Annotated in this window: 53 protein-coding genes (2 of these 53 running past the window's edge); 35 read left to right on the plus strand and 18 right to left on the minus strand. The window is 70.4% G+C overall.

Features of this window, described 5'->3' with window-relative positions; all coding sequences use genetic code 11:
* A protein-coding gene (locus tag PUT80_RS12420) for a carboxyl transferase domain-containing protein (RefSeq protein WP_275292006.1) crosses the window boundary here: on the minus strand, positions 1-139 show its start. Its footprint begins 3,047 nt before the window's first position; the window shows 139 of its 3,186 coding nt (coding positions 1-139); its start codon is at positions 137-139; its stop codon lies beyond the left edge, outside the window.
* A 78-nt stretch (positions 140-217) separates the two neighbouring features.
* Here PUT80_RS12420 and PUT80_RS12425 point away from each other — a divergent pair, with 78 nt between their 5' ends.
* Both PUT80_RS12425 and ggt read left to right on the plus strand, forming a co-directional pair.
* Positions 218-853 (plus strand): TetR/AcrR family transcriptional regulator, encoded by a 636-nt coding sequence (locus PUT80_RS12425; RefSeq protein ID WP_238605868.1) that lies wholly within the window; start codon positions 218-220, stop codon positions 851-853.
* A gap of 128 nt (positions 854-981) precedes the next feature.
* Positions 982-2,778, plus strand: coding sequence for a gamma-glutamyltransferase (gene ggt / locus PUT80_RS12430; protein ID WP_037811565.1), 1,797 nt, complete (start codon positions 982-984; stop codon positions 2,776-2,778).
* A gap of 97 nt (positions 2,779-2,875) precedes the next feature.
* On the opposite strand, the gene PUT80_RS12435 is transcribed toward ggt, so the two are convergent.
* Entirely contained in the window at positions 2,876-3,634 is a 759-nt protein-coding gene (locus tag PUT80_RS12435; protein WP_037811564.1) for an SGNH/GDSL hydrolase family protein, read from the minus strand.
* Entirely contained in the window at positions 3,631-4,020 is a 390-nt protein-coding gene (locus PUT80_RS12440; protein WP_037811563.1) for a nuclear transport factor 2 family protein, read from the minus strand. The genes PUT80_RS12435 and PUT80_RS12440 overlap by 4 nt, the downstream gene beginning before the upstream one ends.
* Positions 4,021-4,088: 68 nt before the next feature.
* Here PUT80_RS12440 and PUT80_RS12445 point away from each other — a divergent pair, with 68 nt between their 5' ends.
* The 6 genes from PUT80_RS12445 (at position 4,089) to PUT80_RS12470 (ending at position 7,286) form a co-directional block, all read left to right on the plus strand.
* Entirely contained in the window at positions 4,089-4,664 is a 576-nt protein-coding gene (locus tag PUT80_RS12445) for a PadR family transcriptional regulator (RefSeq protein ID WP_037811562.1), read from the plus strand.
* A gap of 43 nt (positions 4,665-4,707) precedes the next feature.
* Positions 4,708-5,535 (plus strand): DUF1932 domain-containing protein, encoded by an 828-nt coding sequence (locus tag PUT80_RS12450; RefSeq protein ID WP_275292007.1) that lies wholly within the window; start codon positions 4,708-4,710, stop codon positions 5,533-5,535.
* Positions 5,536-5,779: 244 nt separating this feature from the next.
* The gene (locus PUT80_RS12455; protein WP_037717597.1) at positions 5,780-5,968 is read left to right on the plus strand and encodes a (2Fe-2S)-binding protein; all 189 of its coding nucleotides are present in this window, start codon (positions 5,780-5,782) and stop codon (positions 5,966-5,968) included.
* Positions 5,969-6,046: 78 nt separating this feature from the next.
* On the plus strand, positions 6,047-6,532 hold the full coding sequence (gene bfr, locus PUT80_RS12460; RefSeq protein ID WP_275292008.1) for a bacterioferritin: 486 nt from the start codon (positions 6,047-6,049) through the stop codon (positions 6,530-6,532).
* A gap of 80 nt (positions 6,533-6,612) precedes the next feature.
* A complete protein-coding gene (locus PUT80_RS12465) occupies positions 6,613-6,762 on the plus strand; it encodes a hypothetical protein (RefSeq protein WP_275292009.1) in 150 nt (49 codons plus the stop codon).
* On the plus strand, positions 6,759-7,286 hold the full coding sequence (locus PUT80_RS12470; protein ID WP_134727412.1) for a hypothetical protein: 528 nt from the start codon (positions 6,759-6,761) through the stop codon (positions 7,284-7,286). Before PUT80_RS12465 ends, PUT80_RS12470 begins: the two co-directional genes overlap by 4 nt.
* A gap of 26 nt (positions 7,287-7,312) precedes the next feature.
* Here the strand turns inward: PUT80_RS12470 and PUT80_RS12475 are convergent, their stop codons facing one another.
* Positions 7,313-8,527 carry an MFS transporter gene (locus PUT80_RS12475; protein WP_275292010.1) on the minus strand — a complete coding sequence of 405 codons (1,215 nt, stop codon included), beginning with the start codon at positions 8,525-8,527 and terminating at the stop codon, positions 7,313-7,315.
* Positions 8,528-8,688: 161 nt separating this feature from the next.
* Here PUT80_RS12475 and PUT80_RS12480 point away from each other — a divergent pair, with 161 nt between their 5' ends.
* Genes PUT80_RS12480 through PUT80_RS12510 form a run of 7 tightly spaced genes read left to right on the plus strand, consistent with a single transcriptional unit; the run spans position 8,689 to position 19,997 of the window.
* The gene (locus PUT80_RS12480; protein ID WP_275292011.1) at positions 8,689-12,240 is read left to right on the plus strand and encodes a BTAD domain-containing putative transcriptional regulator; all 3,552 of its coding nucleotides are present in this window, start codon (positions 8,689-8,691) and stop codon (positions 12,238-12,240) included.
* A 25-nt stretch (positions 12,241-12,265) separates the two neighbouring features.
* Positions 12,266-13,564 (plus strand): hypothetical protein, encoded by a 1,299-nt coding sequence (locus PUT80_RS12485; RefSeq protein WP_275292012.1) that lies wholly within the window; start codon positions 12,266-12,268, stop codon positions 13,562-13,564.
* Positions 13,561-14,592, plus strand: coding sequence for a hypothetical protein (locus PUT80_RS12490; RefSeq protein ID WP_275292013.1), 1,032 nt, complete (start codon positions 13,561-13,563; stop codon positions 14,590-14,592). Before PUT80_RS12485 ends, PUT80_RS12490 begins: the two co-directional genes overlap by 4 nt.
* 1 nt (position 14,593) lies before the next feature.
* Complete coding sequence (locus PUT80_RS12495; protein ID WP_275292014.1) at positions 14,594-17,587, plus strand: hypothetical protein; 2,994 nt, start codon at positions 14,594-14,596, stop codon at positions 17,585-17,587.
* Between the two features lie 54 nt (positions 17,588-17,641).
* Complete coding sequence (locus PUT80_RS12500; RefSeq protein WP_275292015.1) at positions 17,642-18,169, plus strand: hypothetical protein; 528 nt, start codon at positions 17,642-17,644, stop codon at positions 18,167-18,169.
* Positions 18,170-18,178: 9 nt separating this feature from the next.
* The gene (locus tag PUT80_RS12505) at positions 18,179-18,991 is read left to right on the plus strand and encodes a DUF3592 domain-containing protein (RefSeq protein WP_275292016.1); all 813 of its coding nucleotides are present in this window, start codon (positions 18,179-18,181) and stop codon (positions 18,989-18,991) included.
* 19 nt (positions 18,992-19,010) lie between these two features.
* A complete protein-coding gene (locus tag PUT80_RS12510) occupies positions 19,011-19,997 on the plus strand; it encodes a hypothetical protein (protein WP_275292017.1) in 987 nt (328 codons plus the stop codon).
* On the opposite strand, the gene PUT80_RS12515 is transcribed toward PUT80_RS12510, so the two are convergent.
* Positions 19,998-21,167, minus strand: coding sequence for a PucR family transcriptional regulator (locus PUT80_RS12515; protein WP_275292018.1), 1,170 nt, complete (start codon positions 21,165-21,167; stop codon positions 19,998-20,000).
* Between the two features lie 80 nt (positions 21,168-21,247).
* On the opposite strand from PUT80_RS12515, the gene PUT80_RS12520 reads away from it, so the two are divergent.
* The 4 genes from PUT80_RS12520 to PUT80_RS12535 are packed head-to-tail and all read left to right on the plus strand — an operon-like array spanning position 21,248 to position 27,165.
* Positions 21,248-23,296: an acetate--CoA ligase family protein gene (locus PUT80_RS12520; RefSeq protein ID WP_275292019.1), complete on the plus strand. Its 2,049-nt coding sequence runs from the start codon at positions 21,248-21,250 to the stop codon at positions 23,294-23,296.
* Positions 23,289-24,608 carry an alkyl sulfatase dimerization domain-containing protein gene (locus PUT80_RS12525; RefSeq protein ID WP_275292020.1) on the plus strand — a complete coding sequence of 440 codons (1,320 nt, stop codon included), beginning with the start codon at positions 23,289-23,291 and terminating at the stop codon, positions 24,606-24,608. Before PUT80_RS12520 ends, PUT80_RS12525 begins: the two co-directional genes overlap by 8 nt.
* Before the next feature lie 53 nt (positions 24,609-24,661).
* Positions 24,662-25,984, plus strand: a complete 1,323-nt coding sequence (locus tag PUT80_RS12530; RefSeq protein ID WP_275292021.1) for an MFS transporter — start codon at positions 24,662-24,664, stop codon at positions 25,982-25,984.
* Entirely contained in the window at positions 25,984-27,165 is a 1,182-nt protein-coding gene (locus PUT80_RS12535) for an alkyl sulfatase dimerization domain-containing protein (RefSeq protein ID WP_275292022.1), read from the plus strand. The genes PUT80_RS12530 and PUT80_RS12535 overlap by 1 nt, the downstream gene beginning before the upstream one ends.
* 118 nt (positions 27,166-27,283) lie before the next feature.
* Here PUT80_RS12535 and PUT80_RS12540 read toward each other — a convergent pair whose 3' ends face one another.
* Positions 27,284-28,561: a threonine/serine exporter family protein gene (locus PUT80_RS12540; protein ID WP_275292023.1), complete on the minus strand. Its 1,278-nt coding sequence runs from the start codon at positions 28,559-28,561 to the stop codon at positions 27,284-27,286.
* Between the two features lie 210 nt (positions 28,562-28,771).
* On the opposite strand from PUT80_RS12540, the gene PUT80_RS12545 reads away from it, so the two are divergent.
* Complete coding sequence (locus tag PUT80_RS12545) at positions 28,772-30,883, plus strand: hypothetical protein (protein WP_275292024.1); 2,112 nt, start codon at positions 28,772-28,774, stop codon at positions 30,881-30,883.
* Positions 30,884-30,908: 25 nt separating this feature from the next.
* Complete coding sequence (locus PUT80_RS12550) at positions 30,909-32,540, plus strand: hypothetical protein (RefSeq protein WP_275292025.1); 1,632 nt, start codon at positions 30,909-30,911, stop codon at positions 32,538-32,540.
* Here the strand turns inward: PUT80_RS12550 and PUT80_RS12555 are convergent.
* Complete coding sequence (locus PUT80_RS12555; protein ID WP_275292026.1) at positions 32,509-33,777, minus strand: NADH:flavin oxidoreductase/NADH oxidase family protein; 1,269 nt, start codon at positions 33,775-33,777, stop codon at positions 32,509-32,511. The two genes, PUT80_RS12550 and PUT80_RS12555, sit on opposite strands and share 32 nt — an antisense overlap.
* Before the next feature lie 63 nt (positions 33,778-33,840).
* On the opposite strand from PUT80_RS12555, the gene PUT80_RS12560 reads away from it, so the two are divergent.
* From PUT80_RS12560 to PUT80_RS12570, 3 genes are all read left to right on the plus strand, one after another.
* Positions 33,841-34,422 (plus strand): TetR/AcrR family transcriptional regulator, encoded by a 582-nt coding sequence (locus tag PUT80_RS12560; RefSeq protein ID WP_275292027.1) that lies wholly within the window; start codon positions 33,841-33,843, stop codon positions 34,420-34,422.
* An 80-nt stretch (positions 34,423-34,502) separates the two neighbouring features.
* Positions 34,503-35,447 (plus strand): acetoacetate decarboxylase family protein, encoded by a 945-nt coding sequence (locus tag PUT80_RS12565; protein ID WP_275292028.1) that lies wholly within the window; start codon positions 34,503-34,505, stop codon positions 35,445-35,447.
* A complete protein-coding gene (locus PUT80_RS12570) occupies positions 35,444-36,148 on the plus strand; it encodes a type 1 glutamine amidotransferase domain-containing protein (RefSeq protein ID WP_275292029.1) in 705 nt (234 codons plus the stop codon). Before PUT80_RS12565 ends, PUT80_RS12570 begins: the two co-directional genes overlap by 4 nt.
* 11 nt (positions 36,149-36,159) lie before the next feature.
* Here the strand turns inward: PUT80_RS12570 and cysC are convergent, their stop codons facing one another.
* A complete protein-coding gene (gene cysC / locus PUT80_RS12575; RefSeq protein ID WP_275292030.1) occupies positions 36,160-38,022 on the minus strand; it encodes an adenylyl-sulfate kinase in 1,863 nt (620 codons plus the stop codon).
* Positions 38,022-38,939: a sulfate adenylyltransferase subunit CysD gene (cysD, locus tag PUT80_RS12580; protein WP_275292031.1), complete on the minus strand. Its 918-nt coding sequence runs from the start codon at positions 38,937-38,939 to the stop codon at positions 38,022-38,024. The genes cysC and cysD overlap by 1 nt, the downstream gene beginning before the upstream one ends.
* A gap of 82 nt (positions 38,940-39,021) precedes the next feature.
* On the opposite strand from cysD, the gene PUT80_RS12585 reads away from it, so the two are divergent.
* Entirely contained in the window at positions 39,022-39,495 is a 474-nt protein-coding gene (locus PUT80_RS12585; protein WP_275292032.1) for a nuclear transport factor 2 family protein, read from the plus strand.
* On the opposite strand, the gene PUT80_RS12590 is transcribed toward PUT80_RS12585, so the two are convergent.
* Positions 39,483-40,373, minus strand: a complete 891-nt coding sequence (locus PUT80_RS12590) for a helix-turn-helix domain-containing protein (protein WP_275292033.1) — start codon at positions 40,371-40,373, stop codon at positions 39,483-39,485. The genes PUT80_RS12585 and PUT80_RS12590 overlap by 13 nt on opposite strands.
* Positions 40,374-40,458: 85 nt before the next feature.
* Here PUT80_RS12590 and PUT80_RS12595 point away from each other — a divergent pair, with 85 nt between their 5' ends.
* The 4 genes from PUT80_RS12595 to PUT80_RS12610 all read left to right on the plus strand — a co-directional run bounded on the left by PUT80_RS12595 (position 40,459) and on the right by PUT80_RS12610 (position 44,228).
* Complete coding sequence (locus tag PUT80_RS12595) at positions 40,459-41,628, plus strand: hypothetical protein (protein ID WP_275292034.1); 1,170 nt, start codon at positions 40,459-40,461, stop codon at positions 41,626-41,628.
* Positions 41,629-41,631: 3 nt separating this feature from the next.
* Positions 41,632-42,411, plus strand: coding sequence for an SDR family oxidoreductase (locus PUT80_RS12600; protein ID WP_275292035.1), 780 nt, complete (start codon positions 41,632-41,634; stop codon positions 42,409-42,411).
* A gap of 10 nt (positions 42,412-42,421) precedes the next feature.
* Positions 42,422-43,582: a sulfotransferase gene (locus PUT80_RS12605; RefSeq protein ID WP_275292036.1), complete on the plus strand. Its 1,161-nt coding sequence runs from the start codon at positions 42,422-42,424 to the stop codon at positions 43,580-43,582.
* A gap of 94 nt (positions 43,583-43,676) precedes the next feature.
* Positions 43,677-44,228 carry a hypothetical protein gene (locus PUT80_RS12610; RefSeq protein WP_275292037.1) on the plus strand — a complete coding sequence of 184 codons (552 nt, stop codon included), beginning with the start codon at positions 43,677-43,679 and terminating at the stop codon, positions 44,226-44,228.
* A 6-nt stretch (positions 44,229-44,234) separates the two neighbouring features.
* Here the strand turns inward: PUT80_RS12610 and PUT80_RS12615 are convergent, their stop codons facing one another.
* Positions 44,235-44,768 carry an AAA family ATPase gene (locus PUT80_RS12615; RefSeq protein ID WP_275292038.1) on the minus strand — a complete coding sequence of 178 codons (534 nt, stop codon included), beginning with the start codon at positions 44,766-44,768 and terminating at the stop codon, positions 44,235-44,237.
* On the opposite strand from PUT80_RS12615, the gene PUT80_RS12620 reads away from it, so the two are divergent.
* The gene (locus PUT80_RS12620) at positions 44,743-45,231 is read left to right on the plus strand and encodes an endonuclease V (RefSeq protein WP_343076880.1); all 489 of its coding nucleotides are present in this window, start codon (positions 44,743-44,745) and stop codon (positions 45,229-45,231) included. The two genes, PUT80_RS12615 and PUT80_RS12620, sit on opposite strands and share 26 nt — an antisense overlap.
* A 111-nt stretch (positions 45,232-45,342) precedes the next feature.
* On the opposite strand, the gene PUT80_RS12625 is transcribed toward PUT80_RS12620, so the two are convergent.
* Entirely contained in the window at positions 45,343-45,828 is a 486-nt protein-coding gene (locus tag PUT80_RS12625) for an HAD domain-containing protein (protein ID WP_238605840.1), read from the minus strand.
* 73 nt (positions 45,829-45,901) lie between these two features.
* Here PUT80_RS12625 and PUT80_RS12630 point away from each other — a divergent pair, with 73 nt between their 5' ends.
* A complete protein-coding gene (locus PUT80_RS12630; protein ID WP_275292039.1) occupies positions 45,902-46,312 on the plus strand; it encodes an NUDIX domain-containing protein in 411 nt (136 codons plus the stop codon).
* 36 nt (positions 46,313-46,348) lie between these two features.
* Here the strand turns inward: PUT80_RS12630 and PUT80_RS12635 are convergent, their stop codons facing one another.
* Genes PUT80_RS12635 through PUT80_RS12645 form a run of 3 tightly spaced genes read right to left on the minus strand, consistent with a single transcriptional unit; the run spans position 46,349 to position 51,344 of the window.
* Complete coding sequence (locus PUT80_RS12635) at positions 46,349-47,929, minus strand: hydantoinase B/oxoprolinase family protein (RefSeq protein WP_134661710.1); 1,581 nt, start codon at positions 47,927-47,929, stop codon at positions 46,349-46,351.
* Positions 47,926-49,983 carry a hydantoinase/oxoprolinase family protein gene (locus PUT80_RS12640; RefSeq protein ID WP_134727387.1) on the minus strand — a complete coding sequence of 686 codons (2,058 nt, stop codon included), beginning with the start codon at positions 49,981-49,983 and terminating at the stop codon, positions 47,926-47,928. Before PUT80_RS12640 ends, PUT80_RS12635 begins: the two co-directional genes overlap by 4 nt.
* Positions 49,984-50,009: 26 nt before the next feature.
* Complete coding sequence (locus PUT80_RS12645) at positions 50,010-51,344, minus strand: MFS transporter (RefSeq protein WP_275292040.1); 1,335 nt, start codon at positions 51,342-51,344, stop codon at positions 50,010-50,012.
* Positions 51,345-51,482: 138 nt separating this feature from the next.
* Here PUT80_RS12645 and PUT80_RS12650 point away from each other — a divergent pair, with 138 nt between their 5' ends.
* From PUT80_RS12650 to PUT80_RS12660, 3 genes are all read left to right on the plus strand, one after another.
* The gene (locus PUT80_RS12650; protein WP_275292041.1) at positions 51,483-52,508 is read left to right on the plus strand and encodes a LacI family DNA-binding transcriptional regulator; all 1,026 of its coding nucleotides are present in this window, start codon (positions 51,483-51,485) and stop codon (positions 52,506-52,508) included.
* Positions 52,509-53,079: 571 nt separating this feature from the next.
* Positions 53,080-53,577, plus strand: a complete 498-nt coding sequence (locus PUT80_RS12655; protein ID WP_275292042.1) for a hypothetical protein — start codon at positions 53,080-53,082, stop codon at positions 53,575-53,577.
* Positions 53,564-53,875, plus strand: a complete 312-nt coding sequence (locus tag PUT80_RS12660) for a transcriptional regulator (RefSeq protein ID WP_275292043.1) — start codon at positions 53,564-53,566, stop codon at positions 53,873-53,875. Before PUT80_RS12655 ends, PUT80_RS12660 begins: the two co-directional genes overlap by 14 nt.
* A 75-nt stretch (positions 53,876-53,950) precedes the next feature.
* Here PUT80_RS12660 and PUT80_RS12665 read toward each other — a convergent pair whose 3' ends face one another.
* From PUT80_RS12665 to PUT80_RS12675, 3 genes are read right to left on the minus strand one after another with little or no spacing between them, the layout of a single operon-like run.
* Positions 53,951-54,277: a putative quinol monooxygenase gene (locus tag PUT80_RS12665; RefSeq protein WP_275292044.1), complete on the minus strand. Its 327-nt coding sequence runs from the start codon at positions 54,275-54,277 to the stop codon at positions 53,951-53,953.
* 24 nt (positions 54,278-54,301) lie between these two features.
* Positions 54,302-55,630 carry an FtsX-like permease family protein gene (locus PUT80_RS12670; protein ID WP_275292045.1) on the minus strand — a complete coding sequence of 443 codons (1,329 nt, stop codon included), beginning with the start codon at positions 55,628-55,630 and terminating at the stop codon, positions 54,302-54,304.
* 48 nt (positions 55,631-55,678) lie between these two features.
* On the minus strand, positions 55,679-56,440 hold the full coding sequence (locus PUT80_RS12675; RefSeq protein WP_275292046.1) for an ABC transporter ATP-binding protein: 762 nt from the start codon (positions 56,438-56,440) through the stop codon (positions 55,679-55,681).
* A 65-nt stretch (positions 56,441-56,505) separates the two neighbouring features.
* Here PUT80_RS12675 and PUT80_RS12680 point away from each other — a divergent pair, with 65 nt between their 5' ends.
* Positions 56,506-56,884: the 5' portion of a TetR/AcrR family transcriptional regulator gene (locus tag PUT80_RS12680; RefSeq protein ID WP_134661719.1), read on the plus strand. It continues 173 nt past the right edge of the window; the window shows 379 of its 552 coding nt (coding positions 1-379); the start codon lies at positions 56,506-56,508; its stop codon lies off the right edge, out of view.

The following is a 56,884-nucleotide window of genomic DNA, read 5'->3' on the forward strand; positions in this document are numbered from 1 at the left end:
CCTCGTCGGCCAGCCGGTGCACCGGGCCGTCGGGCTCCTCGGCGGCTTTGACGGCCACCGCCCGCCAGCCGAGAGCGCGGGCGGCGCGCAGGACGCGGAGGGCGATCTCGCCGCGGTTGGCGATGAGGACGGAAGGCAAGGGCTGCTCCTTCGGGACGTGAGCCGCCCTCATCCTGCGTTGACATTGACGTCAACGTCAATAGGTATGCTGGCGCCCATGGCATCCGGAACCTGGGCCGTGCGCGAGAAGCTCGACCGCGCCGACAGCGCGACCCGGCACGTGCTGCTGGCCGCCGCCCGCCGCGTCTTCGAGACAAAGGGCTTCGCGCTGGCCACCGTCGCGGACATCACCCGCGAGGCCGGCGTCGGGCGCGCCACGTTCTACGTGTACTTCGCGGCCAAGGAGGAGGTTTTCGCGGTGCTCGCGCGCCAGGTGCGCGACCAGCTGGTGCAGGCGCAGGAGCTGACCGGCCTCGACCCGGACGACCCGTGGGCGGTGGCGGCGGCCACCACCACCGCGTACCTCGACGCGTACGCGGAAAACCTGTCCTTCCTGACCGTCCTCGACCACCAGGCGATCGCGGACCCGGCGATGGCCGAACTGCGCGAGGAGATCCACGAGCTGCCCACGAAACGGGGCGGCCGCTACATCCGGCGGCTCGCCGAGCGAGGGCTGGCCGACCCGGCCGCCGACCCGGAGACGGTCTCGCTCGGCGGCGGCGGTCTCGTCGCGGTCCTCGCCCCCGTGCTGGCCCGGCACCCCGAACGCCGGGACCGGATCCTCGCCGATCTCACCCGGATGTACCTGCGGCTGCTGGGGCTGCCGCCGGAGAAGCCCGCCGGCCGGAGCTGACCCCGCCGCCGCGAAGCTTCTGTCATCTCGGCGCGCCGGATGCTAAACAGGACCTCCCTGGTTTCACCGCCGCTTTACCCGGTGCGCCCGGTCCGGGGTCCTGGGCGCACCGCCGAGAAAGGGTTGCCATGCCTGTGAAGCGCATCTTCACCTCCACAATGGCCACCGGGCTCGCCGCCGTCTGCGCACTGGCCGCGGCGCCCGCTGCCTCGGCGAGACCGGCGCCGCCGCCGACTCCGGTAGCGCAGGGTTCCGGAGGCGCGGTCGTCTCCGACACCGTCGAGTCCACCCAGGCCGGGATCGACGTGCTGCGCCGGGGCGGCACCGCAGCGGACGCCGCGGTCGCCGTCGCCGCGACGCTCGGCGTGACCGACCCATACGTCGCCGGGCTCGGCGGCGGCGGGTACTTCGTCTACTACGACGCCCGCACCAAGACCGTGTCCACCATCGACGGGCGCGAGACCACACCCGCGGGCGACTCGTCGTCGATGTTCATCGACCCGGCCACCGGCAAGCCGTACGCCTTCGAGACCGCTGTCGAGAGCGGCCGGTCCGTCGGCGTGCCGGGAATGCTCGCCACCTGGCAGCGTGCGCTGCAGCGCTGGGGCAAGTTCAGTCTCGCGGACAACCTCAAGCCCGCGGAAAAGGTCGCGCAGCGCGGGTTCGTAGTCACGCCGGAGTTCGAGCGGCAGACGCAGTCCGTGGCGGCGAAGCTGGGCCACTTCTCCCCCAGCGCCCAGCTGTTCCTGCCCGGCGGAGCCGCCCCGAAGGCCGGTTCCGTGCTGCGCAACCCCGATCTCGCCGCGACCTACCGGCAGATCGCGCGCGAGGGCATCGGCGCGTTCTACGGCGGCTCGGTCGGCCGCGATCTCGTGCGCACGGTGCAGAACCCGCCGGCCGCGCCGGGCACCGCGACCCCGCTGACCGGCCCGATGCAGCTGTCCGACCTGCGCGCTTACCGAGCGCTCGACGGCACGCCGACGCACATCAACTACCGCGGCTACGACGTGTACGGCATGGCGCCGTCGTCCAGCGGCGGCATCACCGTCGGCGAATCGCTGAACATTCTCGGCAACTTCCCGATGTCCACAATGGACCAGACCCAGGCGCTGCACCACTACCTGGAGGCGAGCCGGCTCGCTTTCGCCGACCGCAACCGGTACATCGGCGACTCGCGCTACGTCAACGTGCCGCAGCAGCAACTGCTCTCCAAGCAGTTCGCCGCGACCCGCGCGTGCCTGATCGACCCGGCCAAGGCGGGGTCGAGCCCAGTCGCGCCGGGCGACCCGTACGCGACCGGTTCGGGCTGCGCCACCGCTCCGGCTGCGTCCTCGGACAGCAATGAGCAGCACACGAACCACTTCGTCGTCACCGACAAGCAGGGCAACATCGTGTCCTACACCAACACGATCGAGCAGCTGGCCGGCAGCGGGATCACCGTGCCGGGACGCGGTTTCCTGCTGAACAACGAGCTCACCGACTTCAACTTCGCCCCGACGCAGGGTTCGGCGCCCGACCCGAACCTGCCCGCGCCGGGCAAGCGGCCGCGGTCGAGCATGTCGCCGACGATCGTGCTGCACGACGGCAAGCCCTTCCTCGCGGTCGGTTCGCCGGGCGGCGCGACGATCATCACGACCGTCCTGCAGATCCTGGTCAACCGGCTCGACCTCGGCATGACCCTGCCGGACGCGATCGCCGCCCCGCGCGCCTCCCAGCGCAACGCGGCGACCACGGACGCCGAACCGGGATTCCTCGCCCTGCCCGTGGTGAAGGGTCTCGAGGCGCTGGGGCAGCAGTTCAAGAACGCCGGCAGCATCGGCGTGGCGGCGGGGATCGAATTCCTGCCGCACGGACAGCTGCTGGCCGCCGGGGAACCGGCACGGCGCGGCGGCACTTCCGCGGCCGTGGTGAACGGGAAGCACTGACGCCTGGACGGCCCGCCGCCTTTCCGGGCGGCGGGCCGTCTCGATCGGCGTTGCCGCTCCCCGTGCTGAGCCGCGGCAGACCGCGACGGGTTCGCGCTCACACGGGAAGCAGCGATGGACGTTTCGCGCTGCGGCCGTCCCCGGAAGACCTGCCGAGCAACCGCCGGACCAGCCAAGGGCCGAGAAACTCCGCCAGCCACCGGAGTTCCGCGCCGACCGTGCGCCACACCGGTTCGCGGACGGCGGGCGGCAGCGGGGCGCTCCAGCTGTCGTCGCTGCCGGGGAGGCCGAGGCTGTGCGCGACGGCCGCCGCGATGCGGGCGTGTCCGATCGGGTTGGCGTGCAAGCGATCCGCGCACCAGAGGCGTGGGTCGCTGGCGACCTCGTGCCGGTCGCAGTCCACGACTGTTACCCCGTATCGGGTTGCCGCGGAACGGATCCGGCGGTTGAGATCAGCGACTCGCGGGCGCAACGGCGCGGCGATCGGCGCGATTCGGCCGAGGTCGGGGAAGGCGAGGGTGACCACTTCGGCGCCCGCGGCGGTGAGTGCGGCGAACATGGCCGTCAGGTGCGCTTCCACGGCGCCGGCGTCGTAGCCGGGGCGGAGCACGTCGTTCATTCCGGCGACCACGGTGGCCAGCGTCGGCCGCAGAGCCAGGGCCGGAGCGAGCTGTTCGGCACGCACCTGGCCCGCGAGGCGTCCGCGGACGGCGAGGTTGGCGTACTCCACCCGCTCGCCGGTCGCGGCGAGATGCTGGGCGAACCGGTCCGCCCAGCCGCGGTGGCCAGTGGCCTCGTCGCCGTCCCCGATGCCCTCGGTCTGGCTGTCGCCCAAGGCCACGTAACGGATGGTCACGCACCGGCCTCCTGTTTGATCTGCTCGAACCGGGCGGCCATCGCTTCGCTCAGCGCCGTCGCCGCGGAGAGCGGGCGCACCATGACCACGAAGTCGTCGATCAGCCCGTTGTCGTCGGTGTGCAGGAAATCGCAGCCGTTGATCTCCTTGTCCCCCACCTTCGCAGTGAAGACCAGGGCATGGTCGTGCCCGTCGGCGCTGGAGATCTCCCGGACGTAGCGGAAGTCGGCGAAAACCCGGCTCACGGCGCGCAGGATGGCCGAGGTGACCGGCTTGCCTGGGTACGGCCGGTACGCGACCGGGCTGGTGAAGGTCACGTCGTCGGCGAGCAGGGCTTCCACGGCGGTGTGGTCGCCGCTTTCGACGGCCTTGCGGAACGGGTGCACGCTGCCTCCTACTAACTTTGTTGATTAGGTGCAGCCGAGATTAATCACCGGGGTGTTACCGTGTCCAGGTGTCCTTGAAGTTCGCGATCCTCGCCGCTCTGCTGGAGGGCGAGTTCTCCGGTTACGACCTGGCCAAGTCGTTCGACGCGTCGGTCGCCAACTTCTGGCAGACGACCCCGCAGCAGCTCTACCGCGAACTCGAACGGCTCTCGACCGAGGGCATGATCGCGCCGCGCGTCGTCGAGCAGGAGCGCCGGCCGAACAAGCGCGTGTTCCGCCTTACGCCCGCCGGGCGGCGCGCGCTGCACGAGTTCACCGCGACGCCGGTCCAGCCCACCACGATCCGGGACGACCTCCTGGTCAAGGTGCAGGGAAGCGACGCGGGCGACGCCGAAGCCGTGATCGCCGCCGTCGAGGAGCGCATGGAGTGGAGCCGCGCCAAGCTCGCCCGGTTCGAGCGGCTGCGCGAGCGCATGCTGGACGGCCGGCCGGAAAGCGACTATCTGCGCGAGAACGACCGCGTCGGGCCTTATCTGACGTTGCTGCGCGGAATCTCGTTCGAGAAGGAGAACCTGCGGTGGGGCGAGCACGCCGCGCGGATCCTCCGGCAGCGCGCCGAATCGGGCGTTTCCAGGCCTGCCTAGCGCGAAGGTGGCGGAACCGTCCTGGGTGACGTATACCCGTGCGGTGACGGGTACGACGGTGGGGCTGTTGCATCCGGGCCGGATGGGTTCGGCGATCGCGGCGCAACTGATCGCGGGCGGGCATCGGGTGTTGTGGTGCCCGGCCGGGCGGTCGGCGGGAACCGCGCGCCGAGCCGAGGAGACCGGGCTGACCGCGGTGGAGACGATTCCCCAGCTCCTCGAACGGAGCGCGGTCGTGTTCTCGATCTGCCCGCCCGCCGCGGCCGAGGAGGTCGCCGGATGTCTCGGGGACTACCGCGGCATCTGCGTCGAGGCGAACGCGATCAGTCCGCATCGGACGGTCGCGATCGCCGGCCGGGTCCGCGCGACCGTGGTGGACGGATCGATCATCGGTCCTCCCCCGGACGAGCGCTCGACCGCCCGCGTCTACCTGTCCGGCCCGGACGAAGCCGTCGAACTGGTGCGGGGACTGCTGGCCGGGAGCAGGGCCGAACCGGTGCCGCTGGGCGGACGGATCGGCGCGGCGAGCGCGGTGAAGATGGCCTACGGATCGTTCCAGAAGGCCTCGCGTGCGCTGGCCGCGGTCAGCCATGCGATCGCCGACGACTACGGCGTCGGCGACCACCTGCTCAAGGAAGCGAACGCCTTCGGCGGCAACGCACTGGCGGACACCGACGGGCTGCCTTCCGCGGCCGCGCGGGCCTGGCGATGGGCGCCGGAAATGCTGGAGGTCGCCGAAACCGCACGGGCGCTCGGTCTCCCGGACGCCCTCGCCACCGGCGCGGCCGAGGTGATGTCGCGCTGGGCGGACGACAAGGACGACTTCGGCCTCGACCTTCCGGCCACGCTGCGCCGCCTGCACCGCGAGTGACCGGACCGGGCCGCGATCTCGCCCGGCGATGCCGCAAGACTGAGGCTTAGCTCGCGCCCGCAGTCCACACGCGACTGACGGGGATTCTTGGCGGCCCGGGCGTCACCCGCGAGCCCCCCCCCGGCCGATGCCGGGGTCGCCCGAGTGACCGCGGCCACTCGATACGCGCCTTGCCAGACCCCAGTTGATCTGTTGTGCTTAGCCTTACCTAATCACCCGGACCGGCAAAGGGGTGTCGTCGGCGATGTACGCATGTGTCTGCGCGGCTGTGACGATGCCGCAGGTCGAGGCCGCCGTCATGGCCGGAGCCCGCAGCGTCGAGGAGATCGGCGAGCGCTGCGCCGCCGGGACCGGCTGCGGAACCTGTCACGAACGGCTGAACCGGATCCTTCTCGAGCGCGCCGCACCGCAGGACCTCGCGCACAGCGCCTGACCGGCACGCTCCGCTCCGGTTGTGAGCCGCATCACGCGTGGGTAGCATCCGGACCGGTCGAGGCCGGAGGTGCGGACGATGCAAGGCGACGAGGAAGTTCTCGCGCTGCTCAACGAGCAGCTGACCAGCGAGCTGACCGCGATCAACCAGTACTTCCTGCACGCCCGCATGCAGGCGAACTGGGGATTCACGAAGCTGGCCGCGCAAACCCGCGCCGAGTCGATCGAGGAAATGCACCACGCCGAATGGCTGACCGACCGCATCCTGCTCCTCGGCGGCCTCCCGAACTACCAGCGGCTCCTGCCGATCAACGTCGGCCAGACGATCCCCGAGATGTTCTCCTCGGACCTCGCGATCGAAATCGATGTCCTCGACCGGCTCCGGCCCGGCATCCCGATGTGCCGCGCCCACGGCGACGCAGGCAGCGCGAACCTGCTCGAGAAAATCCTTCTCGACGAGGAGCACCACGTCGATTACCTGGAAACGCAGCTGGAGCTGATCGACAAACTCGGCGAGCAGCTGTATCTGGCGCAGCTCGTGGATCAACCGCCCACCGCAGGCTGACCGCGGCCCGGGTAACGAAACACCGCGGCACGGCGACTCACTGGCACAGAATCCGGCACTGCCGAACCCCGGAGGACGCCGTGTCCGACGACGACCGCACAGAGACGACCCCGCCGATCCCGGCCGCGCCGCCGTCCCCTCAGTCGGAATTCGACTATCCGGCCATCGGGACCGAAAAAGTCCTCGACGGCGGCATTCTTCCTGACCCCGCGGAAGACCGCGACAAATGACCGCCGGGCCCGAACCGGCGGACAGCGCGAAGAAATCCGGGCCGGTCATCGCGAGCCTGATAGACAAAGAGATCGACAACGCTCGCGCGAACGCGAGTTCCCTGCAGGTCCGCGGACTGGCGGTGATCAGTTCTTCCGGAACGCTGGTCACGCTGCTTTTCGGGCTCTCCGCGCTGTCGACGAAAGCCCAGAACTTCGTGCTCCCGGACGCGGTCAAGCTTCCGCTGTACCTGGCGGCCGCACTGCTGGTGCTCGCCGCGGCCGCCGGAATCTTCACTAACGCGCCGCGAAGAAGCGACGCGATCGCGCTGAAAAACCTCACGCCGTTGATCGCCGAGGACCGCTACTGGAACGCGCCGTCGATTTACGCGGAAAGGGAAGTCGCCAAAACCCGGCTCACGGTGCTGCAGAACTCGCGAGCGATCAACATCAGCACCGCGCGGACCCTGCTCGTCGCGATCGTTCTCGAGATCGCCGGGGTCGCGTGCGTCACCTGGGCCGTCACGAGCCTCGTCTCGGCCTGAGCTCCGCGGGCGGGTCGTGCGCCCGGTCAGCCCTGGGTTTCCGCCGGGAAGCCGTGCCTGCGGGCGGCCACGACGACCACGATCACCGGCAGCATCAGCAGCAGCACGGTCCACGGGAACGAGCCGCTGCCCGCGAGGCCGAGCAACACCCCGCCGACGACACCGCCCGCCGCCATGGCGACGTTCCACAGGGTCACGAGCATCGCCTGTGCGGCGTCGGCGGATTCGCCGCCCGCCTCCCCCGCCGCGGTCTGCAGCAGGGTGGGCACGCCGCCCCAGCCGAGGCCCCAGAGCACCGCCGACGCGTAGATCAGCACCGGATCGTGCGCGATGGTGGCCAGCAGCAGCGCGGCCGCGGCGACGAGCAGCGAGCTGACGATGGTCAGCAGCCGCAGCCGCCGGTGGATCTGCGCGCCGACGAGCCAGATGCTCGCGATCGAGGCGATGCCGAAGGCGAGCAGGACGAGGTCGGTGCTTCCGCCCATGCCGAGCCCGGCGAGGAAGGTGGCGATGTATGCGTACAGGATCGTGTGCGCCAGCACGAAAACCAGCGTCACGAACAGCACCGGGACGACCCCGGGCACCCGCAGTGTCGGCAGCAGCTTCGGCCGCTCGCCGCTGCGGTGGCCAGGAAAGTCCGGCACTGCGGCGGCGATCCAGACCAGCAGCAGTGCCGTCAAGGCGGTCATGGCGAGGAACGCGGTGCGCCAGCCCGCGGCCTGGCCGAGGAAGGTCCCGGCGGGCACGCCGAGGCACAGCGCGACCGGGATGCCCGCCATCGCGATTGCGATCGCCCGGCCCTGCAAATGGGCGGGGACCATCCGTCGCGCGTACCCGGCGAGCAGCGCCCAGGCCAGCCCGGCGGCGACGCCCGCGACGAACCGCGCGACCATCGTCAGGAAGTACTCGGACGACACCGCCGTGACCGTGTTGGCAACGGCGAACCCGGCCATCGCGGTCAGCAGCAGCGGTTTCCTTCGCCAGCCCGCGGTGGCTCCGGAGAGCGGGGTCGCGGTCAGCACGGTGCCGAGCGCGTAGATCGTGACGGTCTGGCCGGTCGCGGACTCGCTCACGCCCAGCGAACCGCTCATCGCGGGAAGCAGGCCGGCGGGCAAGGTTTCGGTGAGGCTCGTGATGAACACGGCGGTGGCGAGGGCGAGCAGCGCGAACAGCGGAAACCGCGGTCCGGCCGGGTCTTCTCCCGCTGCGGTCTCCGCAGTGGATTCTGGTGTGGTGCTCATGCTCCGGCTTCTCTTCTGGAAGTGACTGCTGGTGGAGGTCGCTTCCGGACCCGGTCGTCGGACCGTTCCTTCCGCGCCCCGGCGACCACTCTGCGGACGGGGGCTTCGGGATTGCTTACGATCGGCTGACGGCGATCTGACGACAGCGCGGGGGCGACGGGATGCGGTTCGGGGTTCTCGGCCCGCTGGCGGTGTGGGACGACGCGGGGGAACCGGTCGCCGTGCCCGAGGCCAAGGTCCGCAGGCTGCTCGCGGTGTTGCTGGCCAGCGACGGCGGTCCGGTCTCCGCTGACCGGCTCCTTTACGACCTCTGGGGCAGCGAGCTGCCGGGCAAGCCCCTCGGTGCGCTGCAGGCGAAGGTGTCCCAGCTGCGCCGGGTCGTCGGCCGGGAGCGGCTGGAACGCCAGCCCGCCGGATACCGGCTGCGGATCGAGCACTCCGAAGACCTCGACGCCCGGCGGTTCCGCGAACTCGTCGCCAAGGCCCGCTCGACGCCGGACCCGCGCAGCCGGGCGGCGCTGCTCACCGAGGCGCTGGAGTTGTGGCGCGGAGCGGCGTACGCGGACTTCGCGGACGAGGATTTCGCGCGGGCGGACGCGCACCGGCTGACCGAGCAGCGACTGACCGCGGCAGAGGAACAGGCGAAAGCCTGGCTGGAAACGGGAGACCACGCTGCCGCGGCCGACGAACTCGCGGTCCTCGTGCCCGCGCACCCGCTGCGGGAAAGCTTGCGCGCGGTGCAGATGCGAGCCCTGTACCTGAGTGGGCGGCAGGGCGAAGCCCTCGCCTCCTACGCGGAACTGCGCGAACGTCTCGCCGAGGAGCTGGGCGTCGACCCCGGCCGGGAGCTGCGGGCCCTGCACGAAGCGATGCTCCGGCAGGATCCTGGGCTCGCCGCCGGACCGCCGCCGCACGGCAACCTGCTCAGCCCGCTTGCCGCCACCGCACCGCAACTGCACGGCAACCTGCTCACCGGGCTCGCCGCCACCGCACCGCAGCTGCACGGCAACCCTCCCACCCCGCACGCCGCCGCCGGACCGCTTCCGCACGGCGACCTGCCCACCGGGCTCGCTTCCGCCGCGCCGCAGCCGCACGGCAACCCGCCCACCCCGCTCGCCGCCGCACCGCGCCCGCACAGCAACCTGCCCAGCGCACTCACCCCGCTCGCCGCCGCACCGCGCCCGCACAGCAACCTGCCCAGCGCGCTCACCCCGCTCGCCGCCGCACCGCGCCCGCACAGCAACCTGCCCAGCGCACTCACCCCGCTCGCCGCCGGACCGCGCCCGCACAGCAACCTGCCCAGCGCACTCGCCCCGCTCATCGGCCGGGAGCAGGCACTCGCGCAGCTGACCGGCCTGCTGGGCACAACGCGGCTCGTCACCCTCACTGGCCCCGGCGGGGTCGGCAAGTCGCGCCTGGCCGTGGCGGCCGCAGCCGAAGCCGCTGCGGAATTCCCGGACGGCGTCCGGCTGGTCGAGTTCGCCGGGGTGCGCGACGGGACGGCCGAGGATCTCGCCGAAGTTGCCGCAGCCGCGTTCGGCATCCGCGACGATTCCTCCGGGACACCGTCAAGCGCCGGGGCCTCCGCACCCGCGCGGCGTCTCGCGGCCGCACTGCGCGACCGGCGCGCGCTGCTCGTGCTGGACAACTGCGAGCACGTGGTTGACGCCGCCGCCGAGCTCACCGAACTGCTCCTGCACTCCGCACCTGGACTGCGCGTTCTGGCCACCAGCCAGGAACCTCTCGGTCTCCCAGGCGAAGGCGTCTTCGCGGTGGAACCGCTCCCGACGACGGAAGCGGTGAGGCTGTTCGTCGAACGGGCCGCCGCGTCCGCGCCCGGTTTTCCCCGGCAGCCGGAAGACTGCGAGTCCGCAGATCTCGAGGCCGTCACCGAAATCTGCCGTCGGCTCGACGGCATCCCGCTCGCGCTCGAACTCGCCGCCACCCGCGTCCGCGGCCTCGGCGTCCGTGAGCTGGCGACGCGGCTCAGCGACCGGTTTTCGCTCCTGACCCGGGGAAAGCGCGGCGCCCCGGCACGACAGCAGACTCTGCGCGCGGTGATCGACTGGAGCTGGGAGTTGCTGAGCGCACCGGAGCGGATCGTGTTGCGGCGGCTGGCCGTCCACCGCGACGGCTGCGACCTGGAAGCCGCCGAAGCGGTGTGCGCGGGAGACGGCGTCCGGCACGAGGAGGTGCTCGACCTCGTGACGCGGCTCGTGGACCGTTCTCTCGTCGTCGTGGCGAACGGGCCCGCCGGGATCCGCTACCGGCTCCTGGAATCGGTTGCCGCCTACGCCACCGAACGCCTCCACGAAATGTCGGACGCTGCCGAAACCCGCATCCGGCACCTGCGCCACTATCTGGCTCTCGCCGAGCGAGCCGAGCCCCGGTTGCGCGGCAACGAACAGCGAACCTGGCTCACGCGTCTGGACGCCGAAGCCGGGAACATGCGCGCGGCTTTGGACGAGGCGGTCCGCGCGAGCGCCGCAAAGGAGGCCGTCCGGCTGACGACGGCGCTCTCGTGGTGGTGGCTGCTTCGCGGCCGTCTCGCCGAAGGCCGCCGCGCCCTCTCGACCGTTCTCGACGCGGTATCCCCGGACGCGGAACTCGCTGTGCTGCACCACGCTTTCGCCCTGCTGACCGGCGACCAATCCGCCGCCCCCGCCGACGCCGCGGCCATTCGCGACCCGATCCGCCGCGGTCGTGCGCTGTGGCTGCGGGCCTACAGCCTGTTCAGCGTCGGCGACGCGACAGCCAGTGCCGAAACGAACGCCCTCGCCCTCGATCTCTTCACCGCCGAGGACGACCAGTGGGGCGTCGCCGCGGCGTTGGGCCTGCGGGCCATGCTCGCGTTGGTCCGCGGCGACCTCGCCAGTCTCGGCCGCGACGGCGTCCGCAGCGCCGCGCTCTTCCGCACTCTCGGCGACCGCTGGGGCGAAATGCAGACCATTCCGCCGTTGGCCGCTCTCGCCGAGATCAAGGGCGACTACCAGGACGCGGCGGACCGTCAGCGCGCCGGCCTCGCGATCGCCCGCGAACTGGACCTGCAGGCCGAGGTGTCCGCCCGGCTGTCCGGCCTCGGCAGGCTCGCGCTGCTGGAGCGCGACTGGGAACGCGCTCGCGAACTGCATCAGCAGGCGCACCGCATCGCCGCCGAGCACGGCTACACCTACGGCCAGATCCACGCCGAGATGGGCCTCGCTCTCGGTGCGCGCCGCTCCGGCGACCTCGACACCGCCGAGAAGCACCTGCACCACATCCGCGACAGCTACGCCGGCCTGTCCTCCTTGGCCGGGGACCATTTGCTGTACGCGGAGCTCGGATTCATCGCCGAACTCCGCAGCGATACAGGGCAGGCAGCAGCTTTTCATCTCCGGAGCCTGGACATCGCCCGGACGCTCGACGAACCGCGCGCGCTGGCGCTGTCCTTGGAAGGCTTGGCGGGAGCGGCCGCCCGGAAGGACTCCGCCGAATGCGCCGCACTGCTGCTGGGCGCCGCCGACGCCGCCCGCCGCCGGGTGGATGCACCGCTCCCCCGCGCCGAACGCGGCGACACGGACCGCATTACCGCGGCCGCACAAGCGGTCCTTTCGGAATCCGGCTTCGCCGAGGCGTTCCAGCGTGGCGCGGCGCTGTCCGTCGAAGCCGCGATCGCGGCGGGAACGGCGGAGTGCGCGAATTCCGCGCGGATGCGGAACTGCCCGGCAGGATAAAGTGCAGGCGGAGCGAGGGGGCGTGATGACGGCAGGCGAGGGGCAGTCCCAGCTGCGCTCGGCTGTTCTCGCGCGGGCCTGGCAGCGGATCCCGGACGTCGAGGTGCTTTCGGCGGCCGACGGCGGGCCGCTGACGCGCACGATCAAGAAGATCATCGACCCGCTCGTGATCCGCACCGCGGCGCGGACCCGGCTGGGCCGTCCGCTGCTGGATCCGGCCGCCGCGGCGGAAGTGACCGAGTTGCTGCTGGCCGATTCGGCTCGGCTGCGCGCCACGGCAGCGTGGTTCACCCACCTCAAGCGGCAGCGGCGGGCCTTGCGCATCACCGCGGGGAACGTTCAGGACGTGTGTTTTCCCCTCGCCTACGAACTCGCGACCGGCTTCGGCATGCCGGACGATTCCGCGCCGGAGCGGGCCGCGGCGGCGTTGCGCGAGTGGCACGGCCAAGACGATGCGGCCCGGGTCGATCAGGTGAGCCAATACCTCGCTGATCCCCAGCGCGCCGCTGAACTGACCGCTGAATTGCGCCGTCGCTGGGCTGCGGCGCCGGACGGATCTCCCGCAGCATTCGTCACGCTGCTCGACGCGGTCGCCGACGGCTTCACCGACGAGGCTTGGGAGAAGCTCGCCGACTCCCCCGCCGGGCACGCGTTCGGTCTCGCGTTGCGGCAGCCCGGCGGTACTGCCGTGCTCACCCGGGCCGTCCGCGATATTTCCGGTCTGCCCACGCCTGATCTCGGCCTGCAACGCGGCGAACGCACTGCTGTACCCCCGTTGAGCCAGCGCGACGAAACGGGGAACGGGCTTCTCGAACGCAGCATCGAACGCCGGGTCCGAGCGACGCTGCGCCGGGTGGACGGGCGAAGCGCCGTCGCCGACCTGGTCGACGGGGAACTCCGCCGTGCAGCCGCCGGGTTCGGGCTGGAATTGCCCGTGCTGGCAACGTGTTTCGTGCTCGGGGTCGTCCTCGCGCCCGCGCTTCGGCCGCTCGACGGGCCCCGCGACCTCCCGGGCTTCGCCCAGCGGCTCAACGCTCAGGTCGCGCGGGAGGGATACGTCCTGTACGCACGGCGGGCGCTGGCCGGTTCGACGCCCCTCACCGCGCAGCCGGACGCCGAGATCCTCCGGGAACTGCGCGAATTCGCGAAGCGCTTCCTCGCCCGGTTGTGGGCGCGGCTGCACGGCTTCGACGTCAGCGGAGAGGTCCCGGACGACTTCCGAGACCTCCTCACCGGGGTGGTCCGGTCGACCTCGCTCGACCTGCGGACAAAAGTACGCCGCGCACTCGTCGCCAACCTGCCGCGATTGGAGGCCGCCTCGTGACCCATCCGGTGCACACTCCGGTCCTCGCGGCGGACGGCGGCCTCATTCGCTTTGCGCTGACGGATCTGCTGCGCGCTTCGGCACTGTCGATGCGGATCGAACTCGCCGACGCCAGCGCGGCTGAACCGTGGCTGACCAGGCTCGTCGGCGCCGAAGCCAGCGTGGCCGCGCTCCGGGACGGATACGTCGACGTCCCGGCGAGCCCGGAGTTGGCCCGCCTCGCACTGCTGCTGTGGGCGCGGCGGTGGTGGCCTGCCAGCCCGCTGCTCGGGATCCCGTCGCTCGATCCGGCGCTGCTGGATTTCGAAGCGGCCGTCGCGACCGCAGACGTCGCCGAGGGCCTGCTCGACGGGTTCGAGGCCACCCCGGCTGAACTGTTCGACCAGGCCGTCGGCGCGGGTCTGGTCGCCGCGGCCGGACCGGTGGCCGACGAAGTCCGCCTTCTGTGCGAGCAGCTTTCGGCCTGGTTCGACCGCGAGGACGACCTCGATCGGGCCGAAGCCGCGGCCTCACTGGCGGCTCGGGTGGCTCCAGGGCAACGCGCGTACGCCTTGGCGGCGGGTTCCGGTCCTGCCGCGTCTGGCGAGGGTGTGCTGGCAGAGGGACGCGCCAGTGTCGACTGGGCGCGGGTGCCGCCCGGTGTTCTGGACGCCGCGGAGGACACGGTCGCCTGGCGGATCGTCGCGACCAGGACTGCTGCCCGGCTCGACGTCGAAGTCTCGGGCGCGCTCGACGACGCGTCGCTCACCGCGGTGGCGACCCGCGACGGTGCGCCGTTCGCCGAGGTCGCCCTGCACCTGGGCAGCGCGGGGTTCGCCGGAACGACCGACTTGGACGAAGCCGGTGCCAGGCTCGCAGCGACGTCCTCCGGCCGGATCGATCTCATCGTCGGCGCGGCAGGCCCGGACGTCGACGGCACCACGTCCGAGGACCGCGCCGAGGTGATCTCCCTGGTGCGGGCCCGCGAATCGCTGCCGCCGGAGGCCCGCACCTTGGCGGAGCGGGCCGCAGCCGACGAGGAGTTCTGACGTGCTCGTGGGGTTGCCACCTCCGCTCGCGTCGCCGGACCGGCCGCTGCCTACGGAACTGGCCGATGCGGTGTCGCACGGCTACAACTGCCGTTGTGTCGCAAGGCATTTCGGTCTCGACCCAGTGGCGTACCAGGAATTGCCCGCCTGCTCGCTGAGCCAAGCCGAGTACGACGCGCTGCTCGCCGAAGCCTTCGCCGTCCAGAACGAGGCCAAGAGACTCGCCGCGGCACGAGATGTCGCCGGGGCACAGCGGGCTTACGCACGGATGCGACAGCTCGCTCAGCAGCTCGACCGCGTCAGCCTCGAAGTCGCCGCGGTCAGCGATCTGGCCACGGTCTGCTACTCCGCGGGCGACCTCCGCAATGCGCGCCAGTGCGCGGAAGCCGTCCTCAACGTCTTCGCGCTCAGCACTGCCGCGATAGTCCACTTCGGACAGTACGCCGAACTGCGGATGATCGAAGGCTCCCGCGAGGTAGCGGAACGCGTCCTCATCTCACTGTCCACAGAGGAGGGCGACCTCGCCAGGGCACGCGAGTTGCTGGCGGATCAGCGGCGGCGCGCGGCGTTCCGGAAGGCCGCCGAACCCGGCCAGTTCCCGCGCGAACAACTCGACCCGCACGGTGCCGACGAACTGGAGTTGCGCATCCTCGAAGTGCGCGTGCAGGTGGCCGCCGGGGACCCGGCCGGTGCGCGGGACGCGATCGACGAGATCCTCACTAGCCTGGACCGCCTCGCGGACATAGCCGAGGTCCGCGACCAGGTGGCGGCGCTGCAAGCCATGGCGCGAGCCGAACGCGCCCGGATCCGCCAGGCAGGCGGCGAGGAAGCGGACGCGACGGCGGATTTCCTGCGGCTCAACGCCCGGCACGAAGGTCCGACAGCGGCGAAATTCGCCATCAGCCTGGCCGAAACCCGCGCGCTCGACGGAGATCTCCGCGGCGCGATGGCGGCGATAGTCCAGGCCCGAGACGAACTCGCTGCCGCAGGGGTGACCGGCGACGTCGCCGAGGCGAGCTACGCGCTGGGCAGCTTGCTCCTGCTCGCGGGTGCTGCAGGGCAGGCGCGAGAACAGTTCGAGCACGCGGGAAAGCTGTGGGCCGCGAACGGCGACACGCCCGGCGCGCGACGGCTCGCAGCGGCGCTGGCACGCTGTGCGGCGGCCGACGGCGACTGGACGTCGGCGGAAGAGCACGTGGCCCAGCTCCAGGCGGCGGCGCGCGAGTCGGGCGAATGGCTGGAGTGCCTGCGAGCCGATTATCTCGCGGCCGCGATCGGCTACGAACGCGGCGAAGACCCGCGAGCGGTGCTGGACCTGCTGTTGCCGGTGACCCTCGCCGCGCAGGAGTACCGGTTCGCGTTCGCGTCGGCTCAGGCCCGCACAGCGTGGGCGAACAGCGTCGCGGGTCCGGCGACGGAGTTGCTGATGGTCCTGCTGACCCAACTCGGCGAAACGCGACTGACCGCGGAGCTGATCGAACGCGCGTGCGCAGTCGGGGCGTACCCGGAGGACCGTTCGCTGAACCTCACCGGCGCGCTCCCTGCGCTGGCCCCGGCGGTCGAGGACGGTCAGCTTCCCTTGGCAGCATTGGGTTCGGTCACCTCGTCGCTACCGCTCCGGCTCGCCGCGCCGCCCGGGCTGCGGTGGTCGCCGTCCTCGCCGATGGAGCTGGACGCCTGGTCCCAGCTGGCCGCCGAACGTTACGGATGCGGATCGGTGCCGGGGACTGTCGAGACCTGGCCCGCCGCCGCACCCGGTCGCGAGACATTCATCCTGCGCTACGCCGACGCCGGGCACACCTACCTCAGCTGGCGCACCACCAGCGACCTCGACTCTGTCCGCACGCACCCCATCGACGCCGATCTCGTCGACACCGCGCGCGGCTTCCTCGCCGAGGCTTCCCCGACACCGCGGGAAGGCGAGCCGGTCGCGGCCGCGGTCCGTCGTTCGCTCGACGCTTTCGGCAGTTTCGCCGCGGAGCAACGCCTTGCTCGCGTCCTCGCGCTCAACCTCCTGCCCGCCGATCTCGTCGCGCAACTCCGGCGCGCCACGCGTCCGCTGTTGCGAATCCAGCCGTCCCCCGCGCTCGCCGCGGTCCCGTGGGGCCTGCTCGCCCTGCCCGACCGTCGCCCGGACCACGCGCTCGACGCCGACGACGTCGACACTTGCTTCGACAGCGACGTCCGAATCCTCGACCTCGCCGACGTCTCGCTGCTCGCCCCCGCCGGAATCCCGCGCCGCGAACCGGCTCCCGCCGGACCGCCCGTCTACCTGCTCGACCCGCGGATCCCCGGGCAGAGCGCGTTCGGCGAATTGGGCTCCGTGCTCGGCAAGCAAACCGCCGCTTCCCCGCTGATCCGCCACCTCGACGCACAACTCGCCGCAGGCCCCGTCCGCCCCGCCGCCGCGCGCGGCCTCGACCTGGTCCGCCGCACCGACACCGACCGCCAGCTCCTCGCCGACCTGCTGGCGGAACCGTGTTCGCGGCTGCTGTTCGCGGGGCACGTCAGCCGCATCCAGGACGTCCACGGTGCGCAGACCGCGCTGCATTTGTCGTGCTCGGCCGACCTGCCCGGCACCGCCGCACCGATCGGGGCGCACCGGCCGTTCACCGCTGCCGACCTGGCACTGTCCGAAGTGGACATGCCCCCGCGGGTCGCGCTGATCGGCTGCGCCAGCGCGAGCGACTTCGGCCTGCCGGAACCGTTCGGCGTCCTGCTCGCCGCGGTCGCCGCCGGGGCCGGGCTGGTGGCCGCAACGGTGTGGGCGCTGCCGACGTCGGCCGCGGTGCCGGGCGCGGATCCGATGGCTGAGTTGATCATCGCCGTGGACACCGCGCTTGCCGGAGCGGACCCGGTTGCTGAGGTGTGTGCCTGGCAGCGGGCCCGGCTCGCCCACTGGCGCGAACGACCCGAACCAGCCCATTCCCCGATCTTCTGGGCAGCCCTGACCTGCCTCGACGCCACCGACGACGCCAAAACTTGGGTTCGGTAGCAGCCCGCCCGCCCGAAGCTGTGTCCAGCACACCGACACAGCGAAAGGCACCCGATGTTCAAGAAGATCCGCGACAAGATCAACGAAGCCACCCAGCAGGGCATGGCGAAGGGCGCGCAGGACTTCCAGCAGCACGCCGAGCTGTTCCGGCAGGCGGCCGCCGCGCAGGGGCACGACATCACGCCGCAGTTGCCGACGCCGCAGCTCGCCGCGCAGGCGTACCGCAACGTCGCGGCCGACCCCGAGACGGCTGCGTTCCTGGCGCTGCCGATGCACGAGCAGCTGCGCCAGCAGCAGGAACTGCAGGCCTACGGCACCGAACTGCGCCGGTTGTACGACACCGGCGAGAAGGCCACCCTGGTGATCCGCGCGCTGGAGCCCACCGGCCGGACGGTCGCCGGGCAGGCGCAGTACACCGCCACCCTGGAGGTCACCCGCGCCGACGGCATGATGTACCGCACGGTCACCCCGCTGATCACCCCGCAGGCGACGATCCAGCAGTACGCACCCGGCACCCGGCACGAAGCCCGTCTCGACCCCGCCGATCCGGCGAAGGTCGCCGTGTTCGGGCCGATCGCGTAGGCGGCCGCGGTGTTCAACTCCTTGGCATTCGGGCTCGCGGACGACCCTGAACAGAACCGGGCGTCGACCCGGCGGCTGTGGCTTCTCGGGATTCCCACGACGCTCGCCTGGGCGGTCGCCGGCTGGTCCGGCGCGCTCGGGCTGCTGGACGGCTTCCGCCTGATGTCGCTGAACCGCGTCGGCGCGTGGGGGGCCGACGCGGGACCGGCGGGTTCCCTCGTGTTGTTCTTCAGCCTGGCGGTGACGATCGCGTCGTCGCTGGGGTTCGCGATGCTGTGGGGCGGCGGGATGTCGTTGCGCCGCATGGGAATCAGCTTCCGGGCCAGCTCGCTGGCAGCAGCACTCGGCGTGACGCTGGGTAGCGGTGTGGCGGCTCCGTCGTGGACACCGCCCGAATCGGTCGGCGAGCGACTGCCCTTCCTCGACGGCAAGGCCGAGCCGTGGTCCGATGTGGACTGGGTGATCTACTACGAGCCGTTTCTGGTGCCCGCGGTGTCCGGGCTCATCACACTGGTGCTAATCGTGGTGCTGCTGCGGTCTTTCCTCCGCGCGGCCGAGGCGGACGATCGCGAGCAGGCGCTGCGGCACTGCGGCCGCCAGGCGACGGGCGTCCTCACCCGGGTGGATTTCACCAACGTCTGGGTGATGGGGAATCCGCGATTCAGCGTCCACGTGCGGTTTCCCACCGAGACCGGCGAGCGCGAGGCCGTGACCACGATGATCACGCCGCTCTTCCAAGCCCCTTCCGAGGGTTCGGCAGTGCGGGTCCGCTACGACCCGCAGGACCCGAAAGCCGTTCTGGTGGAACCGGTTTCCCGCTGACCAAGTCTGGAGCACGTCCATGCGCACGATCGCGCTCGGTTTCCTGACCGGCATCGTCGTCGGAGCGACCGTCTGCTCGCTCGTCGTCGGGATCATCGTCGAAAGTGTTCCGCTGTTCGTGGCCGGGTTCGGAATTCCGCTCGGCTACGGCGTTCTCGTCTGGCTCGGCGGTCTGCCGCGACGCGCCCGCGAGGCGGCAGTCCCGCAGACAGTGGCACTCGCCCGGATCGAAAGCCTCCGCGCCGGCGGCACCGAAACGGGCGATCTCCCGGTCGAGTTCGTCCTCACGGTGGCACCGGACGGGGAGCCGGCGCATCGCGCGACGGCGACCCGCACGGTCAACCTGGCCGATCTCCCGAACTACCGCAAGGGCGACGTCCTGGTGGTCGCTTACCCGCCGGAGCGCCCGTGGAAGGTCCGGCTCGTGGACAACCCGACGCCGGAATGGCAGCGCCGGGCGGCGGAAGCGGTCATCGAACCCGCTCCCGAGTCCGCTCTGGTCGCCCCGCCGCCGGAGGGGTGCGCGGCCGGTGCCCTCACCCTCGTCGGGATACTGCTCGGCGCGGGCGCCGTTCTCGGGCTCTTCCGCGCCGAACTGTTCGCTCCGGAAGCTCCGTCACCGCCTCCCGCGTCCTCCACCGAGACCACTTCCTCAGGGTCCGCGACGGTCGACGTCGGCCCCGAGCAATCGTTGCTGGACGAGGGAGAACTGCGCCGCGCCGTCGACGGGCTGGCCCAGGCCACGGACGTCTCGCAGACGCTCACCGCGGTCGTCCAGGAGCACCGGCTGACGGTCGTCTTCGCCCCGACCGAGGTCCAGGTCCCGCGATTCGATCTCCGCACCCTGCCCGTCACCGAGATCCCGCGCCTGGTCCGGAAAGCCTTGCAGACCCTCGACGTCGGGACACCGCAGACCTGGCAGGTCACCATCGCGCAGCTGCCGTCCGCACGCACCATCCGCGTCACGGTGACCGGCCCCAACGGCAGCGCTTCCCTCGCTGGGTGATCAGCCCGTCAGTCCCAGCGAAGCGCCGAGCAGCAAAAGTCCTTTGGCGGTGCGCGGATCCGCGCCGGTCAGGTTGGCGATGCGCGACAGGCGATTGTCCACTGTGTTCGGATGGACGTGCAGCTTCCGCGCGGTCTCGCGACGGTTGAAGTCAGTCTCGAAATAGGTCCGCAGTGTCGTCGTCAGATCAGGCTCGCCATCCAGCCGCGACGCCAGCGCGCGCAACTGCGGGGTGGCCGCGCTGTCGTGGTTGAGCTGGTATTCGAAGAGGTGATCCGCAAGCACCGCAACGGTATCCGGGACTGCGTTCAACCGCAGCAGCCGCTCCGCTTCCGCTACCGCCGCCGGGACTTCCGACAGTTCTGCCGCGTGGGCGAACGCGCCGGTGATCTCCACGCCCGTGGTCTGATGCGCTCGCGGCACCGCCAACCGCGCCTCATCCAGCACCGCTTCGGCATTGTCCGAACCGGACGGAAGCAACAACAGGCCGCCGTCGGGATCCAGCGCGGCCAGCACGTCTCCGGAGAGTTCGCGACGCAGGTGCTGCAACAGCAACCGCACCTTCCTCTGCCCGGCGAGATGGCGGCCGACCGCGTCGCCGACGGAATCCGCTGGGTCCACGGCGAACCGCAGCGCCAGCACGCCGTACGCCGGGGCTAGCCGGACGTCCGCCGGCTCCGGGACCGACTCCCCCGCCGCCAGCCGCCGCACCAGCGCCCGCGCCGCCTCGCGTTGTTCGTGGTCCGCGGTCTGGAATTCCTTCTGGTGCGCCTGCACCGCCGCGTTCATCACCCGGTGCGTGCACTTCAGCAGCACCGCCGCCGCGCCGTCCGGCGGAGACCCGCCGGACAGGTCGTCGACCTCCGCCCACATCTCCTCGGCCACCAGGAGGTAGGCGTGCACGAACTCGCCGACCGGCAGCCCCTCCGCGCCTCGCTCCCGGCCGCGTTGCCGGAACAGCTCCAGCTCGTCCTCGCGCGGCTCGTCCCCCTCCCGCGCCGCGCGGGAGAACATCCGGCCGAACTCGCGGACCGTGTGCGCCATGTGCTGGTGCAGGTGCGCGGGCGCCTTGCCGCGGTAGTGCGGCGAGGTCTCGACGTACCGGCGGATCGTCCGCTCGGCCAGCTTCGGCAGCCGGTGCTCGAAGCTGCGCCACGACAGTTGTGACATGTCACAGCACGGTAGCCGAAACCCTGGGCAATGTGCGCTACCAGCTGGAGAGGCCAGCGGCGACAGTTGGGGTTGTGTCCATGACCGCGATCACAGGAGGTCCCGCACCGATGCGCTGCGAGCCGCTGTTCCGCCCGAAATCGGTCGCCGTGGTCGGCGTTTCCGCGACCACCGCGCTCTCCTGGGGACGGATCGCGCTGGACCGGCTGCTGCGCGGCGGCTACGGCGGCGAGATCTTCGCGGTCTCCCGCGGCCCGCTCGACCTGCCCGGCGTCCGCACGGTCGGCTCGCTCGCCGAGATCGGCTACGGCCCCGACCTCGTGGTCCTCGCGACCCCGGCGGAAACGGTTCCCGCGCTGGTCAGGGAGGCGCGCGAACTCGGCTCCGGAGCGGTCGTCGTCTTCGCGTCGGGTTTCGCCGAGGGCGGCAACACCGCGCTGGAAGACGAACTGCGCGAAGCCGCCGGGGACCTGCCGGTGCTCGGCCCGAACTGCCTGGGCGTGGTGAGCCACCCGGCCGGAGTACAGCTGTCGACGACGGTTTTCCTCGACCGCGAGCGCGTGCCGCCGGGTCCGATCGCGATCGTCACGCAGAGCGGCGCGATGGGATTCGTGCTCGCTGACCTGCTCGAACAGGCCGGGATCGGCTACTCCTACTACGCGAGCGTCGGGAACGAAGCCTGCCTGTCCAGCCACGAAATCGGCAGCGACCTGCTCGACCAGCCCGACGTCGAGGTGCTCGTGCTCTACCTCGAAGGCGTGCGTGACGCGGATGGTCTCCGCGCGCTCGGCCGTCAGGCGCGGGCAGCGGGCAAGACCGTGGTCGCGCTCGCGGTGGGCAGCAGCGCCGCCGGTCGACAGGCCGCGCTGTCGCACACGGCGGCCGTCGCCGGTGATCACTTCTTGCTCGCTTCGCTGTGCCGTCAGGAAGGAATCCACCTGGTCACCGACGACGACCAGCTCGTGGACGCGGTGCTCTGCGCCCGCAAAGGCACGACGCTGCCTCCGGCACCAAGGCTCGCCGTGCTCACCATGTCCGGCGGCGCGGGCGGCATCCTCGCCGACAACCTGACCGCGCTGGGAGTGCGGATTCCGCCGCTTTCCGGTGCGACGCGCGCGAAACTCGCGGAGGTCGGCGGCGTCGAGGCCGCTGATGAGAACCCCGTCGACCTCGGCGGCAACATCGACCGCTGGCTCGACCGGGTCGGCGATCTGCTCGGCGCGCTCGACGAAGACCCGGAACTGGACGGCGTCGTGCTCTATCTGACGTTCGGCGACCGGTTCCGCGAGCCCTACCACCGGCTGGCCGCGGCCGCCGCTGCGATGCGGACGCCGACGTGGTTCGTCTGGGCCTGCGCGCCGCCCGGCGAGCTGGCGAACGTCGGACGGCCGGACACCGTGCTGCCCAGCATCGGCGCTCTCGTGCGCCGACTTCGGGTGCTGGTGCCCGACCGGGTCCCCGAGCCCGCGAGCCACACCACGGCCGATGACCGTCCAGTGTGGACTGAACTGCGCGCCATCCCGCTGTTGGAAGGCGCTGGCATTCCGCACGTGGACACCGTCGCCGGGGCCGATCTTGCCGCCAAGGCAAGACAAAACGGCTGGCCGGGGCCGTATGTGGTCAAAGGCGACGCCGCCGACGTGCCGCACCGGGCCCGGGCCGGACTCGTCCGCGTCGGCGTCACGGCGGCTGAACTCCCCGCGGTGCTGGACACCCTCCAAGCGCGGCTGGACGAGGTCTCCACCGACCCGGGCCGCATCCTCGTCGTGCAACCCCTGCTGCCGCACACCGCCGAACTCGCCCTCGGGGCGACGCGAGACCCGTTGTACGGCACGGCAATCGTCCTCGGCGCGGGCGGCGACCGTGCCGAAGACCCCACTGCGCCCCGGCGCGCGCTGCTGCTCCCGGCTACCCCAGAGCAGCGGACGGAACTGGCCGCGTGGGCCGGCGACGTCCTCGCCGCACCGGTCCCCGCCGTCGCCGCCGCGATCGACGGGCTCGTCCGCATCCTCGGCGACCATCCGGAATTCGCCGAAGCCGACCTCAACCCGCTCTGCGTCACCGGCGACGACCTGGTCGCCGTCGACGCGCTCTTCACCGAGAACGCTCAGGAGGCATCCCGTGACTGACCTGCTCGACTACGCCGACAAGGTCTGGCGAGGCGAGGCCGACACTCGCGTCTACCACACCGGCACGCTGCGCAAGGACGGTCTGCACGAGCTGGCCGAGGGCGTCTGGATGTGGCCGGCGTTCGGCAACGTCTTCCTCTTCCCCACCGCCGACGGCCTGTTCTGCTTCGACACCGGCGAACGCCGCACCGCGAAGGACCTGTTCGGCGCGACCCGCGCCCGCACCGACGCGCCGCTGCACACCGCCGTCTACTCGCACGGGCACATCGACCACGTCTTCGGCGTCGGCCCGTTCGACCTCGAAGCCGAGGAGCGCGGCTGGCGTCGCCCGTCCGTGCTGGCCCACGAGAATACGCCGCCGCGCTTCGAGCGGTACGAACGCACCCGCGGCTACAACACGGTGATCAACCAGCGGCAGTTCCAGTCGCCCGGATTCCGCTGGCCGGACCGGTACCGGCACCCCGACGTCACCTACCGCGACACCACGACCCTGCGGATCGGCGACCTGGACGTCCAGCTGAAGCACGGCCGCGGCGAGACGGACGACGCGACGATCGCGTGGCTGCCCGAGCGGAAAATCCTGTGCTGCGGCGACTTTTTCATCTGGTCCTCCCCCAACCCGGGCAACCCGCAGAAGGTCCAGCGCTACGCCGCCGAGTGGGCGCGGGCGCTGCGCTGGATGGCCGGGTTGGGCGCGGAGCTGCTGCTGCCCGGGCACGGCGTGCCGATCGTGGGCGCGGACCGGATCCGGACCGCGCTGTCCGACACCGCCGAGTTCCTCGCGACCCTGCACGACCAGACCGTGGACGCGATGAACGCGGGAGCCACGCTCGACGAGGTCGTACACGGCGTCACCGCGCCCGCCGAACTGCTGGCCAAGCCGTATCTGAAACCGTCCTACGACGAGCCGGAATTCGTCGTCCGCAACGTCTGGCGGCTCTACGGCGGTTGGTACGACGGCAACCCGGCCAACCTCAAACCCGCGCGCCGCGCCGAGCTGTCCCGCGAACTCGCCGACCTGTCCGGCGGCTCCGACCGGCTGGCCGCGCGGGCGCGGGAACTGCTCGCCGCGGGCGAACACCGGCTGGCCGGGCACTTCGCCCAACTCGCCGTGGACGCGGCCCCGGACGACGAAACCGCGCACACCGCCCGCGCGGAAGTGTTCACCGCATTGGAAAAGGCCGCGACCTCGACGATGGCCAAGGGCGTCTACGCCTGGGCCGCCGCCGAATCCCAAGCCGTGCTCGACGGAACCGACCGCGCCGAACAACTGCGCGCCCGCACCGCGGGCCGCACCCGCTGGGCCTTCTGACCCGCCTTCCGCACCACCCCGTCCGACAACGACGTTGAAATGGGGACCCCACGATGAACGCTCCCGCTCTCCCCGCCGAAACCGCCGCCGGCGGGCGCACCCGCGGCACCAGCGCCCGCGGCTGGGTCGTCACCGGGCTGCTGCTGGTGTTCATGCTGATCAACTTCGCGGACAAGGCCGTGCTCGGCCTCGCCGCGAAACCGCTGATGCACGATCTCGGCCTGTCGCCCGAGGCGTACGGCCTGATCAGCAGCGGGTTCTACTTCCTGTTCAGCATTTCCGCGATCGTGGTCGGCTTCGTGTCGAACCGCGTGCCGACCAAGTGGATCCTGCTGGTGCTGGGCGTCGTCTGGGCGCTGACGCAGGCCCCGATGCTCGGCACCGTCGGATTCGGCGCAGTGCTGGTCAGCCGGATCGTTCTGGGCGCGGCCGAGGGCCCGGCGAATCCGCTGGCCATGCACGCGGCGTACAAGTGGTTCCCCAACGAGAAACGCGGCCTGCCGAGCGCGTTGCTGAACGCCGGTTCCGGCATCGGCGTGGCACTCGCGTCGCCGCTGCTGACCGCACTGATCGTCGGCTACGGCTGGCGGTGGGCGTTCTTCGCGCTGCTCGTCGTCGGCCTCCTGTGGTCGGTGCTGTGGGCGATCTTCGGGCGGGAGGGCAAGGTCGCCGGAACCGCGTCGGTGCACGCGAACGCGGCCAAGTCCGAAGCGGACGAACCCCGTGTGCCGTACCGGCGGATCCTGCTGAACGGCACCTGGCTCGGCGGGTTCCTGGCCGGATTCGCCGCGTACTGGGCGCTGGCCGTGCTGGTCGCGTGGGTGCCGCACTACCTGGAAACGGCGTTGCACTACAGCACGGTGACCACCGGGACCCTGGTCGCGCTGCCGTGGATCGCCTCGGTCGTGTTCAACCTCGCCCAGGGCGCGCTGAGCGACCGGCTGATGCGGCGAGGCGTGTCGAGCCGGGTGGCGCGCGGCGTGCTCGGCGGGATCGCGGTGCTGATCTCCGGGCTCGCGATGCTGCTGTTCCCGCACACCGGCGGCTGGTTCCAGATCGCGCTGCTGACCGTCGCGTTCAGCCTGGGCGGGGTCGTGTTCGCGCTCGGCGTCACGATGAACGCCGAGATCAGCCCGACCCGCCAGCGCGGCGCGGTGCTGTCCATCACCGTCGGCCTGGTCACCACCGCCGGACTGCTCGCCCCGTACCTCACCGGACGGCTGATCCAGGCCGCCTCGTCGCCGGTCAGCGGCTTCACGCTCGCCTTCACGATCAGCGGCCTGCTGTCCATTGTGGGCGGTCTGCTGGCCGTCTTCTTCGTCAACCCCGACCGCACCGCGCGGCGGCTCGGGCTCCGCACCGAGGTGGTTCGCTGATGCCTTTCCAGGACACCAAAAACCCGCTCTACGGCAGCGGCCAGGTCACCGAGGTCGCGCCCGGCGTGCGCTCGATCGGCTTGCAGGGCAACAGCCTGACGGTGGAAACCGCGTCGGGCCTCGTCGTGGTCGACACCGGACCGTCCCCCGACCTTGTCGCGCCGGTGCTGGACCAGCTGCGCGAACCGGTGCGGTGGATCGTCTACAGCCACGGGCATCTCGGCTACAACTACGGCGTGCCCGGGTTCTTCGATTACGCGGCCGCGCACGGCGAACGCCGCCCGACCGTCGTGGCGCACGAGAACGTCGTCCGGCGCTACCAGCGGTATCTCGAGACGGCCGGATTGCAGAACCACATCAACACCCGGCAGTTCCGCCGTCCGATGGACGACCTGTCGGCTCCCCCGCCGCTCACCTTCCCCGACCAGACCTACCGGGAAGCGATGACGCTGACCCCCGACGTCCGGCTGCTGTGGGCACCCTCCGAAACCGACGACGTGACCGCGGTGTGGCTGCCTTCCCAGCGGGTTCTGTACGGCAGTGCTGCCGTGATCAACGGCATCCCCAACATCGGGACGCCCATGCGGACCATGCGCGACACCGTCCGCTGGGCCGACACCCTGGACCGGCTCGCCGCGCTGAACCCGGCGATCCTGGTGCCGGAATTCGGCCCGGTGGTGCGCGAAGACCCGGTGCGGCAGCTCACCATGACCGCCGCCGCGCTCCGATGGCTGCGCAGCGCGGTGGTGGACGAGCTCAACCAGGGCCGGAGGGTGGACGACATCGTGCACGATCTCCGGTACCCGGCTGAGTTGTTCGACGTGCCGTGGATGCGCGAGCACTACGGGCACCGGGAGTACATCGTCCGCGACATTGTCCGCTCGGAAACCGGGTGGTGGGACGGAAATCCGACGACCCTGCACCCGTCCCGCCCGGACGTCGCGGCCGCTGCCCGCGCGGAGGCGATCACGGACAAGCAGGCGGTGCTCGACCAGGCCGAGCGGCTGCGCGGTGACGGGCGGGTGCAGGAGGCGTTGCATGTCATCGATTTGCTGGCGCTCGCACCTGGCGATGATCCCTTGGTGAAGCAGGCTCGAGCGATGAAGGAAGAGCTGTGCGCGGTGCGGGCGGAGGAGGCTAGCAGTTACGTGTCGCGGAGTTTCTACCGCAACGGCTGGTGATACCGCGGCGACAGTTGGCCTCCGGCCAGCGCCGACCTTCGGAAGCACAGACCGCAGCAACCGAAGCAAGCGTGGTCGAGGCAACCACGACAGAAACCTCCACACTTTCCGGCTCCGGCTAAGCAAGAGGAGCCCCCGATACCGCAGCCTCAGGTCGGCGCAAAGCCGCGAGCTGCAACCCGAGCACAACCCCGACCCCGATCGCTGCGGTGGACACAATCGCCTCCGCTACTGCGTCCCAGGCGCCGGGGACCCGTGCGAATACCTGCGACAGGCTCAGATACAGCGCAGGCCCCGGCAGCACCGCACCCGTCAAACCCGGGATCGTGACCACCGCGGTCGGCACCTTCAGCCTCCGCGAAGCCACCCCGGCCAGCACGCCCAGTACCGTCGTGGCAAGGAAAATCGACACCGGAGCCGACAGGCCGAGCGCCGACCGGCCCGTCCAGTTGGCCAGTGACGTCACGATCCCCGCCCCGCACGCGAGCAGCCACCAGCGCGCGGGCGTGCCCATCAGGATCGCGTTGCCCAGTGCACCCACCAGGGCCGTCACCGGGACCAGGGCCAGCGGCAGCGCGGCGAGTTGCACCCGGCTTGCCGCGCCGAGGATGTCGAGGTCGTTCGCCACCAACACCACGACCATCACGCCGGTCGCGATCGCCCCGGTGAGCAGCAGGACCGTCACGATCCGGGCGGCTGCCATCAGGTGGAAGTCGCCGACCGCGTCCTCGACCAGCGACACCAGCGACAGGATCGGCAGCAGCAGCACGAGGTTCGCCGCCGAAAGGCTCGCCGCCTCGTGCCCGGTGAGCATCCCGAGCGACAGCAAGGAGATCGCGACGACCAGCACCGTGCTGGCTTTGGCCGCGACCTGGAAGAACTCCGCGATGCCGACCGTGCTCAACGCCCAACCCACCCGGTTGGCGAGAACGAACAAGCCGGCCGACACCGCCGCGGCGAGCACGGTTCCGTTCGCCTGAAGGCAAATCATCGCGGCGAGCAGGCAGCCGCCGAGCAAACTCAGGTACCACGGCCAAGTCGGTCCGGCTTGAGCGAGGATTCCGGCGTCGCGCTCGGCTTCGGCAGGCGAAATCGTACCGGCGGCCGCGCGGACGGCGAGCGCCTCCAAGTCTCCCATCCGGCCGATGTCGCGCGCGTCGTTCGCCTGCACGCTCCCGAACAGCACCAGCGGTTCTTCCCCGCCGCCGCAGTATTGGAGGTGAATTGCCCGTACTCCCACCAAAATCCGCAGATCCTCGACGCCGCCCGCCGCGGCCAGCCCGCGGACTGTGCGCACGACGACGGCAGTTTCGATGCCCTGCCGGAACATCTGCATCGCCACCTCGAGGGCGAAGCTCAGCACCCGTCGCGCCCGTTCGCGCTCGTCCACTGCCATGCCCCGCACTTTAAGCAGCCGCCCCGACAAGAAAGCGCCCGCGAACGCGCCGAACGGAACCCTTCGCCCGATCGTGGCGGACCCTGACTTCCGCTTAGCAGAACACCCCCGGACAGCCGCTTGCGCGAACGACCGCGAGGGCCACACTTTGGAGTGAACCGCCGCAATACCTGTGACACGGCCCACATCTGAACCGATACACCTTCTGCCGTGCCTCGTACCGCATCGCGCGCCGAACGGCAGGACCTGGGGGAACCGCACGTGCTGACCGCCGCAGAACTCTTTGTCCGGCAAGCCTTCCGGCGACCAGCGGCGGGAACGGCCGTGCCGGAGCCGGTCGTCGCGCTGCTCGGGCCGAAGGGTTCGGGCAAGAGCACCGCGCTCAAAACGATCTCCGGCACCTGCGGCGGCACGCTCGTCCACGCCCGGCTCGATTTCCAGGACGCCCAGGTCGCCGATCCGATCTCCGCCGCCGCGTACGTGTCCTTCCTGCTCGCCCGGCACTGGGACAACCTGCCGCGCGACCCGGCCTTCCACCGCGTCGGGCTTTCCCTGCTGGCACTGAACGAAACCCTGCCGCAGGACCGGGACGCGGCCCGGGCGCACGTCCTCCAGCTCGTCGGGAGCTACTTGCACCAGGGCGACGAGCACCCGGTCGCGGACCTGGCCGGCGAGGCGGTCCGGTTCGCGCTGTCGCTGTCCGGGATCGGCGCGCAGGTGCCGGGACCCGCCGTCCAGCAAGCGGTCAGCAGCGGAATCGGCGCGCTGCTGCGGCTCGCGAACCGGCGGCGGCGAAGCGTGCGGCAGGCGCTGAAATGGTTCAGCGGCTTGCTGGAGGGAGCCAGCACGATCGACTCGCTGATCGACCTGAGCCAGCGCAGTTCGGACCCGGTCCCACACGTGCTGAACGCGTTCCTGACCGATTTGTCGCGCAGTGCCGATCAATGGACGACGCCGGTGCGCCGGTGCGAGTGCCTGGCCCCGCACAGACAGGACGTTCCGCACGAGCACGCCTGGGCGCTGCTGATCGACAACGTTGATGCCACCCCCGCCGGTCGCGAATTCCTCTCCGCTTTCGTACGTGCACGGCAGAATCGGTTGCCCGAACGCGATCCGCTGCTGATCGTGGCGGCGATGGACCGGTGGTCGTCCGCCTGGGGGCACTGGTGGCGGGAACCGTGGCGGACGAAGGCGGACTGCCCGGACAAGCGGCCGATTCCCCTGCTGTCCCAGGCCGATTTCAAGCAGTGGACCCATCATCTCGCCGCCACTGCCGACCGGGGCGACTCCCCGACCCGCGCGTGGTATCCCGTGTGGCTGGACCCGCCCGGTCCCGAGGTGCTGCGCAAGCTCGCCCCGACCCCGCCGGACGGCTGGGAACCGGCTGTCTTCGACGAGTTCGTCCAGCGGCTCTCCGGCGGCCTGCCCGCCGCCGCGCAGGAAATCGGCCGCCGCGCCGCCGAACTTCCGGTCGACGCCAGCCCGCCCGCCCGGTCGCTGCTGTTCCAGCCGCACAACGGAATCGCGCTGTGGGAACGCGCGCTGACCTCTTTCCTACCGCGGTCGCTGCTGGCGGACTCGCTGCCGGCCGTCGTTCCGCAGGCAGTCGCGGTGGGGGTACGGCTCGGCCAGCCGGGACAGTCGGCCCCGCTGGATCCGGCCGCCTTCCCCGACGCGAACGACATCCTGCGCGCACTGCGGGAAAACCTGTGGGTCAGCACCTTCGCCGCCCGGCCCTCGCGGCTGTGGCCGGTCGCCGTCCCCGGGCGGGAACACCCGGCGGCCCTGCACCCGTGGCTGCTCGCCTGCCTGCTGGCCGGTCTGCACGCGCAGAGCGCCGCCGACCGCCATCCGGTAGCCATGACGTGGGCCGAGGTGTTCCGGCGGATGGCGAACACCTGCGCCGAACCGACCGGCGAGGCCGAGGACCAGGCCCGGCGGCTGTATTACGCCCTTGCCTGCGACAACTTCGCGGCCGTCGTCGACGAACTGGTCACCGAATTCGCCAAGAGCGGGCACCCCGACTGGGTCCGGCTGGTCGACCAGATCACGCGGGCACCGTGCCGCCTGGCCGCGGTCGAGCCGACCGACGACAGCGTCGCGAAGCTCGTGCCGGACGGGCAGCCGGGGCGGGAGTCCGCCGAGGCCGCGATCACCAGCATCGTCGCGCGGCTCTGGCTCTACCACGATCCGCACACCGTTCCCAGCCCGGCGCACGACCAGCGGATCTCCAAGAACTTCACCAGATTGGCCGGCAACTACGCGGCCCGCGACGACACCGACGCGCTGACCGACGCCGCCGCGCAATTCGGCGGCCGGTGAAAGCCGCTTTCCCGACAGGAGCGTGATGGACCGCATTCGCAAGCTGCTGCGCTGGTTCACCTACCGATTCCCGCGGCTGGCCAACTGGGTGCTGCGGCGTCCGGTGCTGGCGACCGGTTTCGCCACGCTGACGGTGGTCGTCCTCGTCGCCGCGGGCCTGTTCGTCCCGCCGTTGTTCGCGCGGTGCGGGGAAGGCATGACCGCGGACGCGAACGACGCGTGCGTCGGCATCAACCTGGACAGCGCGCAGTTCCGGCAGAACGAGCCGGAGCACATGCGGGAGCTGGAAGCCGCGGTCCGGGCCAACAACGCGGCGATCACCGGCAATTACGTGTCCGTGGTGCTGTTCCAGGACATGTCGCCGAACGAGGGCGTCGACACCCGGCTCTACCCTGATCTGTACCCGGACATCGAGGGCGCGATCGCCGGTGCGTGGCGGGCCAACCACACCGCCGCGTTCCAGGGCAGCGTGCCGAAGGTGAAGCTGTTCCTGGCAAACATGGGCAGCCAGTACGCGAGCTGGTCCGAGGCCGTCGACAAGATCTCCGAGCACGCGGCGGCCAACCACGTGGTCTCGGTGATCGGGCTCGGCCAGAGCATGGACAACACCCGCGCGGCGGCCGCGAAACTGACCGCGCAGGCGCATCTGCCGGTGATCGGCGCGACCGTCACCGGGGACACTATGAACCTCACCCCCGAGGGCAAGCTCAACACCGGGTTCTTCCGCACCTCGCCCACCAACACCCATTCCGTGGCGGCCGCCGCCCGGTTCATCGCGAGCATCGAGCCGGATCCGTCGCGGGTCGCGATCGTGCAGGACAACATCCCCGGCGACGACTACACCCAGACCCTCGGCTCGCGGGCGGTGAAGGAAATGCCCGCCGCGCACCGGTTCCCGTTCACCTCGCCGGGCGCGCTGCCGCACGACGTCTCCCGCGCCGACCCGCTGCTCACCCAGTTCGCGTACCTGAATCAGAATCTGTGCTCAGTCGCCCCGACGGTCGTCTACTTCACCGGCCGCGGCACCGACCTCAGGCCGTTCGTGCAGTCCTGGACGCAAGGGAACACGCCGTGCGCCAACGGAAAACTGACTGTCGTCACCGGCGACGACGGCGGCTCCGCGATCAACGAGGCCAGCCTCCGCGACGCCGTCCGCGGCGGCCACGTCCGGGTGCTGTTCACCTCGCTGGCCAGCCCGGACGAATGGGGTCCGTGCAACGGCAGCGCCGAACAGGCCGCCTACAACACTTTCCAGTCGGTCTTCACCGGCAAACCCGGCGTGTGCAACGGCCAGACCGTCCGCGCGGACGACGGCGCCGCCCCGCTGACGTTCTCCGTCGCCGACCTCGGCAGCGGCGAAGGCATCCTCGCCCACGACGCCATGATTGTCGCCGTGATGGCCGCCCGCCGCGCCGCGAACGGCAACGCCGACACGGTGGTGCGCACGCCGCTGTCCCAAATCGGCCTCATCGAGGAGATGCGCTGCCAGAACGCCGTCCAGGGCGCGAGCGGGACCATCCAGTTCAGCCCCGATCAGGCGCAGTACGGCAACCCGGTGGAAAAACCGTTCCCGGTCGTCGAGATCAGGGCCGACGGATCCACCGCGACAGTGTGGAACAAGGCGGTCACGACTGCGGTGCCGAAAACATCCTGCTGACGCCTCGGCCGTCGAGCCAGCCGCGGTAGCGACGCAACGCGCGTTGCTGCAGGACGGTCTCTTTCGCCAGAGCCAGCTTGGGATTCGTCCGCAGTCGCGGCGTACGGCCGGCCCCGACCCGCCGTAGCTGCCGACGTACCCGAGCCATCCCAGCGGCCGAAGCCAGCGCTTTGTCCTTGATCGCCACCGGTGCCAGCTCCACCGCCGCATCCTCGCCGTGGAGCCACTTCTTCGGCAGGTCGGGATCCACCGCCAGCGCCGTCCCCATCCCGGCCAGGTCGATGCCCCCGGCCAGTACCTGCTCGGCGACCGGCCGCCGGACGATGCCGCCGGTCAGCATCAACGGCAGCGGGCTCGTCGCGGCGAGTTCTTCGGCCAGAGTCAGGAAGTACGCCTCTCGCGCCACCGTGCGTTCGTCGGCGGAACGACCCGACATCGCCGGGCTTTCGTAGCTGCCGCCGGACAGCTCGACCACGTCGACCCCGAGCGGAGCCAGCATCTCGATCACCCGGCCCGCATCCGCGGCGTCGAACCCGCCCCGCTGGAAGTCCGCCGAGTTCAGTTTCACCGCGACCGCGAACGCCGGGGAGACCACGTCGCGCACGGCTCGCACGATGTCGAGCAGCAGCCGCGCCCGGTTCTCCAGGCTGCCGCCCCACTCGTCGGTCCGCCGGTTGACCAGCGGCGACAGGAACTGTGACAGCAGGTATCCGTGCGCGGCGTGGATCTCGACCCCGTCGAACCCGGCCTCCTCGGCACGACGCGCGGTCTCGGCGAACCTCGCCACTGTCTGTCCAATCTGGACTGCCGTCATCTCGGTCGGCTGCGCGAGCCGTTTGCTCTGCTTGCCGAGGTTCACCTTGACCGCCGACGGACCCCACGCGACGCCGGGCATGTTCGCCATCACCTGGCGTCCGGGGTGGTTGATCTGCATCCACACCCGTGCCCCGCCGCTCTTGGCCGCGTCCGCCCACACGCGGAACGGCTCCAGCGGCGACTGGTCGTCCAGGACGATGCCGGCCGGCCCGGTCATCGCTTCGGCGTGCACCATCACGTTGCCGGTGATGATCAGTCCGGCGCCGCCTTCGCTCCAGCGCCGGTACAGGCGGCGGATGCGCTCGTCGGGCAGCTGCCCGGGGCCGGCCATGTTCTCCTCCATGGCCGCTTTGACGATCCGGTTGGCGAGCGCGGGCCCGTGGGCGGGCGCGAATGGAGTGAACAGCGGCGAGGTCGTCATGATTCCTTCGCTCCATGCGGTATGTTTGCAGTGCTCACATAAGAGTAGGAGGCGATGTAAGCAGTGTCAACTTCGACGAAGGACGGCTACCATCACGGCGATCTGCGGGCAGCCCTGCTGACGACCGCAATGGAGATGCTCGAGCAGGGCGAGCAGTTCTCCCTGCGGGCGGTCGCCCGAAAAGCGGGCGTCTCCCCGACCGCCCCGTACCGGCATTTCGCCGACCGCGACGCCCTGGAATCAGCGCTGGCCGCCCAGGGCCTGCGCGACCTCGATGCCGACCTGAACCAAGCCGACGCCACGCCGAAAACAGTCGCCGAGCTAGCCGAATTGGGCGTCGCGTACGTCGACTTCGCCCTCCGCCGCCCAGCGCTGTTCCGGCTCATGTTCGGCAACGCCTGCGACGACACGAACGACGATCGCGTCACCGCGGCAGCCGCGGTGCACGAGACGCTCGCCCGCGCCGTCGCGAACGTGTTCCCCGACGCCGACCTGGCCAGCATCACCGTCGGCGGATGGGGAATGGTGCACGGACTGGCCTGCCTGCACCTCGACGGCAAGCTCGCCAGCACCTCCGCCGACGACGTCGCGAACCAGGTCCGAGCGTCCTTCACCGCGGTCTTCGCCGCCCGGCCGGGTGACTGACGACTCCCAGTGTTGACAGTGCTCACATCGCAGCCTACCGCGATGTAAGCACTGCACACATAACGTGAGGGAGCACCCCGATGGCACCGCCCAGCCAGGACAGCCCGGCGAGGACCGGAACAGTGGAGGTCGACCTCGGCGACCGCCGCGTCGCCGTTCCCGCGGGCGGGCTGTTCGACCGCTACCGGATGGACACCGACCTCGACGAGGTGGCCCGCGACCCGCGCGTCAGCGGCGTCGAGTTCTTCCGCGGCCTGCCCAAGACGAAGGTCGAGTCGCCGATCGGCCCGACGCTGACGCCGAACTTCTACTACCGGATGTCCTCGGCCCGGCTGACCATGCTCGCCCGGTCCCGCGCGATCCGCGCCCGGCTGCCGAGGGAGCTGGCGCCGCTGGAGGTCGCGCCCGGCCTCGGCCTGGTGTCGGTGATGTTCTTCCGCTACGACGTGTGCGACATCGACTTCTACACCGAGGCCGCCGTCGGCGTCGCGGTCCAGCCCGCGCGGCACGGGAAGCTCGGGTTCGTGGACCTGGTCGCCGCGCTCAAGAACGACCACCTCGACACTTACGTCCTGTCGCTGCCGGTCAACACCGACATCGCACAGGTCCGCGGCCACGACGGCTACGGCTTCCCCAAGTGGGTCACCGAACTGGACGTCGACATCGACGCGAACCGCACCACCGCCCGGGTCGCCAACGACTCCGGCGAACTCGACCTGGCGCTGTCGGCCGCCACTCCCGCGCAGACCAGGCACCCCAGCGGCGAACGCGTTTCGACGCTCACCTCGTACACCACCATCAACGGCGCCTGGCACTCGACGCTCAGCCAGACCAACGCGCTGTCGTCCGGCAGCACGTCCTTCCCGCGCGACGTCGACCTCAAGCTCGGCCGCGGCCGGATGAGCGACGACCTGCGCTCGCTCAAGCCGACCCGACCGGTCCGCCTGGACGTGCTCGCCGAAGGCCAGCTCGCCCTGCACCTGCCGGTCCCGTATTCGGTTCCCCAGCAAGGAGTTTCGCGATGACCAAGGTTCTGCAGGTGCTCTCCGCCGCCCGCGTGTGGACGCTGAAGGACGGCACCGAGCACCCCACCGGGTTCTGGGCCGAGGAATTCGTCGTCCCCTACACGCTGTTCACCGACGAAGGCTGGGACGTCACAGTCGCCACCCCCGGCGGCAAACAGCCCGTGGCCGACCAGCTCAGCCTCGGTGTCAAAGGCGGCGTTCTCCCGCACACCGCCAAGAAACTGCGCGCCGAACTCGACCGACTCTCCCCGGTCCTGGAACACCCCGCCGACCTGTCCAAACTGGACCCGGACGACTTCGACGTCGTCTTCTACTCCGGCGGCCACGGCCCGATGGAAGACCTCGCCGTCGACCCGGTTTCCGGCGCCCTGCTGACCAAACGGCTCTCCTCCGACCGGCCGCTCGCGCTGCTGTGCCACGCCCCCGCAGCCGCGCTCGCCGCGAAAAACCCGGACGGCAGCTGGCCCTTCGCGGGCTACCGGATGACCGGGCTCTCCAACGTCGAGGAACGGTTCAACCCGTTCGCGTGGAAAGCCAAGTGGCTGCTGGAAGACCGGCTCAAGGAAGCGGGCGCGGACTACACCTCGGGATTGCCGCTGAAGTCGCACGTGGTCGTGGACCGCAACCTCTACACCGGCCAGAACCCCGGATCCTCAGCCGCGCTCGCACGCCGCATCATCGAGGACGTCTCCGCCGCCTAGCGCGAACGACGTTACCCCTTACGATCATCGGCTGACAGCTCCAGTGCGTCGAGAACCAGCGCGGCCATCGCTGCCGGGTCACCGTCTTCCGGGCGCAGCACCAGATCCGGGGACGCGGGGCGTTCATACGGCGCGTCCACTCCAGTGAACCCGGTGATTTCGCCCGCGCGCGCCTTCGCGTACATGCCCTTCGGATCGCGGTCCTCGCACACTTCGAGCGGAGTGTCGACGAAGATCTCCAAGAACGGCAGACCCGCGGTTTCGTGGATGGTTCGCGCGAGTTCGCGGTCCGCCTGGTACGGGCTGATCAACGACACCACCGCCACCATCCCGGCGTCGGCGAACAGCTTCGCGACCTCCGCGACGCGGCGGATGTTCTCGGCTCGTTGCGCCGGGGCGAAGCCGAGGTCGCCGTTGAGCCCGTGCCGGAGGTTGTCGCCGTCGAGCAGGTACGCGGGGCGGCCCGAGGCGACCAGCCTGCGCTCCAGTTCCACGGCCACGCTCGACTTGCCCGAGGCGGACAGCCCGGTGAGCCAGACTGTCCGGCCGCGGGTCGCGCGTTCGTCGCGCGAGACCGCCGCGGGATGCCAGACCACGTTCGGTGCGGTCGCGCTCGGGCCGGTGATCATGCCCGCTCCGACGGTGTCGCCGGAGTGTTCGTCGACCAGCAGGAAGCCGCCGGTCGGCCGGTTTCGGGCATAGGGGTCGAACAGGAGCGGCTGCCGCGTCCGCAGCCGGATCCGGCCGATTTCGTTGAGCGACAACGACTCCGCCGTTTCGTCGCGGTGCAGCGTGGTGACGTCCAGCCGGTAGTCGAGCGTGCGGACCTCGGCCTTGGTCTCGCGCGTGGTGTGCCGGACAAGGTAGTTCGCGCCCGGAGCGAGCGAGGCCTGGTCGGAGAACCAGCACACCATGGCGTCGACGTCCTGGCCCACGTGCGGACGGTTGCCCGGACGGCAGATCAGGTCGCCGCGGCTGAGGTCCAGTTCGTCGGCGAGCTCGATGGTCACCGCCAGCGACGCGAACGCCTCGGGCACCTCGACCCCGCCGGGTCCCCAGATCGCACGCACGGTCGTGGTGAATCCGGACGGCAGCACGGTCACCTCGTCGCCGGGCTTGAAGACGCCGCCCGCCACCGTCCCGGCGTAGCCGCGGAAATCCCGGCTGTGCTCGCGAATCACGTACTGCACTGGAAAACGTGCGTCCACGAGGTTCCGGTCGGAAGCGACGTGCACCTGTTCCAGGTGGTGCAGCAGCGAAGTGCCTTCGTACCAGGGCATGCTCGCGCCCCGGTGCACCACGTTGTCGCCGTGCAGCGCGGACATCGGCACGAAGGTCAGATCCGGGGTCTGCAATTTCATCGCGAACCGGCGGAAGTCCTCGCGGATTTCCTCGAACCGTTCCTGCGACCAGTCGACCAGGTCCATTTTGTTCACGCACACCACCAGGTGCCGGATGCCCAGCAGACTGGCGAGGAACGCGTGCCGGCGCGACTGTTCGAGCACGCCTTTGCGCGCGTCGACCAGGATCAGCGCGACGTCCGAAGTGGACGCTCCGGTGACCATGTTCCGGGTGTACTGCACGTGCCCCGGCGTGTCGGCGATGATGAACTTCCGTTTGGGCGTGGCGAAATACCGGTGTGCTACGTCGATGGTGATGCCCTGTTCGCGTTCCGCGCGCAGGCCGTCGGTGAGCAGGGCGAGGTCCGGGTACGCGTCGCCGCGGTCCCGGCTGGTGCGCTCGATCGCTTCGAGCTGGTCGGCGAACACCGTCTTCGAATCGAACAGCAGCCGGCCGATCAGGGTCGATTTGCCGTCGTCCACGCTGCCCGCGGTGGCGAGCCGCACCGTCGTGACCCGGTCCCCGGCGCTCATCAGAAGTAGCCTTCCTTTTTGCGGTCTTCCATTCCGGCCTCGGAAATCCGGTCGTCGGCCCGGGTCGCGCCGCGTTCGGTCACCCGCGTCGCGGCGACCTCGGCCACCACTTCCGCCGGTGACGAAGCGGTCGATTCGACGCACCCGGTGCAGGTCGCGTCGCCGATCGTGCGGAAGCGAACCGTTGCCGGATAAGGCACTTCGCCCTCGGCCACGGCGAGGAACCGGGTGTCGGCGAGCAGCATCCCGTCGCGCTGGACCACCGACCGGCGGTGCGCGTAATACAGCGACGGCAGGGTCACGTCCTCCGCCTCGACGTACTGCCAGATGTCCAGCTCGGTCCAATTCGACAGCGGGAAAACCCGGATGTGCTCGCCTTTGCGATGCCTGCCGTTGTACAGATTCCACAATTCCGGACGCTGCCGCCGGGGATCCCATTGCCCGAACTCGTCGCGGAAGCTGAACACGCGTTCCTTGGCCCGGGCTTTCTCCTCGTCGCGGCGCGCGCCGCCGAACACCGCGTCGAAGCCGTTCTCGCGGATGCCGCGCAACAACGTGGCCGTCTGGAGCCGATTCCGGCCCGCTTTCGGATCCTCGACGCTCCGGCCCGCGTCGATGTCGTCCTGGACGCTCGCGACCAGCAGCCGCAACCCGTAGCGCTCAACGGTTTCGTCGCGGAACCGGATCACCTCGTCGAAATTGTGCCCGGTGTCGACGTGCATGACCGGGAACGGCAACGGCGCGGGCCAGAACGCTTTCGCCGCGACGTGCAGCATCACCATCGAGTCTTTCCCGCCGGAGAACAGCAGCACCGGCCGTTCAAAGGTGGCCGCGACCTCGCGGAAGACGTGCACGGCTTCGGCTTCGAGCACACCGAGGTGGCTCAGCTCGTAGGCCGGGGGTGCCTGGGTCGCCATCGGATCCGCCCTTCCGAGGTTCGAGGACAGAAAAGTAGAACAGGTTCTTGCACTCGGTCAAGCGGCGGAGGACCCTGAGCGCATGGACCTGGCCGCACTCGAAGACATCCGCCGCGTGAAATTCCGCTACCTCCGGTGCCTCGACCTGAAGCGCTGGGACGAGATGGCGGAGACGCTCACCGCCGACGCCCGCGTGCACTACGGCACGCCCTCCTACGGCGAACCGCTGAAATTCGACACCCGCGACGCGCTGATGGAGTTCCTGCGCACCACCGTCGGCCCCGGCATCACGACGATGCACTTCGCCGGCCACCCGGAGATCGAGATCGACGGCGACACCGCGACCGGGCGGTGGCTGTTCCAGGACAAGGTGATCGTCGCCGAGCATCGGGTGGTGATCGAGGGCGCGGCTTACTACGAGGACACCTACCGGCGCGAGGACGGCGTCTGGCGGATCAGCAGCACGGGGTACGAGCGGCTCTACGAAACGCTGGTCTCGATGAAGGACCAGCCGGGCTGGAAGCTGACGGCGAACATGTGGGGTCAGCCCGCCTGATCCGGACGGACCCCGCCCGCCTCGGCGGTCACCGCGTCCGCGACCGCGGCCAGCGCCGCACCGCGCCGCGCGATTTCCGCGCCGGTGATCGGTTCCCCGACCGACAACGTCAGCACCAGCTCCTGCCGCCCCGACGCGTCGAAGGTCGGGGCGGCGAGCAGGCTCACCGCGTGCTTCTTCCGCGGTTCCAGGTCCGCGCCGAGGTACACCCGCTCCCCCAGGCTCGACACCAGCTCGCCGACCAGTCCGCGCACCTCGGGCGGCAGATCCCCGGCCGCCACCCCGGCCATCAGCGTGTAGAGCCGACGGCCCGCCGACGTCAGGCTTTCCACCAGATACCCGTGTTCCCGGCACTCCGCGACCACGCGCCGCAGGTACGCCTCGTCCAGCCGGACCGGCACCGCGGGCGGCGTCGCGAGCCACGCGTCGAAGGCGGAATCGGCGTCCCACAGCACGTACATGAGCCCGACCGGCGGCGCGAACGGATACGTCTCGCCGAGCCGCACTTTGCCCGGCCCGGCGCTCTGCAGCATCAGAATGCGCCCGTCGACCACCGCCGACGCGGTGCAGGTCGCCTCGTACCGGGCGCTGAGTTCTTCCAGGTGCGTGCGGGCGATTTCGCTGGCGCCGAAGCCTTCTCCCGCCGCGCGTCCGGCCGCGATCATCGCCGGTCCGAGGCGATACGTCGTGGTCCTCGGGTCGCGGACCACGTAACCGCTCGCGGTCAGCTCGGTCAGGATGCCGAGGCAGGTCGGCTTGCTCAGGTCCAGTTCGCGGGCCAGCGCGGACAGCCCGAAGCGCTGGCCCGGCCGGGCCGCGAAATAGTCCAGCAGCCGCACGACCCGCTGCGTCGGCGGCGAGCGCCGGGTAACCGCCATTGACCCGTCCTTAGAACGCGTTCTAGTCTCAACCGACCGTGAACGTACCACTCCGGTACAGATCTGGACCAGTGAGGAGTCTCCGGTGCTGACCGAACCGCTCGCCGGCGCGATCGCCGAAGCCGAAAAGATCATCGCCGAGGCGCCGCACGTCCGGACCGAACAGGACCTGGTCGAGGGGTACGACTACCTCGCGGGCAGCATCCGGGCCTCGGTCCAGACCGCGTGGGCCTACGACCGGGACTTCCCGTACTTCACGCTCTCCACCGGCCCGTACACGAAAATGGGCCTGGACAACCCGGACACCCTGTACTTCAACGCGAACATCCGCGAGGACCGCGAGTACGTCGTCACCGGCACCCGCGGCACCACCGCCGACCTCAGCTTCCAGGTCCTCAACGGGGACTACACGCCGGTCGAGGTGCCCGACAGCATGACCGCGTTCGACGACCGCGAGATCCCCATCGCCGCCGACGGTTCCTTCGAAATCCGCTTCGGCCCGGCGAAATCCGACCCGGAGCCCGGCTATTTCGTTCTCGGCCCCGGGTCGTCGATGCTCGTCGTCCGCGAGGTCTACAGCGACTGGGCGACCGAACGCCGCGGCACGATCCAGCTCCGCTGCGCCGGCACCACCGGCCAGGCGCCGCCCGCGCCGACCCGCACCGCGATGGAGAAACGCTACGGCGTCACCGGAAAGATCCTGCTCAGCCGGATCAAGACGTTCCTCGCCTTCCCCAAGTGGTTCTACCTGAACCTGCCGGTGAACACGATGACCGAACCGCGCAGCACGCCCGGCGGCCTGCCCACGCAGTACTCCTCGGCCGGGCATTACGAACTCGCCGACGACGAGGTCATGATCGTCACCGTGCCCCGCTCGGACGCGCCGTACCAGGGCATCCAGCTCGGCAGCACCTGGTATGTCTCGCTGGACTACCTGAACCACCAGACCAGCCTCACCGCCGACCAGGCCCGCGTCGACCCGGACGGCAGGATGCGGTTCGTGATCAGCGAACGCGACCCCGGCGTCGCGAATTGGCTCGAACGCACCGGGCACGACCGCGGCTACGTCCAGATCCGCTGGCAGCGGCTTTCCCGGGAACTGACCGCCGAAGACGGTCCGGAGGTCGAGGTCGTGAGGTTCGGCGAACTCGCCGACCGGCTGCCGTACCACAAGGAGGCTCGCGTGACCCCCGAGGAATGGGCGGAGCGGATCGCCGCGCGACAGGCTGCCGTAGCGGCCAGGATGCTGGGCTGACCCATGGACCTCCTGACCGGCAAAGTCGTTCTCGTGTCCGGAATCGGCCCCGGGCTGGGCCGCTCCATCGCCCTGCGTTCCGCCGCGGCCGGGGCCGACGTCGTGCTCGCGGCCCGCACCGAATCCCGGCTCGCCGAGGTCGCCGCCGAAGTCGAAGCGCTGGGCCGCCGAGCCGTCCAGGTGCCGGCCGACATCACCGACGACGCCTCAGCGACCAGGCTCGTCGAGACCGCGCTGAACGAGTTCGGGCGGCTGGACACCTTGGTGAACAACGCTTTCGCGATCCCGCCGATCACCGACCTCGCCGAAGTCGACCTCGACGCGGTCCGCGCCGGGTTCGAGACCAACGTGCTCGCCGCGCTCCGGCTGACCCGGCTCTGCACCTCCGCGCTCGCCGAAAGCGCCGGTTCGGTCGTGATGATCAACTCGGCCGTGCTGCGGCATTCCCGCCGCACTTTCGGCGCGTACAAAATGGCCAAGGCGAGTCTGCTCGCGCTCGCGCAGAGCCTCGCGTCGGAACTCGGCCCGCAGGGGATCCGGGTCAATTCGGTCGCCCCGGGCTACATCTGGGCGGATTCGCTCAAGTGGTATTTCGCTTACCTGGCCAAGGAACGCGGCGTGCCCGCGGAGCAGGTGTACGCGGAGACGGCGGAGACGATCGACCTGCGCCGTCTCCCGGAACCGGACGAGATCGCCGACACTGTCGTGTTCCTCGCGTCCGCTCTGGCCCGCTGCGTCACCGGGCAATGCCTCGACGTCAACGCCGGCGAATACCATCACTGAGGGGAAGAGCATGCGTCCAGGACGAGACAGCGTCGGCACGGTCGAAGACCTCCACGCGTCCGCCGCGAAACTCACCGGCCTCGACGATTTCGGCGGCGACGACCATCTCGAAGGCCTCCGCGTGCTGCTCGATTCCTATGCCACCGAAGCGGATTTGACCCCGTACGGCAACAAAGTCCACCGGGCTTTCCTGCGCGGCGCGCTGGTCGCGCGGCTGCTGAGCGAAGCCTCGTGGAAACAGCATCCGCAGTATGCCGACGTGCCCATCGAGCGGCCGATCTTCGTCACCGGCCTGCCGCGCACCGGGACCACCGCGTTGCACCGGCTGCTGACCGAAGACCCGGCGCACCAGGGCCTCGAGGTGTGGCTGACCGAAATGCCGCAGCCGCGCCCGCCGCGCGAGACGTGGCCGGACAATCCGGTCTTCCAAGCGATCCAGGCCGGATACGAACAGCACCACGTCGAGCATCCCGAGTTCATGGGCCTGCACCACATGTCTGCCGACCAGGTCGAGGAATGCTGGCAGCTGCTGCGGCAGTCGCTGAAATCCGTCTCGTACGAATGCCTCGCGCACGTGCCCGGCTACTCGCGCTGGCTCGACGGACAGGACTGGACCGACGCCTACCGCAGGCACCGGCGCAACCTCCAGCTCATCGGACTGCCCGACGCCGGCCGCCGCTGGGTGCTCAAGAACCCGAGCCACCTGTTCGCCCTCGATGCCCTGCTGGAGGTCTACCCGGACGCGCTGATCGTGCAGACCCACCGCGCGCCCAGCACCATCATCGCCTCGGTCTGCAGCCTCACCGAACAGGCGTCGGAGGGTTGGTCGGACACGTTCCGCGGCGAGGTCGTCGGACGCAGCCAGCTCGACCTGTGGGCCAGGGGCGCGGAACAGTTCGCCGCCGCCCGCGCCCGGCACGACCCCGCGCAGTTCTGCGACGTCCGGTACGAGGACTTCGTCGCCGACCCGATCGGCACCGTCGAGGGCGTCTACCAGCACTTCGGCCTGGATCTCGCCCCGCAAGCGCGCGAAGCGATGACCGCGCTGCACGAGCGGAGCCGCACCGGGGACGCGAAACCGCGGCACCGCTACGACCTCGCCGACTTCGGCCTGACCGCCGGGGAGGTCGACGAGCGGTTCGCCGGATACCGTCCCGCGCACCGAAGTTGAAGCCGTTTCGAGACCGGGATGTTCGGCGAACCGGCCGCGCCGGACGGGGCCGCGCCCTAGGATCTGCCCGACGTTCCTCGAGCGGAGAGCAGGCATGACGACCTTCACCAACACTGTGCTCCAGATCCTCCCGCAGGCGTTGCTGCTGATCGTGGGGCTGTTCGGCCTGATCCTCTCGATCAACCGGCGCTCGCGCGGCGGCTCCGGGCTGATGGTGGCCGCCTTCGCGGTCATGCTCGTCACCACGGCGCTGGACATCGCCTGGCGGATCATGCTGGCGAACGTCGCGTCCTGGATGGCGTCGGACCACCTGAGCACCTCCGAGATGACGACGATCTTCACGATCGTGGGCCTCACGCTCAGCGTGCTCGAAGTGCTGTCGTGGCTGCTGGTCGTCCTCGGCGTCGCGAAGGGCGGCCGCGCGCCGCAGCCCGGTTTCGCGCCGGGCGGGTACCCGACGGGCGGACAGCCCGGGTATCCGCAGACCGGGTACGGGTATCCGCAGGCCGGATACGCGCAGCCGGGCTATCCCGCGCAGCCCCAGCCTGGATATCCCCAGCAGGACCCCGGTCAGCAGTCCGGCTACTCCCAGCCGCTGCCGCCGCAGTCCAACCCGGGCGAGGGACCGCAGCAGCCGCCGAACTGATGCCGGTCAGACCGCCGCTTCGGCTTCGGCGCGGGCAAGAATCGCGGCCACGGTTTCCTCGACGGTCAGCTCCGACGTGTCCAGCCACAGTCCGAGGTGCGGGGTCTTCTCCCGCAGATACGCGTCCAGCCCGGCGATCCCGGTGTCGCCCGGCTGGTACGCGACCTTCCCCCGCGCCGCCTCGCGCTGCGCCACCACCTCGACGCTCGGTGCGAGAACCACGACGTAACACGGGCGCGTGCGCAGCGCGCCGACCATCTCGGTCAGGTGCTCGCCGAGCACGATGTCCTGCAGCACCACGGTGAATCCGGCGTCGGCGTACCCGTCCGCGACCCGCGCCGCGAGCGCGTACCGGAGCCGCAGCTGGCGGACCGCCTCGGCGGGCGAGTCGGCCGGGCCCATCTCGACCCGGCCGTTGACCACCATCCGCCGGAACGCGTCGCCGCGCACGTGCGCGGATTTCGGCAGCCGTTCGGCGAGCGCCTGCGCCACCGTCGACTTGCCCGCCGCTTGGATGCCGGTCACCAGGAAGATCGTCACACCGCGGACCCTGCCGTTTTCACCGCCGGTCCGCCAACGATTTTCAGCTTCGCTTCCTGCGTCGTCGTGCGGCAACCAGCAGGACGAAGCCGATGAGCAGGCTGAACAGCGAGCCGGATCCACCCGCGCCGGCTGGGTCTGGCCCAGCCACCTCGGCGTCCTGACCGGTCTCCCGACTGCCGGAGTCGCCAAAACGCCGTTCACCTTCTCATACAACCAACCCGGCCCCTTGCGCGGCGATTGGTCACCACTGCTGGACGGCACGGAGGTGGTCGGCCGCGCCCTGCGCACGCGCCCGGACGTCAAGCCGGTCTTCGTGTCGGTCGGCCACCGGATCGGCCTGGCCGAGGCTTGCGACGCGACGCTGGCTCTGGCCCCGGAGTACCGCTTGCCGGAGACGACCCGCAGAGCGGATTCCTTGTGCCGACGCGCGCTCGCGGAAGCTCTCCGCGGCGAAGCCTGATGAACAGTCCCGAACGACTCGCGTTCATCGCGGAGCGACCGTGTCCGCCATCGCGGTATGTCCGCCAAACCGGCCTCGGCCGCTCCGCGGCACCACGCTGAGCGCCAGTTTTCAGCTTGCCTTCAGCCAGTCGCCGATAACCGCGAAATCCTCCTCCGCGAGACCACGTCCTGGCTCGACGCGGTGCAGCAGCGCACGGCCGGGATGCCGAGCGAGCACCCACTCCCGGTCGCCGTCGGTGATCTCGTCGTCCACCCAGACAAACGGACGCCCGTCGGCCCAGGCAACCAAGGTCCGGGTCTTCCAGTGCATGCCGAACCACTGGTCTTCGCGCTCCTCCGCCGGCGAGCGCTCCGGCCAGCGCACGACCGGCAGCGGCGGCAGCCCGAGCCGAGTCGCGAGCTCGGTGTTGGCCTCGTCTTCCCACGTCGTCGCCCACACCAGCTCGACCGGCAGCGAGGCGAGCCGGATCCCCCACCGGGAATCGAGCCGCCGCAGCGGATCCGCCTCGCGCTGCTCGCAGCCAGGTCCGAAGGGAAGCAGCGTTCCGTCGACGTCAAGGAAGAGCACCGAACGGCGATCCAAGGGAGATTTCATCGCGGCGCCAGCTTATCCAGTTGAACCGGCATCACCGTCGCAGCTACGTTCACCGGCGAACGGAGGGATGCCCGTGACGGTCATCGACAAGATCGCCTGGATCCGGTTCGACGCGGGCCGGATCCTCAGCACCCGCTCCCGAGGCAAGGACGTCTACTACCTCCCCGGCGGCAAACGCGAACCCGGCGAGACCGATCTCCAGACTCTCATCCGCGAAATCGACGAGGAACTCGCCGTCGCCATCACGCCCGAAAGCGCAAAGCATTTCGGCGACTTCCAAGCCCAGGCGCACGGCCACGCAGCAGGCACCCTTGTCCGAATGACCTGCTACACCGCCGACTACCGCGGCACCTTGACCCCCAGCAGCGAGATCGAGGAAATCGTCTGGCTGACCTACGCCGACCGGAGCCAGGTGTCCCCGGTCGACCAGGTCATCTTCGACCACCTGCGCGAGACCGGCCTGCTAGCGGACGCTCCACATTAGACACTCATCGCGCGCGCCTGGAGCGGAAAGCGCCCGTTAAACCTCCGGCACCCCGTACCCCCCTCCCCCGCCGGACTCGCACCGCAGCACGTCCCCGCGCCGTACACGAAGGCTGTTCACCTTCAACATCTCCCGCGCCTCCGGCGTCCCCGGATTCAGCACCACCCGCGGCGGCGCACCGGACGACCCGCCGAACAGGCCCCACGCGGGGGTCACCGATCGCTCCCACCACAGCGACAGGTCCTGATCCGCTTCCATCACGTACTCCCGGATCACCCCGTCCCCGCCGCGCCAGCGGCCCGCGCCTCCCGAGCCCGTGCGGATGCGGTATTCGTTCACCCGCACCGGATACAGCGTTTCGACCACCTCCACCGGCAGGTCGCGCAGCGAGCCGTTGACGTTGTTGATCAGCGCCGTCTCCCCGTCACCGCCTTCCCAGGCGCCCCAGCCGCCGACGGTCGCTTCCAGGGTCACGAACGGCTCGCCCGTCCGCGGGTGGTCGCCAGCGAACTGCACGATCATCGAATCGCCGTAGCTGGCCGCGGCGACGCGGTCCGGCATCGCGGGCGCGAGCGCGGCCACCACGAGATCGATCAGCATGCCGAGGCTCGAGTAGTAGTACTGGCACGCCGCCGGTTCCCGCGCGCCGAGCATCGACCCGTCGCGGACCTGGACGTCCAGCGGCGCGAACGAACCGCCGTTCAGGCTCACCTGCGGCGAGATCAGCAGCTTGTACCCGACCCGCGCGGCGGAAATCGCCTGGGAGCGGCCGCAGTTGACCGGGCCGGTCGCCTGGTCGGCGCAGTCGGTGAGGTCGATCGTCATCGATTCGCCCTCGACGACGACCCGCACGCGCACCTTCAGCGGCGTGTCCGGGTCGATCGCGTCGTTGTCCAGGTAGCCGGTCGCCTCGTATTCGCCGTCCGGGATCGCCGCGATCCGTTCGCGTTCCAGCCGTTCGGTCTGGGCGAAGATCTGCTCGCGCGCGGCGTCGACGGTTTCCGCGCCGTAGCGGGCGAACAACTCGCCGAGGCGCCGCACGCCCATCCGGGCACAGGCGATCTGCGCGCGCATGTCCCCGAGGGTCACGTACGGAAACCGCACGTTCGTCTCGATCAACCGCAGGATGTCCATGCATTCGACGCCGCCCGCGACGATTCGCGTCGGACCCATCCGGAGGCCCTCTTGGTAGATGTTCGTGGAATCCATCGAACCGCCGGGGTCCTTGGAACCCATGTCGATCCAGTGCGCCCGGGAAGCCGCGAAGCCGACCAGTTCGTCGCCGACGAAAATCGGCGCGTACACGGTGCAGTCGTTGAGATGGGTGCCGCCGATGTAGGAGTCGTTGAGCACCCACACGTCGCCGGGCTGCCAGACGTCCGGGCCGAACAGATCCTCGGTGTGGCTGGTGCAGATCTCCAGGTTCCCCAGGAAAATCGGCAGGCCCGAGGACTGGCCGAGGACGCGGTGATTCCGGTCCAGCAGCGCGACGGCGCAGTCTTTGCCCTCGTAGATCGTCGGCGTGTAGGACGACCGGATCAGGGTCATGTTCATGTCCTCGGCTGCCTGGATCAGCGCCGAGCGGATGATTTCGGTGGTGACGGGGCTGATGCTCACGCGTGTTCCTCCTGCAGGTGGCCGGCGGCCGCGAGGGTGACGACCAGGAAGCCGCGGTCGTCGACGGCGAGTTCGGCGTCCGGCGGTACGACCGTGGTGGCGGTTTCCTCGTGCACGATCGCGGGTCCGGCCAACCGGCTGCCGGGCGCGAGCGACGAGCGCGCCACGATCGTGGTGGGCACTGGCTGTCCGGCGAAGACGACGTCGCGGACCACCGGATCCGGCCGTTCGGCGCTCGCTTCGGCAGCCGCCGCAGAACGGTCGACAACGCCGTGTCCGGTGGTGCGGAGCGCCACGAACTGCACGGGCGCGCCGGGGGTCGCGTGGCCGTACCGCTGGTGGTGGATCTCGGCGAACCGCGCTTCGACGGCGGGCAGGAAATCGGGGCTGTCAACCGGGTCGTCGTCCAGGATCGGCACCGTCAGGGTGTAGTCCTGGCTCTCGTACCGCATGTCGACGCCGTGCGTCACCGAGCGCCGGTCCTCGGGGATTCCCTGCTCCTGCAACGCTTCCAGCGCCTGATCGCGCAGCGAATCGAGCGCCACCCGCAACGCGCGCGTGTCAAGTTCGGCCCCGTTGGCGAAGAACTGCATGGTGAAGTCCCGCCGGACGTCCGCCTCCAGCATGCCCCACGCCGAGAACGCGCCGGGAAACCGCGGCACGATCACCTCGGTGATGCCGATTTCCTGCGCGATGAACGCCGCGTGCATCGGTCCGGCTCCACCGAACGCGAGCAGCGCGAACTGGCCCGGCTCGCGACCGTGCTCGACGGTCAGAGTGCGGATCGCCTGCGCCATCTTGGCGTTGCCGACGTCGCAGATCCCCGACGCCAGCTCGATCGGGTCCATGCTCAGCTGCTGCGCCAGCGTCGAGACGGCGGTGCGCGCGGCGTCCAGGTCGAGCGGCATGCCGCCGCCGGCGAACGACTCGGGATCGACCCGGCCGAGCACGCAGTTCGCGTCGGTGACCGTCGCCTGCGTGCCGCCGCGCCCGTAGCACGCCGGACCGGGCACCGCGCCCGCCGATTCGGGTCCGACCCGCAGCGCGTCGCCCTCGGCGTAGGCGAGCGAACCGCCGCCCGCGCCGACGGTGTGCAGGTTGACCAGCGGCATCAGCAGCGGGAAACCCTCCGCCTCGCCGTCCGGCGACACGTCGGCGGCGTAGTCCATGACCAGGGAGACATCGAACGAGGTCCCGCCCATGTCGACGCAGATCAGGTCCGGACGGCCGAGCAGCTTTGCCGCCGCGACGCCGCCCATCGTGCCGCCGACGGGGCCGGACAGCAGGGTTTGCAAGGGATGCCGCCGCGCGAATCCCGCGTTGACCAGGCCGCCGGAGGACTGCATGACGTGCACCGGGACGTGCAGGCCCTTCTCGGTGAACCGCGCTTCGATGCGGTCGAGATAGCGGTGCACCGACGGGCCGGTGTAGGCCTCGAGCACGGCAGTCGACGTCCGCTCGTACTCCCGCCATTCCGGCGCGACCTCGTGGGAGAGCACGACCAGCGCGTCGTCGCCGAGCTCGTCCCGCAGGATCTCCCCGGCCCGGCGTTCGTGCCCGGAATCCAGGTAGGAGAACAGGAAACACACCGCGACGGCCTCGAAACCCTCTTCGCGCACGCGTTTCGCGACCAGCCGCACGGCGTCCTCGTCGAGCGGTTCGAGCTCCGCGCCGGTGGCGTCGAGCCGTCCGGCGACCTCCGCGACCGCTTCCGGGCCGACGAGCGGGGCGGGCTTGCGGTAATGCAGGTCGAACAGCCGGTTCCGGTTGCCGCGCGCGATCCGGTAGACGTCGCCGATCCCCTTCGTGGTCAGGATCAGCACCTTCGCGCCGCGCCGTTCGAGCAGCGCGTTCAGGCCTTGCGTGGTGCCGTGCACGAAGAACTCGATCTCCGCGAACGGCAGGTCGAACCCTTCCAGCGCGCCGAAAACGCCGCGCGCGAGGTCGTCGGGGGTGGTGAGCACCTTGCCCGCGCGCAGCCGCTGCGTCGCGCCGTCGTGGACGACCACGTCGGTGAAGGTGCCGCCGATGTCCATGGCGACCCGGTAGGTCATGGGAACTCCTTGTCGGATAAGGGAAATCAGGTGAGCGCGCGACCCTCGGTCTCGGGCAGCGGAAGGACGGCGAGCAGCGCGACGACGAGGAAGGCGACGATCGATGCGACGGTCAGCGAGGAAGCCACCCCGTGGTCCATCATCGCGCCGATCACCGGCACCGAAACGGTGTTCGCCAGCAGGATCGCCGAGGTGGACCAGGAGTAGCCGACGCCGCGCAGCCCGGTCGGCAGCACCTCGGCCGACCAGGTGTTCCAGATGCCCCAGGCGCCGAGCGAGAAGAACGCGAGGATCAGATTGCCCGCGTACAGCTGCGTGGAACCGGTAGCGAGGCCGAACAGCACCCCGCCGACCGCCGAGGCCAGCGCGAAGAGCAGGAAGATCCGCTTGCGCCCGTGCCGTCGGGTCAGCCACGCGGCGAGCAGATAGCCGGGTACGGACACCACCTGCGTCACCGCGACGAACCACAGCGCGCCGGACACGCTCAGCCCGCGGTTCTGCAGCAGGACCGGCAGCCAGGTCTGCAAACCCCAATAACCCCAGCTGAAGGTGAACGACGTGAGCAGCATCGGCAGGAACCGGCGGCGCACCGGCGAACGGAACAGGTTGCGCACCGCGCCCGCCTTGCGGTCGGCGTCCTCGACGGAAAACGTTGTGTCGGCCGGGATTTCCGCACCGAGACCTCGCAACACCGCGGCAGCCTCCGCGTGCCGCCCGCGCCGCGCCAGCCAGTACGGCGATTCGGGCACCCAGCGCAGCACGGCGAACGCCCACAGCCCGGCGAGCGCGGCGACAACGGCGACCGCACGCCAGCTGATCGTGCCGAGGGACTGGCTCACGCCGATGCAGAGCAGCGTGCCGATCGGAAACCCGATGCTGAGCGCAACCGCGCCTTGGCCGCGGCGAGCGGTCGGCAGCAGTTCGAGGAAGTACGGGAACGTGACCGCGTAAACCCCGCCGAACGCGACGCCGGACAGGAACCGCAGCACGACGAACGGCCAGAACGCCGGCGAAAGTCCCGCCGCCAGCGCGAGGACCGCGTAAATCAGCAGGCTCGCGACCGTCACGCGGCGGCGGCCGAGCCGGTCGATCAGCCCGCCCCACAGCAGCGCGCCGGGCACCATGCCGAACGCGACCGCGGACAGGGCCCAGCCCAGTTTCGTGTTGTCCACGCCGAATTCGCCCGCGATCCCGTTCGAGACGTAGACCAGCCCGACCTGTTCCCAGGCTTCGACGACGAACGCGAAGAACAGCACCGATCCGGCGAGCCAATGCCGTCGGGTCAGCCCCATCCCGGTGCAGACGTCGCCGACGGTCGGCGCGGCGGTGGTGGGCGGGGCGGGCTCGTGCGGGGCGGCCATGGCGCCTCCTATCACCATCAAAACGTTTTGATGAGCTTTCGCGGCATCAAACCCGCGCGCCGGTGCGGTGTCAAGACCTCCTGGGCCGGCCGGTGGGCGATACTGGGCCGTCCGGAGGCAGCGCGAAGGGGAACGACGGTGGAGACCGAGGGCGGCAAACGGCCGGTGACGATCCGGGAGGTCGCCGAGCGCGCCGGGGTTTCGATCAGCACGGTTTCGCACGCGCTTTCCGGGCGCAGGCCCATTTCCGCGGCGACCAAGGCGCGGGTGCGCGAGGCCGCGGCGGAACTGGGCTACGACCCGAACCCGAACGCGCGCTCGCTGCGCACCGGCCGGTCCGGGCTGGTCGGGCTCATCCTGCGGCCGCGCTACGCGGTGGCCGGCACGCCCGACCGCGCCGAGACGTTCAACCGGCTCGTCGGGTCGATCGCGACCGAGATGCTGCGGCACAAGACCGGCCTGATCCACGTCCCCGACCTGCACGACCCGGCGGTGGCGAGCGTGCCGATGGACGGCTGCATCGTGGCCCACCCCTACGGCGGCGACACCGCGCTCGCCGAACTGCTCGGCCGCGGCCTGCCGGTGGTGACCGTCGAGGAGGACCCGGAACAGCCGGACCTGCCGTGGGCGGTGCGGCTGGACTACCCGCCGGTGGTCGAAGCGCTGCTGGACCACCTCTACGACCAGGGCGCGCGCGACGTGCTGCTGCTGTCCGGTACCGAGGACAACGCCTGGAACCGGCGGCCGCGCGAAACCTATCTCGCGTGGTGCAAACGGCGCGCACTGCCGCCGCGGACCGCCTTGCTCAGCGAGGGCCTCACCCCCGGAGACGTGCCCGAACTGGTGCAGCCCTTGCTGTCCGGCCCGGACCGACCGGACGCGATCGTGGTCGCGACCAGCGATTTCGCTCCGCTCATCGCTGACGCCGCGACCGCACAGGGCCTGCGCATCCCGGACGATCTGCTGCTCGCCGCACTGACCGACAGCGAACACGCCCGCACGAGCACCCCGCCGATCACCGCGATGGACCTGACGCACGAAGCTTTGGCCGAACGCGCGGTCGACCTGATGCTGGCGCGGTTGTCGGGCGCCGAAACGCCTGCGGGGCCGGTGTTCCTGACTCCGGAACTGCGGCTTCGGGGGTCGACTCGGCGCGAGGGCTGACTCGCGACGGGATACGCCGCGCTTTTCGCCGCGCGTCCAGCCGTCGCGAGCTTGGCGGCCGCCAGTTCCCGCCGCCGAGATGAGCCGCGCTTTCGCCGCACCTCCAACACCCGCGAACCCGACGGCCGCCCGTTTCCGCCGCCGGGATGAGCCGCGCTTTCCCCGGTGCGTCCAGCACTCGCCAGGTCGAGCCCGGCGGCCGCCAGTTCCCACCGCCGTTTTCGCAGCACCTCCAACACGCGCGAGCCCAGCGGCCGCCCGTTCCCGCCGCCGAGATGAGCGGCGCTTCCCCAGGCGCGTCCAGCACTCGCCAGGTCGAACCTGGCAGCCGCCAGTTCCCGCCGCCGCTTTTCGCATCGCATCCAGCACTCGCCAGGTCGAGCCTGGCGGCCGCCTTTCCGCCGCCGGTCCGGGACCGCGCGCACCCCATCAGCACGTCAGCCGCAGCCGCACCCACGACGAACCGCGCCAGCCCAACGCTGTTCCCCGCCAAGCCAGTACTTGCCTAAGAGGAAAGTGGCGGGGTACTTTCTCCTCAGGCAAGTACTCTCGGACAGACAAGGAGGCGGCCATGGCTGAGCAACCCTCCCCGGAAGAGGCAGCCCGCGCGTTGCGGGACGTCGACCACCGCAGGGACCAGGCGCTGGACGAACTGCAGGGCGCGAAGTGGGTCGACGTCGTCTTCGCGCTCGTCGTCTTCCTGTATCTGGCTTCGGCGGACTTCCTGCCCAGCGCCGCCGAGTGGAAGGGCCTGGTCCTGGCCGTGCTCGTCGTGGGCTACGTGCTGATGCTGCGCACCCGCCGAGGTGCGGCGGTGCTGGGTCACCGCGTGCGAGTGGACAAGTCCGCGATCCGGCCGAGGTTCGCCATCGCGCTCGTCTTCGTCCTCGTGTGCGTGGCGGCGGCCGTCGCGCCGGCGCTGCTGCACGTGCAGATCCCTTACGGGAACACGATCCTGGGCGCGGTGCTGGCGATCGTGCTGATCGGGTTCGGGCAGCACTTGCGGCGAGGGCTGGCCGCGCTGATCCGGCGCAGCCGTTCGGGAGGCGCACCGCATGGCCATGCCTGATCTGGATCCGCTCCTGCTGGACCCCACCCGGCTGTCCATCGCGGCACTGCTGTCCGGGACCGAGTGGGCGGAGTTCAGCTGGGTCCGCGACTCGGCCGGGCTGTCGGATTCCGCGCTGTCCAAGCAGATCGCGAACCTGGCCAACGCCGGATACGTCGAAGTCAAAAAGGGGTACGTGGGCAAACGGCCGCGAACTTGGCTCAACCTCAGCGGTTCCGGGCACCAGGCGCTGCGTGCGCATGTCGCGGCCCTGAATCAGATCGTCGAGCAGTCGCGGCGGGCGGAACGCCGCGGCTGAGTCTCCCTGAAGTGTCCACTGTGGAGTAAACGGCCGATCGCGGCGACCTGCTGGCCACCGCGATCGGCCGTCCGGCTAGTCCACCGGCGTGACCTCGGCCATTTCCGACCAGGCCGCACCGTCGAGGTTCTGGTAGTTGATCTCGGGCTTCTTCGCGACGACCGTCGACATGAACGGGAAGAACTCCTGCGCGTGCTTGGTCGCGACGTGCGCGTCCCCGGCGGCGCTGTCGGCGAAGACCTCGACCAGGACGAACTCGTTCTCGTCGCCGCCGTTCTGGTAGTAGTCGAACGAGACGTTGCCCGGTTCGCTCCGCACGTTCGCGGTGTAGCGCTCGATGCCTTCCAGCCACTCGGCTCGCTTCTCGGGACGGATCTGTGCTTTGAGGACGATCAAGATCATGCCCCGAGTATCGCAAGCGACCGGCTACTCAGCGACCGCTGCGGCGCGAATCACCCGTGCCCCGGCCAAAGCCGTCACCAGTAGGACCACTCCTCCCCCGAACACCGCGCTCGCCAGGAACGGCCAGAGGCTGAACGCGGCTGCCGGACTGCCCGTCTTGACGATCGAGAACGGCAGCACGCACAGCACCGAGCCCACGACCGCGACGACGATCGCCAGCCCGGCCGCGGCGGCGGTTTCGCGCAGGAGCATGCCGCGGACCTGCCGGACGGTCGAGCCGATCAGCGACAGCGTCGCGAACTCCGTCCGCCGGTCGCCGATCGCGGCCACCAGGTTGTTGGTCAGCGCGATCGCCATGAACAGCGAGATCAGGACGACCACCAGGTAGTTGATCGACGCCAGCACCTCGGCGGTGCTGCCCGGGACGCTGTGCTGGTTTTCGATGCCCTGCATGGCGAGCGTGCCCGCCGAAACGCCGACCAGCAGCGTCAGGAAAGTGACGATCGGACGGGCGCGTTCCGGAGCCGCGCGCAGGTTCACGCCCGCCAGGTGCGCCTCGGCGTTCTTCGCCCCGCGCGAGAGCCGGCCGACGATCCGGTTGGCCACGGCGATCAGTTCCGGGGCAAGAATCGCGAACCCGATCGAGCACAGCACTACGGCCGGACCGGTCAGGCCGGTGGTCGCGATGCTGTCGGCAGGCAGGGCGAGTACCGCGCTTGCCGAGCCGAAACCCGCTGCCAGCAACACCATCGCGGAGATCCGCCGCGGCCGCGCCGACCTGGCCCGGCGCGGGCCGGACGATACCTCTTCCACCGGGCTCCGCCGAGCCGGGCCGCGGCTGCCGATCCACGCGGCGAGGACTCCGGCCAGCAGCACCACCGCGACGCCGATCAGCGGCAGCCCGATGCCAGGTGCGTACGACGTACGCGGCGAGGTGAGCCCGGTCGACCGCACGCCGGTCAGCAGCAGGAGCCCGAGCAGGTAGCCGAGCCCCAACCCAGGCAGCGCGGCCGCGGCGGTGATCGCGAGGGTTTCCATCGAAACGAGCACGCGGATCTGCCGCGGCGCCGCACCGATCAGCCGCAATCCGCCGATCTCGCCGGACCGCCCGGCGAGCGTGACGCCGATCGTCGACACCATCGCGAACACGACGATCGCCACCACCCAGCCGCCCAGGATCAGCGGGAACTGAGTGAGGAATCCCCGATCGGCAGCGGCGGTGCCGCCGGAGAGGCCGGTTCCGAGCAGGGCGGTCATCGCGACCACGAGCGCCATCCCGACGAGCGCGACCAGACCGGTGGCCACCGCGGCGGCCCGATGGTGGCCGAAGAGCCGTAGAGCCAGTCTCAGCATGTCAATCCCCCTTCGATCTTGCTGTGGTCACCGGACATTCGCGCCGGATCACCGAGCACCCACGGCATTCGCGGCTCGCTCCGCGGACTCGACCAGCACCGCCATCCGGTTCGCCACCGCCGCCGCGGTGGGCCGGGCCAGCTGGTCGACCACCAGGCCGTCGGCCAGGAACAGGACCGCGTCGGCATAAGACGCGGCCACCGGGTCGTGCGTCACCATCACGATCGTCTGTCCCCGGTCCGCCAGATGCCGAAGCAGGCCCAGCACTTCCCGCGCGCTGCGGATGTCCAGCGCGCCGGTCGGTTCGTCGGCGAACACCACCTCCGGGTCCGTCACCAGCGCCCGGGCCACGGCCACCCGTTGCTGCTGACCGCCGGAAAGCTGCCCCGGCCGGTGTCCCCCGCGCTGCGCGAGGCCGACCTGCGCCAGCAACGCCGCAGTGCGCTGCCGGTCCGGAGCGCGGCCGTCCAACCGCAGCGGCAGTTCGATGTTCTCCTCCGCGGTCAGTGCGGGCAGCAGGTTGAACTGCTGGAACACGAAACCGATCCGCTGGCGGCGCAGTTCCGCCAGCCGCGGTTCATCCAAAGTGGACAGATCCGTGCCGTCCAGTTCGACGGTCCCCTCCGTCGGGGTGCGCAGACCGGCCGCACAGTGCAGCAACGTGGTTTTCCCTGAGCCCGACGGGCCCATGATCGCGGCGAAAGCACCGCGCGGAACGTCCAGGTCCACGCCCCGCAGTGCGTCGACCGGACCGCCTTCGCCGTCGAAGCGGCAGCGCAGCCGCCGGGTGCGGATCGCGGGTGCGGTCATCTCGAGTCCTCCCAGAGTTATGAACGCTCGTTTAAAACGAACGTTTACCTGATACGGTAGCACGCGTGGGACACCGCGAGAACCTGATCACCGCCGCCCGGGAATGCCTCCTCAAGGCCGGTTACGCGCGCACTACGGTGCGCGACCTCGTCGCCGCCTCCGGGGCGAACCAGGCGTCGATCAACTACCACTTCGGGTCGAAAGAACAGCTGCTCACGCAGGCGCTGCAGGACCTCAACGCGGAGTGGGGCGAGCTGCTGTTCGCCGTTCTCTCCGACCCGGACGACGAGAAAGCCGGGCCGGAGCGTCGCTGGGCGCGGATCATCGAGTCCATTCAGGAGCACCGCGAACTGTGGTTCGTGAACTTCGAGAGCGTCAGCTACCTACAGCACGACGAAACGATCCGGAAGATCAACGCGGAGGGCCAGCAACAGGCGCGCGTCT

The sequence above is a fragment of the Amycolatopsis sp. La24 genome (assembly GCF_029087445.1).
Lineage (GTDB): Bacteria > Actinomycetota > Actinomycetes > Mycobacteriales > Pseudonocardiaceae > Amycolatopsis > Amycolatopsis nivea.

Excerpts from the sequence above, each read along its gene's own strand:
- cysC (WP_275292030.1), bottom strand. The coding sequence starts at position 38,022 with ATGAGCGCCGGGGACCGGGTCACGACGGTGCGGCTCGCCACCGCGGGC.
- PUT80_RS12540 (WP_275292023.1), bottom strand. The coding sequence starts at position 28,561 with ATGGCAGTGGACGAGCGCGAACGGGCGCGACGGGTGCTGAGCTTCGCC.
- PUT80_RS12520 (WP_275292019.1), top strand. The coding sequence starts at position 21,248 with ATGACCGCGATCACAGGAGGTCCCGCACCGATGCGCTGCGAGCCGCTG.
- PUT80_RS12670 (WP_275292045.1), bottom strand. The coding sequence starts at position 55,630 with ATGCTGAGACTGGCTCTACGGCTCTTCGGCCACCATCGGGCCGCCGCG.
- PUT80_RS12515 (WP_275292018.1), bottom strand. The coding sequence starts at position 21,167 with ATGTCACAACTGTCGTGGCGCAGCTTCGAGCACCGGCTGCCGAAGCTG.
- PUT80_RS12530 (WP_275292021.1), top strand. The coding sequence starts at position 24,662 with ATGAACGCTCCCGCTCTCCCCGCCGAAACCGCCGCCGGCGGGCGCACC.
- PUT80_RS12535 (WP_275292022.1), top strand. The coding sequence starts at position 25,984 with ATGCCTTTCCAGGACACCAAAAACCCGCTCTACGGCAGCGGCCAGGTC.
- PUT80_RS12665 (WP_275292044.1), bottom strand. The coding sequence starts at position 54,277 with ATGATCTTGATCGTCCTCAAAGCACAGATCCGTCCCGAGAAGCGAGCC.
- PUT80_RS12645 (WP_275292040.1), bottom strand. The coding sequence starts at position 51,344 with ATGGCCGCCCCGCACGAGCCCGCCCCGCCCACCACCGCCGCGCCGACC.
- PUT80_RS12640 (WP_134727387.1), bottom strand. The coding sequence starts at position 49,983 with ATGACCTACCGGGTCGCCATGGACATCGGCGGCACCTTCACCGACGTG.
- PUT80_RS12620 (WP_343076880.1), top strand. The coding sequence starts at position 44,743 with ATGCCGGTCACCAGGAAGATCGTCACACCGCGGACCCTGCCGTTTTCA.
- PUT80_RS12585 (WP_275292032.1), top strand. The coding sequence starts at position 39,022 with ATGGACCTGGCCGCACTCGAAGACATCCGCCGCGTGAAATTCCGCTAC.
- PUT80_RS12500 (WP_275292015.1), top strand. The coding sequence starts at position 17,642 with ATGTTCAAGAAGATCCGCGACAAGATCAACGAAGCCACCCAGCAGGGC.
- PUT80_RS12605 (WP_275292036.1), top strand. The coding sequence starts at position 42,422 with ATGCGTCCAGGACGAGACAGCGTCGGCACGGTCGAAGACCTCCACGCG.
- PUT80_RS12570 (WP_275292029.1), top strand. The coding sequence starts at position 35,444 with ATGACCAAGGTTCTGCAGGTGCTCTCCGCCGCCCGCGTGTGGACGCTG.
- PUT80_RS12610 (WP_275292037.1), top strand. The coding sequence starts at position 43,677 with ATGACGACCTTCACCAACACTGTGCTCCAGATCCTCCCGCAGGCGTTG.
- PUT80_RS12425 (WP_238605868.1), top strand. The coding sequence starts at position 218 with ATGGCATCCGGAACCTGGGCCGTGCGCGAGAAGCTCGACCGCGCCGAC.
- PUT80_RS12655 (WP_275292042.1), top strand. The coding sequence starts at position 53,080 with ATGGCTGAGCAACCCTCCCCGGAAGAGGCAGCCCGCGCGTTGCGGGAC.
- PUT80_RS12550 (WP_275292025.1), top strand. The coding sequence starts at position 30,909 with ATGGACCGCATTCGCAAGCTGCTGCGCTGGTTCACCTACCGATTCCCG.
- ggt (WP_037811565.1), top strand. The coding sequence starts at position 982 with ATGCCTGTGAAGCGCATCTTCACCTCCACAATGGCCACCGGGCTCGCC.
- PUT80_RS12480 (WP_275292011.1), top strand. The coding sequence starts at position 8,689 with ATGCGGTTCGGGGTTCTCGGCCCGCTGGCGGTGTGGGACGACGCGGGG.
- cysD (WP_275292031.1), bottom strand. The coding sequence starts at position 38,939 with ATGGCGACCCAGGCACCCCCGGCCTACGAGCTGAGCCACCTCGGTGTG.
- PUT80_RS12625 (WP_238605840.1), bottom strand. The coding sequence starts at position 45,828 with ATGAAATCTCCCTTGGATCGCCGTTCGGTGCTCTTCCTTGACGTCGAC.
- PUT80_RS12600 (WP_275292035.1), top strand. The coding sequence starts at position 41,632 with ATGGACCTCCTGACCGGCAAAGTCGTTCTCGTGTCCGGAATCGGCCCC.
- PUT80_RS12455 (WP_037717597.1), top strand. The coding sequence starts at position 5,780 with ATGTACGCATGTGTCTGCGCGGCTGTGACGATGCCGCAGGTCGAGGCC.
- PUT80_RS12660 (WP_275292043.1), top strand. The coding sequence starts at position 53,564 with ATGGCCATGCCTGATCTGGATCCGCTCCTGCTGGACCCCACCCGGCTG.
- PUT80_RS12675 (WP_275292046.1), bottom strand. The coding sequence starts at position 56,440 with ATGACCGCACCCGCGATCCGCACCCGGCGGCTGCGCTGCCGCTTCGAC.
- PUT80_RS12510 (WP_275292017.1), top strand. The coding sequence starts at position 19,011 with ATGCGCACGATCGCGCTCGGTTTCCTGACCGGCATCGTCGTCGGAGCG.
- PUT80_RS12555 (WP_275292026.1), bottom strand. The coding sequence starts at position 33,777 with ATGACGACCTCGCCGCTGTTCACTCCATTCGCGCCCGCCCACGGGCCC.
- bfr (WP_275292008.1), top strand. The coding sequence starts at position 6,047 with ATGCAAGGCGACGAGGAAGTTCTCGCGCTGCTCAACGAGCAGCTGACC.
- PUT80_RS12475 (WP_275292010.1), bottom strand. The coding sequence starts at position 8,527 with ATGAGCACCACACCAGAATCCACTGCGGAGACCGCAGCGGGAGAAGAC.
- PUT80_RS12565 (WP_275292028.1), top strand. The coding sequence starts at position 34,503 with ATGGCACCGCCCAGCCAGGACAGCCCGGCGAGGACCGGAACAGTGGAG.
- PUT80_RS12470 (WP_134727412.1), top strand. The coding sequence starts at position 6,759 with ATGACCGCCGGGCCCGAACCGGCGGACAGCGCGAAGAAATCCGGGCCG.
- PUT80_RS12485 (WP_275292012.1), top strand. The coding sequence starts at position 12,266 with ATGACGGCAGGCGAGGGGCAGTCCCAGCTGCGCTCGGCTGTTCTCGCG.
- PUT80_RS12590 (WP_275292033.1), bottom strand. The coding sequence starts at position 40,373 with ATGGCGGTTACCCGGCGCTCGCCGCCGACGCAGCGGGTCGTGCGGCTG.